Genomic DNA, 57,671 nt, shown 5'->3' on the forward strand with positions numbered 1-57,671 from the left:
ACATCGTCAAGCAGGTCTCTGCATAGCTCAAATGATAAATCACCGATACGTTTAACAGCTGCGCCATCGACGAATTTCTCAATTTGATCAAGGGTAACGACTTCACCTGCATCAAGCGATGCTCTTAGTGATTGCGCGCCTTCCGGCTCCACGCCAATTACCTTTGTTGTCGGTGAGACGATTTTTACATAAGATGAGACGCCGGCTGCAAGCCCGCCACCGCCGACGGTCACGAATACGAAGTCAGGTACGGTATCCGCGGCTTCCATTAATTCTTGTCCTACCGTTCCGTTTCCTGCGATGATTTTGGGATCGTCAAAGGGGTGTACGAAGGCCAGGCCATTGCGATTGCTCTCTGCGACTGCTTCGGCATAAGCATCGTCAAAGGTGTCTCCTGTAAGGATGACTTCTACTTGCGATCCGCCAAAAAAGTTAACCTGCGTCACCTTCTGGCGAGGAGTTGTGCTGGGCATGTATATTTTGCCGGGGATGCCAAGTGTTTGGCACGAGTAGGCTACGCCTTGCGCATGGTTGCCGGCGCTGGCGCAAACCACCCCTTTAGCGAGCGTTTCTGGTGACAGAGAACGCATCATATGGTACGCTCCGCGTATTTTGAAGGAACGAACGATTTGCATGTCCTCTCGTTTTAGAAGAACATGACATCCAAACCGCTCGGACAGCACACGGTTATGTTGAAGTGGTGTTCGTGTAATGATATCCTTTAAGTGCATTTGAGCTTGAACGATTTCTTCAAGCCCAATACGATGCAGCGGTATAGGATTTGTGTTCATAGGTGACCATCCTCTCGGCATTTTTTTGATCAACAGTAAAAATGATTGGATTCATTATAGCACTATCATTATGAGTTGGCGTAATAGAAATCGTTTATCTGTATAGCAAGGAGAGGATTCACATGGGAAAAACCTTAAAAAGACTTCTAATGAGCTTCATTGTTATTCTTTTGCTGCTTGGCGGCGCACTATGGTGGTTTCTGTCGTACATTGCACCGGATGAGCCGCTGGACATGAGCTATGCGCCGATTAATGTGAAAGAGAAGGCACTGGATATGGTCAAAAAGATGAAGCTGGAGCTCGTCCTCACGGAATCCGATATTAACCATTTGATCAAAATGAATATGAAAGACGAGCTTGCCATCAGCAGACCAGAATCCACTCATCAAGAAATTACGAAGGCTATTCATCTGGACGGGGCAAACTTTGACCTCGAAGAGAACAGGCTGATCGCACAAATGAATATTATCTATAAAAACAAAATCCCTGCAAGACTGGATGCGGTATATTCACTGGACTGGGAGTCTCCAAACATTATTCTTAAACCCCAATCGCTCTCTGTCAAAGCTATTCAGCTGCCGCTAAGTATGCTAGAAACGATCGTCATTCCGCTAGATTTGCCGGCGCAGGATGTTGTAACGGTGAGAGATGTACAGTTCGAGAATAATCAGATAAAAATTCGTTTCAAGCTCCAAATTCAATTAAAGCTGTAATGAACGATGAATCTTGGAAAAGAAAACGACAGATTAAGGACGAATCCTTAATCTGTCGTTTTTCATAATTTCGTTTTTTAAGAGATGCCTAATCCAGCGCTAGCATAGCCAGCTACAACATTGACAAGTGATACACCAGTAGCTGTAGCAGAGAAGACAAGAAGAAGGCGTGTTCCAGCAGTAACAGGAATAGATAAACCTGGAGTAATGCCGCTGCTAATAGTACCTAGAGCCAGAACACCGGTAAGTGGAGGAGCTAATGTTACAACAGCGCCTGGAACTGCAGTAAACGAATTGTTTGGTGTCGTTGACTGGTAAAGCTGGGCAGTAATAGTTACTGTAGAGTCGACAAGTGAAAGCGCTACTGTTGTACTGAAGTAAGCTGCAAGAGAAGTGATCGTACCATTGCGCGGCACAGGGAAAGCAAAGTTGAGAAGTGTTCCTGCAGCGCCTGTGAGGTCGATTATTCCACCAAGAATACTAACGCCTATAGCGGAGGAACCTGCAGGCCCTGTTGCACCTGTAGGACCAGCTATTCCTTGAGGTCTTGTGGACCTTGTGGACCTTGTGGACCTTGTGGTCCTCTTCTGCCTTTGTGGCCTTCTTCTCCTCGCTCAGCTACGACTTTAACTCTTTGAGATATAATTTTTTTCTTAACAACAATTATTTTGTCATCGTGTTTCTTCCTTCTTGGACTGCAGCCTGCAGTCGGTTTTCTGACACAACGCTTCTTGTAATAATAATGACTCAGCGAAAACACCTACTTGTTAGATGCCTTATTATACGGCTGTACTCTATCTATTGATTGGGTATCTATCTGCTATGGTCATAGTCCTTCAACTATATTTGCGGAAATGTGTGTTTGTATGGGATGGATGATCAACTACTAAATGATAGAGAAGTAGAAAAGAATGAATGAAGAATAAATGAAGAACAGGATTGACATTGTCACTGAGAATGGTTATCATGTATACGAAAGTGATAATCATTATCACTAGGTGGTGTTGTTCTTTTACTACTGCCATGAAAGAGTTTGGATAGACATCCCCAATAACACCTTATAAGAAACGAAACATATTGCATTATTAGTGAATGGATAACGATATAACGATTATTTTTTAGGAGTGAGAGACATGCAGACTGAAACGAGCAAGCCTTGGAATTGGCTGCTCTTTCCCTTCTCGTCCGTTAAAGCAGGAGCTGATAGCTTGTATGCCGCTTCAGTCGGTCACGGGATTTACCAAATCGATGCTGAAGGAGAATGGAAGAAGCTTGATCAAGGCATGAAAGACCAGACTAATGTAAATCGGCTGCAATTGCAGCATGATTTGCTGCATGCCTGCTCAAGCAGCGGCTTATATGAATGGAACGGAGAAGCATGGGTCAATGATGGCATATTGATTCCTAGTTATCAGTATCGCAAGATTGGTGGAAGCAGCTACGTTGCAACGGAATATGGGCTTTGGTCCAAAGCCAGCTCCAAATGGGAGCAAATAGCATGCCAAGATAAACGTGTATATGATTTTATGAATTTGCCTCAATATTTGATTATTTCACATGAGAGCGGCATCTCTTTATATGATCGTTTTATGGATGATTGGGCTCATTTTGAGCTGGGTGCAAGTGTAACAAGCTTAGCGGTATTCAGAGGCCACTTAATTGGAACGAGCGATCAAGGCGAGCTGTTTATTGGCGATAAAAAAGGAAGATTTGACCGGATAAGATTCGGCAAACGTTTTATTTTTTCTGTACAGGCGAAGGGCAATGAGGTTTATGTATGTACGGATCGCGGATTATTCCAGCTTACTTATTTGTGTAATCAAGTAACTCTACTATCCGTTAAACTTGGTTATCCTGTAACAGATATTGATATGCAAGATGGAAATCTGTATCTCGCTACGCTTTTCCAAGGCATTCAAACGATAAATGTCTAACGACAAAAAATAGAAAGCGGAGGAAAAAAAGATGCCCAAAATACTTGTGGTGTATGCTAGCATGACCGGAAATACAGAAGAAATGGCCGAGGCGATAGTAGAAGGAGCTAAGGAAGCGGGTGCCGAGGTTGTTTCTAAAGAGGCCTTCGATGCCACTGCGGATGAGCTGAATCATTATGACGCGATTATTATAGGCGCGTACACATGGGGAAACGGTGAGCTGCCGGATGAATTTCTCGATTTCTTCGAAGAAATGGATGGACTTGATCTTAGCGGCAAGAAAGCAGCCGTATTTGGCTCAGGTGATACTTCATACCCAATCTATTGCGGCGCTGTAGATACAATTGAAGCGAAGCTGAAGGAGCTCGGCGCAGAAATTGTGGGCGAGTGCATTAAATTTGAATATAACGCGTCAGAAGAAGAGAAAGAGCAAGGAAGAAGATTAGGACGCCAAATTGCGGGTCTTGTAGCGGTAGCCGGATAGTGGAACGAGAAAGGCGGACTTTGTAATGGAGCAGTTGCCAGCGATTTTGAGAGTTGAAGACTATAAGCTAGAAGAGCTGCTGCGTTGCCCCGAACGGTTCGCTCGAAGAAAGTCCGATCGCAAGCAGGAAAGTGATGTGAATTGGCGGCAGCTTGTTCAATATGCAGCCAGCCACACGGTAAACGACTTTTATCGTCAGTCCAAAGAGACACGCGGAGTAGAAACGATACATACTTCCGTTGAGACTTGGTGGACGAATCGCAATTATAAATTTCATTCCGACGAGCATTTCTTGCAAATGAAGCAAACGATTAAGGAGCATTTGGCAGCCTTCTTGCTTGGAGGTGGAGCACCGAGTATGCCGATTATATTTTATGAGCAAATGACGGCTTATGTAGAGGAGCTCGATTTGGAGATTTCACAAATCTTTCATTTGGTTTCTGCCGAGCAAGAGGCTTCGATTGATCATTATATTGTTCAAAAGCTAGCGGTAGACACAGATGAAGATGCTCTTAATCTATATTTTCATATGACATCGGTATTTTGTATGAGCGCATTCGCGAAGCTCCCTGACCGAATCGAAGTGTTCTCCCTTTTAAGCGGTAAGCAGGTCGTGTTCGTGCCTGACGAGCAATCGCTTGAGCTTTCTTATGATTATATGTTTTTGGTCAAAAGCTTGCTGCCGGAAGTAGATTTCTTTAAGGTTAATCCAGGCTCGGATGTGCAATTGGTTATGTGATATTACTGCTGAAAATAATACAAAATTTGCAAATCCCCCAAGTCATTTCCGGAAGCGGAATGGTGGGGGATTTCTTTTGTTGTAGACAAATGAAATGGTTTTCAAGTAACATGAGCAGTAGTCATTTTTTGCACATTTACACATGATTATTAATTGTGAAGTTTATTTTACTATGAAAAAGTAAGCGTATGCTTTTTGAGGCAAGTTTTGCTAGGTAAATTGAGCATAGGCGGATGGCAGGCTTTGCTATGCAAAACTGGATTAATGCTTATGAAGAGAGTTTTGCTGAGCAAAAACTGGATTAATGTTTATGAAGAGGGTTTTGCTGAGCAAAGCAAAGCTTATGAGTACGAAGAAAGTTTTGCTATGCAAAACAAAGCTCATGCTTACGAAGAAAGTTATGCTGCGCAAAACTAAGCTAGTGCTTACGAAGTAAGTTTTGCTATGCAAAACTTTAGAAGGAGAGAGATTAGGTTGTCAGAGGAGCTATTACTAACGTTTCGTTCACCACCATTGCCATTTTTCATAGAATCCAACCGTTTGGTTTATCGTGCGGGCGAGGAGCATCCGAATCGGACGAACCTCGGCGTATTTGATTTGTTGTATGTGAACAAGGGTGCACTGCATGTAGCAGAGGATAATCGCAGATGGACGCTCGGTCCTGGAGATGTGCTTATTTTAAGGCCGGACCGCTGGCATTATTCTACACGTCCATGCGAGGAAGAGACTGTGTTTGATTGGATTCATTTTCAAACAGTAGGCGCTTGGGAGGAGACGGTAGGCAATCAAAGTGGATCGCTTAGAGGGGATTACTACACTTATGCCATTCGTCTGCCTAAACAAATGAAGCTTACCTACACGGATGAAGCGAGTCTTATTTTCTCGCAATTGCATGAGGCTTCCAAAGGCTCGTCACATGGCGCGTTCTGGGATCGGCAGCAGCGGTTTCTGCATTTGCTTCAAATGCTGGACGAAGGCTGGCGCTCGGATGCAGCTAAAGCTGCCGTATCGGTAGCAGAGCGTGCGGCTGCGTACTTAAAGCTGAATTATCGTTCACCAATCAGCAACACGATGCTGAGTGATGTGCTTCAATTACATACGAATTATATTACTCGCTGCATGAGTGAGGTTTTTGATTGTACGCCGCAGCAATATTTGCTTTATTATAGACTCGATCAAGCAAAGCTGCTGCTTATTAAGACAGATTGGACGATTGCAAAAGTAGCAGAGGAAACGGGATTCCGGCAGACGCCGCATTTCTCAAGGCTGTTTGCATCCCATACGGGAATGCCCCCTCTTAAATTCCGAAAAAGATTTACGATGTAGACGGGCGGATTTTGAAGAGTAGAGGAACTATTTTCGGAAAGCTGTTGTTTAGGTCTTTCTAATTTTCTGACTATAAACGTTGCATAAATATCGCGACTTTAACAAAAACTGGATTCAACAACGTGTAAAGGGTGGTCGCGATGATTGAACGGTTTTCGTTAACAGCTGATATTGGCGATATAGTGGATATGTTTCAGGTAGGAAAAGTAATTCGGGGGCACACAAACCGATTTAATGCAGCTCCGACTCAGATGGTTTCGATTGTCATGAATGATCGATTTGATCAGCGGACGATGGAGGAATCGAGATGGGGGCTGTTTCCTTTTTGGGCAAAGGATGCGGTTAATGCAGATCATATGACGTTGTCCGAGAAGCCTTTCTTAGAAAGAATGCTTCGCAGACAAAGATGTGTGCTGCCATGCAGCGGCTTTTTTGGTCAGAAACAATTCGGCAAAGAGCGTGATCCGAGGGCGATGCACATCGTTGTTCCAAGCCAGCAGCTTTTTGGCATAGCGGGCATTTACGACTGCTGGAAAAACGTGAGCGGCAAAGAAGTGCGCGCCTTCACTATGATTACCGCAGCTTCGTCAGGAGCGATGTCGGTGTGGCAGCCTCGAGTTCCGGTTATTTTGGACGAAGAGGGCATGGAAGATTGGCTCAATCCGCGTATTACCGAATTCAGTGGATTGCGGAAACATTTAGAGGCTATGGACACTTATCTCATGCGCGCCTACCCGGTAACGAATGCGGTGCATGATGATCTGTACGAATCGCCGGATTGCATCCGTGAAATCCGTCCTGATTTTGCTTAGGTAAAATGAAGTGAGTTAACCAAAAAGGCGTCCTATCTCTGACTCGGCTCTGTATGTGGCCGAAACAGGGTAGACGCCTTTTTTGGTTTTTTAGTGGGCGGGGTTAGGTGTTTGAATCAGGTACATAATGATTTAGTTGGTTGTAGATGGAATCAACTTTGGTGAAAAAGCTCTAAGCACGATTCGGGTGAGAGGCAATTAGATGAAAACTAGGACATTTAAGCGCGATGCGGGTGAGAGGCAATTAGATGAACACTAGAACAATTAAGCACGAGCGCGTTGGAGCTCTGTTGTTAATAGCGGAACGACCTCGAATAAATCGCCTACGATGCCATAATCAGCAACGCTGAAAATAGGTGCATCGGGGTCTTTATTGATAGCGACAATGACGCGAGATTGGCTCATACCCGCCAGATGTTGAATAGCGCCGCTGATTCCGCAGGCAATATAGAGCTGAGGTGTAACAACTTTACCAGTTTGCCCGATTTGGAGGGCATAATCACAGTAGCCGGCATCGCATGCGCCGCGTGAGGCGCCGACTGCGCCGCCGAGCGCTGCTGCCATCGCTTGCAGCGGCTCAAAGCCTGCTGCGCTGCGAACGCCTCGGCCGCCGGATACGACGACGTCGGCTTCGGCAAGATCAAGCTGCCCGCCGGCGCGGCGCACAAGGCTGCGCACGGCGGTATAAAGCGGCGGCACCGTGAACGGCAGCTCCGCTGCGGTGCCCTTTATTTCAGCGGCGTCAAGGGGTTCTGCCGCCGGCAGGTTGTTCGGGCGCACTGTGATGACCCACGTCGCGCCCGAAACAAAGCTGCGCCGCTCGAACGCCTTGCCGGCGTAGAGCGGGCGGGTAAATAAGACGTCATTGCCATCGTCAGATATTTCGATGGCAATGACGTCAGCGATGTGGCCGGCGCCATGGGCAGCGGCCACTCGGGGCGCGCGCTCGCGCCCCAAAGCGGTGTGGCCGAGCAATAGCGCGTCCGGCCGCACCGCAGTTATGGCTGCGCCGAGGGCGGCGATGTACGCCTCGGGCGCAAAGGCGTGAAGGGCCGGATCGTCGGCGATATGCACGACGTCCGCGCCCCGCGCGATCAGTGCGGCGGCTTCATCCGCCGCACCGCCGAAGCAGGCAAGGACGGCGTGGACATGGCCGTCCTTGCCTGCGAGCCGCGCGCTGCGCCGAGTGCCTCGAGCGCCACTCGGCGCAGCGCGCCATTCCGGCTTTCTGCAAATACGAGAATGGTTTTGGACATAGGATACAGCTCCTCTTCCACAGCTTTTACGAATAAGCGTAGCTCTTTATGCGTTCAGCTCTATAATCAGTGCTTGATCTGTTTAGGCATCGTCTTAACGGACATTAGAGCCGCTATTTGTGAATTTAGTGGTTAATTACTCTCTAACGAACATGAAAGCCACTATTTCTGAATTTCGGGGGTTAACCCGAAAATACATTCTAACGGACATGAGAGCCGTTGTTTCTGCATTTAGGGGCATAAATTACTTTTAACGGATATGAAAGCCGCTACTTCTGTAATTAGGGGCAAAAATTACTTTTTAACGGACATGAGAGCCGTTGTTTCTGCATTTAGGGGCATAAATTACATTCTAACGGACATGAGATCCGTTATTTTTGTATTTAAGGGCTAAATTACAATTTAACGGACATGAGAGCCGTTATTTACCCTAAATGGCACCCAAACGCTCGATATTTTATGAAATAAGGGCACCTATGTCCGTTAGATCGAGAAATAGAAGGTTTTTCAGCAAATAAGGTATCTGATGTCCGTTAATTGTAAGGTTTGATTAATTACCAAAGTCCAATGTTAGTCAAGCACTGCTTTTGATTATGAGCCACTCTATCAACAAAAAAACTAACTATATTGTCTAGTAACCAGTAACTATTCAGTTCATGTTAAAGCCTCTGCATCATTTCTGCTCCACTATCTAGATTCCTCAGCACACGTCCACTAGCAGCTCCACTATCTACATCCCTCAGCGCAAATCCACTACCTGCCCAATACCAACATGCCTCAACACAAATTTACTACCTACTCCACTACCTAAATCCCCCAGCCCAACTCCACTCCCCCTGAACATTCCAACTACATTAAATAAGTCATGTTCCTATAGAAGCTGTCCTTGCTCCTGCAGGGGCGAGACAAGTGCTGCTGCTTGCTGGGCCGACTCGCCGGGAAGCCAATTTCCCCGCAGTGCACGGAGGTGGAGGGGGGAGCTGCGTGTACTCAGTGTGTGGCGAAACTCGCTTTCTAGTGAAAGCTCGCCACTGGCGCGCTCAGCTTTAGATCCAACATCCCCAACCCCACTACCCCTTACAGCTCCCAACTATAAAATAGTCACGAACTCAAAGAAGTTTCGCTTCCTCTCGCAGCAGAGACACAAGAGCTGCGGCTTGCTCGGCCGGGTCGCCGGGGAGCCGTTTGCCCGCTGCGCGCGGAGGCGGCGGGAGCAGCTGCGTACGTGCCGTGCGAGGCGATACGCTTTCAAGTGAAAGCTCGCCACTGGCGATCAGCTCAGCAGCCGTTATTGTGCGAAGCGGCTTGCGCTTCGCTTTCATAATGCCTGGCAGCGACGGATAACGCGGCTCGTTTAGTCCTTGCTGAGCGGTAATGAGCGCAGGGAGTGGAATCGATACCGTTTCGGTATCTCCTTCAACATCGCGCTCAACTAATGCGTAACGCTCAGCGCCCCCAGCAGTAGGTGAGCTGAGAAGACCATCGGCAGGCAGGGAGCCAAGCTCCCCAGCAGTTAAGATGGTGACCTTCACAGCTGAAGCTGCATGAGGCAGGTGAAGCAGCTCGGCAATTTGCAAAGCAACGCTGCCAGCGCCGCTGTCTACTGCAAACAAGCCGGCTAGCAGCAAATCAGGGGCGAGCGGCCTAATTACGGCAGCAAGAGCAGCAGCGACGGCTGAGCTGTCATCGGACAAATCTGCGCTATCAAGCCGAATAGCTTCATCTGCTCCGATAGCCAGAGCGGTTCGGAGCACCTCTTGCGAGCGCTCGGCACCGCAGGTGATCACGATGACCTCGCCGCCGAGCTGCTCACGCTGGCGAATGGCTTCCTCGAGTGCGTATTCATCGTAGGGATTGATTACAAATTTGGCGTCTCTTTCGTCAACGCCAGCGGGTGTTACAATGATTTTTTCCTCGGTATCGAACGTTTGCTTGAGAAGCACAACTATTTTCAGCATAGAAGCTCCCTCACTTGTACCGCTAATTTGTTGACACTGTCCATCAGTGCTAGGATATGCTGTCTTGGAATTGAATAGACCGCCCTGCAATTGCCCGCTGTGCGGCATGTTCAAGGCCGAAAGCTCATATACATGGAGCACCGCGGCTATTTTTGTAAGCGCTTCAATACTTGTCCGACTACTGCGCGCGTAGGTGCTCGGTTTTATAGCCGGCATATAAGGGAGGCGGGGCGTATGCCATCTTTTTTGGCACTTAGGAATGTAGATCAATGGTTGATAGGGGGAAGATGGGCATTATTCGCGGCGGTTGTGTTGTTTGCTATTACCATGTTCGCAATGGTTGTACAGCGGCGCATCTTGTATATGAGGCTTGGGGTGCCGGCGGTTTTTTCGCGGTATCGACGCAAGTCAGGCAGTAAATCCGGCTTTACCTCACAAGTGCTAGGCCATCGTAAGCTGCTGAACGATGTGAGAAGCGGCGTGATGCATTTGGTTTATTTTTATGGCTTTATTGTGCTTCAGTTTGGTGCGGCGGACTTGGTTTGGAAAGGGCTGAACCAAGGTGTACCGCTGCCGCTGCCCTATTATAATTGGTTCTCGCTGACGCAGGAGATGAGCGTTACACTCGTTTTTGCAGCTGTGCTGTACGGTGCTTTCCGGCGTTATGGGGAACGGCTCCCGCGGCTTAAGCGGGGGTGGAAACCTTCACTCGTTATGTGGTTTATTGGCTCGTTGATGCTGACTGTTTTATTCTCATTAGCATTCGAGCGATTGGCTGCGGAAGTGCGCATGGGCCAGAATGCTTTGGTGCATGGGTCCACTGCAGCCATCGTTGAGGCGAAGTTCGCACCAGTGAGCGCTCCATTGGCCACTATGCTTGAGAGTGCAGGTGTACAGCCGCAAAGCACAGCAGCCCATGCAGGGTTTGAATTGTTTTGGTGGCTGCATCTTCTGGTTCTGCTTAGCTTCCTTGTGTACGTGCCGCAATCAAAGCATTTTCATTTATTGACAGCGCCTGTGAATCTTTGGTTCAGACGCAGCACGCCTCCCGGCCGACTTGTGCCGCTTAACCTAGAGGATGAGGAAGCGGAGTCCTTTGGCGCAGGGAAGGTTGAGCATTTCTCGCAAAAACAGATGCTAGATTTGTATGCATGCGTGGAATGCGGCCGCTGTACGAATGTTTGTCCGGCATCGAGCACCGGCAAGCTGCTCTCGCCGATGCATCTTATTGTGAAGCTGAGGGATCATTTGACCGAAAAAGGCGCTGCCATAACGTCCAAGTCACCATGGCTTCCAGCCAGCCTGCTGCATTCGAAATCGCGTGAGCCTCATGCCCATGTGATGGGAGCGGTGCTTCCTGCTTGGGAAGCTGAATCCGAATGGGGCACAAACATAGCGCCAACCATGGCTGCGCAGGCTGGGGCATGGAATATAAAAGAGAGTGCTAAACCAGAGGAGGTCGAGCTGATCGGCGAGGTGTTGACCGAGGAGGAGCTTTGGGCATGTACGACCTGCCGGAATTGCGAGGAGCAATGCCCGGTTGGCAATGAGCATGTCGACAAAATTATCGATATGCGCCGTTACTTGGTGCTGATGGAAGGGAGGCTGCCGTCTGACGGGCAGCGCGCGCTGCAAAACATCGAGCGGCAAAGCAATCCTTGGGGCTTGCCGCGTGCCGAGCGGGCGGCTTGGATTAACGATTGCGAGAGCAGAACCGGCATTCAAGTGCCTACGATGCAGGAGCTGAAGAAGCAGGGCAAAAAAGCAGATGTGCTGCTCTGGGCGGGATCGATGGGTGCGTATGACATGCGAAGCCGCCGTGTTTTGTACGATGTGGTTAGGCTGCTGGATCATGCGGGAATCAACTTCGCTACGCTGGGATTGGAGGAAAAAAGCTCAGGCGATACAGCTAGACGAATCGGCAATGAACTGCTTTTCCAAGAGCTATGCCGCGAGAATATAGAAACGCTTAACAAATATGGCGTTACACAAATCGTGACCGCTTGCCCCCATACGTATAACACGTTCAAAAATGAATATCCTGACTTCGGTCTTAGTCCTAGCATCCTCGTGGAGCATCATACCGAAATGCTCTCTCGCCTGCTTGAGGAAGGTTTATTGAAGCCGGAGCATAAGATTGAGGAGCGAGTAACCGTACATGATTCTTGTTACCTCGGCCGTTACAACGATACGTATGAAGCGCCGCGCAGCCTGCTTCGCTCCATTCCAGGCGTATCGATTGAAGAGATGGAGCGCTCGGGCTCAAACGGCATGTGCTGCGGGGCGGGGGGCGGTCTCATGTGGATGGAGGAGCATTCTGGAACTCGCATCAACCATGCTCGAACCGCTCAGGCACTTGAAGTGAAACCATCGGTTATCAGCTCTGCTTGCCCCTACTGCCTAACGATGATGGAGGATGGTTTAAAGGCGCTGGGCGCGGATGAGAAGGTCATCGCACGTGATGTGGCTGAGCTGCTTGCCGAAAGTGTTTTTGGCGAATAAGCCGCTGTTTGTCAAAAAGGAGGAGGAGGCTATGACGACACAAGCATCGCAAAATAACTCAAGTACGATTCGCAGAGCCGCAGTGATCGGCTCCGGCGTAATGGGGGCCGGCATCGCTGCACATTTAGCCAATGCGGGGATGCGAGTGACGCTGCTGGACATTGTTCCGCATTCGCTGACGGCAGAGGAAGAACGACAGGGGCTTACGCTCTCTGATGCCAAGGTGCGCAATCGGCTCGCAAATGCGGCGATAGCAAAAATGGGCAAGTCACAACCCGCCCAGCTCTACGATCCAGCTTGGTCATCACGCATTACTCCGGGTAATTTGACCGATCATCTAGAGCTGCTGGGCGAGGCAGACTGGATTGTAGAAGCGGTTGTGGAGCGGCTCGACATTAAATGTGATGTGCTTGCAAAGGTTGAAGCCGCACGCCGCCTAGGCAGCATCGTTTCTACGAATACGTCGGGATTATCAGCGGCGTCCATGGCAGAGGGGAGGAGCAAGGAGTTTCGGCAGCATTTTGCGGTAACCCATTTTTTCAACCCGCCGCGGTATATGAAGCTTGTTGAGATCGTGCCTACCGAAGACACCACATCCGAGGTTATTCAGCTGTTGACGGAGGTTTGCGAGAAGCGGCTTGGCAAGGGAGTCGTACTGGCGAAGGATACGCCTAACTTCATTGCGAACCGAATTGGCACTTACGGCATGCTGGTTACGCTTGAGGATACGCTGGCATTTGGGCTGACGGTAGAGGAAACAGATGCCTTGACCGGTCCGGCGATGGGAAGGCCGAAGACGGCGACACTGCGCATGCTCGATTTGGTTGGGTTGGATACGCTGCTGCATGTCGTGGATAATGTGCGGGAGCGGAGCAGCGATCCAGCGGAGCAAAAGGTTTTTGCAAGGCCGCCCCTGCTTGAGAAGCTTGCAGCATCGGGACGGCTAGGTGAGAAAACGGGTGCGGGTTTTTACCGAAAGGTGAAGGGGAAAGGAGGCAGTGAGATTGAATCGCTTAAGCTGGATACGCTCGAGTATGGGCCTAAGCGGTCAGTCAACTCCCCTGTTATTGATGCGTCTAAGGCTGCGAAGGGTGCGGCGGCAAAAGTGAAGGCGCTGCTTCGCACAGACCCGCAGGACCGCTACGCTAAATTTGCATGGTCCACTATCAAAAAAACACTGCTGTATGCAGCGGCACAAGTCGGTGTCATTGCGGATTCGATCTCGGATATCGACCGCGCAATGCGCTGGGGCTTTAACTGGGAGCTTGGACCGTTCGAGCTGTGGGATGCGATAGGGCTTCGCAAATCGGTGCAGCAAATGCAGAAGGAGGGCGATGCGATCCCAGAGTGGGTGGCGGCTTGGCTAGCAGCCGGACATGAAAGCTTCTATAAGGTGGAGGGAACGGAGCGGGTTTATGCTGCAAGCGGAGCATACAAGAGGGAAGTGGAGGAAGCAGATTCGGTTTCCTTAACGGCATTAAAGGCTGCCGGAAAAACGGTATTGTCCACCTCAGGCGCTAGTCTAATCGATATTGGCGATGACGTTGTACTGCTGGAATTCCATTCGCCTAACAATGCCATCGGGGGTGATATTTTATCGGCGATTCGTCAAAGCACAGAGGAGGTGTCTCTAAATTGGCGGGGGCTTGTTATAGCGAATGAAGGGCGAAACTTCTGTGTAGGAGCAAACCTGATGCTGCTATTAATGGAGGCGCAAAGCGGCGAATGGGATGAAGTGGAGGATATTATTCGTTTCTTCCAGAGCAGTATGCTAGGGCTTAAGTGGCTTGACCGTCCTGTCGTAGCTGCTCCGCACCGAATGACGCTGGGCGGCGGAGTAGAAGCATGCTTGCCTGCTGATCGTATTATTTATTCGCCAGAGACATACTTTGGATTGGTGGAAACGGGAGTTGGCCTTATTCCTGCGGGCGGGGGCTGCAAGGAAGCGGCTGCGATGGCAGCTGAACGGGCCTTTATTGCGAATGGCGGCAAGCCAGGCGGAGACCTGCAGCCGCATTTGAATGCGCTGTTTGAGACGATTGCGCTGGCCAAATCATCAACCAGCGGCTACGAGGTGCGCCGTTTGGGACTGATGCGGCCGCAGGATAAGGTCATTATGCGGCAGGAGGCACGGATAGCCGAGGCGAAGCGGGCGGTGCTGGAGCTGGACCGGGCGGGCTACTCGCCGCCAGCGGAGGAACGTATTCGCGTTGCCGGACGAGAAGGCAGAGCGGTGCTTAAGGTAGCGGTGCAAGCGATGCAGCTTAGCGGCCATATTAGTGAGCATGACGCGCTTATCGCCGGCAAGCTTGGTTCTGTACTCGCGGGCGGGGACATTCAGCCGGGCGCTGAAGTGAGCGAGCAATATTTGCTCGATTTGGAATGCGAAGCATTCCTCAGCCTATGCGGCGAGCGCAAGACACAGGAGCGTATGAGCCATATGCTCGCGACAGGCAAGCCGCTGCGCAACTAGCCTAAAACGAAGGGGGAGAGTGAAATGTCAGCTTCATCACCGTTTGAAGATCACGCTCGTGATGCCGTTATCGTTGCTGCGGTGAGGACGGCGGTCGGCAAAGCATCAAAGGGGAGCCTTGCGGAGACGAGGGCAGAGGATCTTGGGCGAGCTGTGCTGCAAGGTGCGTTTGAGAGTCTGCCCGGCTTGTCGCCCGAGCTTATAGAGGATGTCATCATTGGCTGCGCAATGCCCGAAGGTGAACAAGGCTTGAATATGGCGCGCACGATCTCGCTTTATTCGGGATTGCCGGTGACGACGCCAGCAGTAACGATTAACCGCTTTTGCGCATCAGGCCTGCAAGCAATCGCCTATGCAGCGGAGCGAATTAGGCTTGGCGATGCGGACGTTATTGCTGCTGGCGGAGTGGAGAGCATGAGCCATGTGCCGATGACAGGCTTCAGGCTGTCGCCGCATCCTGCGATTGTCGATGCGATGCCAGAGGTTTATATGGGAATGGGACATACGGCAGAAGAGGTTGCCCGCCGTTATGGGGTGACGCGTGAAGAGCAGGATGCGTTTGCAGCATCCAGCCATCGCAAGGCGGCAGCAGCTATTGAAGCAGGACGCTTCCAAGCTGAGATCGTACCAATAACGACAAGCCGCTCCGGCGTGAACGATGCTGGCCGTCCATGGTCGAAAGTGATCACTTTCGATACAGATGAAGGCGTCCGGCCGGAGACGACGGTTCAGACGTTGGCGCCGCTCAAGCCCTCTTTTGCAAGAGAAGGTACGGTTACAGCGGGCAATACGTCCCAAATGAGCGATGGAGCAGCTGCGGTAATCGTGATGAGCAGGGCGCGTGCGGAGGAGCTTGGCTATCGTCCGCTCGCCGTATTCCGCGGTTTCAGTGTAGCTGGCGTCGCTCCTGAGGTTATGGGCATCGGTCCCATTGAAGCCGTGCCTAAAGCGCTTAAGAAAGCGGGAATTACGCTTGAGCAGGTCGATCTGTTTGAGCTTAATGAAGCATTTGCGGCGCAGTGCGTCCCTATCATTAAGGAGCTTGGCATTAATCCTGAAATCGTCAATGTGAACGGCGGGGCTATCGCACTCGGACATCCGCTTGGTTGTACAGGAACAAAGCTGTCGGTGTCACTTATTCATGAGCTTGGCCGCAGAGGCGGCGGTATTGGCGTTGTCACGATGTGTATAGGAGGAGGTATGGGAGCAGCAGGCGTAATTGAAGTGTATAACTCAGACCAATAAGGTCGGCAGGTGGATAAGGGAGTTTGGCAGCATCCTGAAATAAAATATTCGGTTGGCTGAAAGGAGAACTGCGCATGACGGAGACGATACGTTTTGGCGGTCGGTTTGTCGTGGAAGACAGTGTGCCGGAATCGGTCGTGACGCCCGAGGATTTTACGGAAGAGCAACGAATGATGGCGGATGCGGCGCAGCAGTTCATGGATGCGGAAATAACGCCGCGCGATGCGGAGCTGGAAGCTTTAAATTATGATCTGACCGTAGAGCTGATGCGCAAAGCAGGTGAGCTTGGCCTGCTGGGCGCAGATGTGCCGGAGGCTTACGGCGGGCTAGGGCTCGACAAGGTAAGCACGACGCTGCTCGCAGAAACGTTGGCAAGATCCTCCTCGTTTGCGCTTTCGGTAGGCGCTCATACGGGAATCGGCACGCTGCCGATCGTTTTTTTCGGAACACCAAAGCAAAAAGAAACGTATCTCCCGGCACTTGCAACGGGGGAGCGCATCGCTGCTTATTGCTTAACTGAACCAGCATCGGGATCGGATGCGCTAGGGGCGAAAACGACGGCAAGATTATCGCCAAATGGGAAGCACTACGTTCTTAATGGATCAAAGCTCTATATTACAAACGCAGGTTTTGCTGATTTATTTATCGTTTATGCGAAGGTAGACGGTGAGTATTTTACAGCATTTATTGTAGAGAAAGGCATGCCGGGGTTCAGTATTGGACCGGAGGAGCATAAGATGGGCATCAAGGGTTCTTCAACACGCCCTTTATTTTTTGAAGATGTGGCGGTACCGGTTGAAAACGTGCTTGGGGAGGTTGGAAAAGGGCATCAAATCGCATTTAACATTTTGAACATAGGACGCTTTAAGCTTGGAGCAGCTTGCCTCGGTTCGTCGAAGGAGACCATTGAGCTTGCATCGGCCTATGCCAATACGCGGAAGCAATTTGGGAAGGCGATTTCCTCCTATCCGTTAATAGGCGCCAAGCTGGCTGATATGAACATTCGTACTTATGTGCTTGAGAGCATGGTTTATCGAACTGCGGGCTGGATCGATTCGATGCTGCGGACGACGGAAGAAGGCGGGGCGGCAGTTGAAGGCATGACAGTCGCTAAGGCAATCGGAGAGTATGCCATTGAATGCTCGATTATAAAGGTTTTTGCATCTGAGGCGCTTGATTTTGTAGCGGATGAAGGGGTGCAGATTCATGGCGGCTACGGTTATATTCGCGAGTATAAGGTAGAAAGAATTTATCGGGATTCGCGAATTAATCGGATTTTTGAAGGCACGAATGAAATTAATCGGATGCTCATTCCTGGCACGCTGATGAAAAAAGCGTTAAAGGGCGAGCTCCCGCTGCTGCGCAAAGCTCGTTCATTGCAAGCAGAGCTGCTGCAGCCGATGCCGATTCCGCCTCTTGAAAAGCCGCTTAGCAAAGAAGCGTTCCGCGTAGGTCAAGCGAAAAAAATCTTCCTCGCCATCGGCGGGCTTGCTGTTCAGAAGCTGGGACTGCGGCTGGAGCAGGAACAAGAGGTGCTGTGTTCTCTTGCAGATCTTATGATCAACATCTTCGCCATGGAAAGCGCACTGCTGCGCTCACAAAAAATATGGAAGGCTAGCCGCGGAGTCGCTTCGGAAAAGACGGAAAATGTTTTAGCGATGACGACAGTTTTTGTGCAGGAGGCCATGGAGCGGGTTGAGTCACTAGCTAAGCTGGCACTTGCTGCGCTAGAGACGGGAGACGGGCTGCAGATGCAGCTGTCCGTCCTCAAAAAGCTGATGCGCGCGCCTATCTCAGATACGGTTGCTTTGAAGCGAACAATTGCCGCTCGTGTCATTAACAGTGAGCATTATGTCGTGTGAAGGGGGAGAGCATGAATGGATTCGCTCAGACCGGAAGATCCGTCTTTGCCCGAGCAACCGTCCACTCAATCTGAAGAGCAAGCGCGCCCATGGCTTCAACATTACCCGAAAGAGGTATCACCTTCACTGCACTATCCCGATCAGAGTATCGTTCAGTTTTTAATAAATGCGGCTAATCATCATCCAAATCATCCTGCCGTTCATTTCCTTGGCAAAATATTAACATACCGCGAGCTTCACGAAAATGCAGTTAATCTCGCTCATGGTCTCCTTTCCCTTGGCATAGCCAAAGGAGACCGGGTGGCAATCATGCTGCCGAATTGCCCACAAGCAGTGGCTGCTTTTTATGGGGTGCTGCTTGCAGGTGGTGTCGTTGTTCAGACAAATCCGCTTTATGTGGAGCGGGAGCTTGAGCATCAGCTTGCAGATAGCGGAGCTGTTGCTGTCATTACGGTTGATCTGCTTTATGCACGCTTGTCTCGGGTTCGAGGCAAGCAGCCGGAGTCGGGTCCGCTGCCGCAGCTGAAGCATGCGATCATCACATCGATTAAGGATGGGCTGCCGTTTCCGAAAAACTTGCTTTATCCTCTTAAACAGCGAAAAGAGGGCTTTCGCGCAGATATTCCATATGGCAGCTTTGGCGTCGTTTCTTATAAGAAGCTGCTTGCAGCAAAGCATACGGATATGAGACTGCCTGATTCGGCAAAAGGGTCTGATCTCGCGGCACTGCAATATACAGGCGGCACAACAGGAACGCCAAAAGGAGTGATGCTGACTCATCGCAATCTCGTTGCCAATACGATACAAATATCTACTTGGTGCTATAAAGCGGAGGATGCTAAAGAGAGATTTTTAGCGGCGCTGCCACTGTTTCATGTGTTTGGATTAACGGTATTAATGAATATGTCGGTACTTCGTGCGGGAACGCTTATATTACTTCCGCGCTTCGAAGTAGAGACGGTACTGCAAACGATTAATCAGCAGAAACCTACCATTTTTCCAGGCGCGCCAACAATGTATGTCGCACTCATCCATCATAAGTCCGCGGCAAAAATCGATTTTTCTTCTATTAATGTGTGTGTAAGCGGATCAGCGGCTTTGCCGCTAGAGGTGCAGGAGAAGTTCGAAGCTTTAACTGGCGGAAGGCTTGTTGAAGGTTATGGCTTGTCGGAATCTTCTCCCGTCACCCATGCCAACCCGGTATGGGAGAAACGCAAAATCGGCACGATCGGCATTCCTTTTCCGGATACGGATGCGGCAGTGATTGATCCTGAGAGCGGTGAGAGATTGCCTATCGGTGAGCTTGGGGAGTTAATTGTTCGCGGTCCGCAGGTCATGCGAGGATATTGGAATAAGCCTGCTGAAACGGATCAGGTATTGCGGGATGGTTGGCTCCATACTGGCGACCTTGCTACGATGGATGAAGATGGTTATTTTACGATTATGGATCGAATTAAGGATGTTATTATCGCTGGCGGCTTTAATATTTATCCTCGTGAAGTGGAGGAGGTACTGTTCGAGCATCCGGCCGTAAGGGAAGCGGCAGTGATTGGTGTGAAGGATGAGTACAGAGGCGAAACGGTAAAAGCTTTTATTGTGTTTAAGGAGGGCTGGCAAGTATCAAGCAGTCAGCTTGACCGTTGGTGCAGAGAGCGGCTCGCTTCCTATAAGGTGCCACACCACTATTCCTTTAGGGAAACGCTTCCAAAAACGATGGTCGGAAAAGTGCTTCGTCGAAAACTGCAGGAGGAGGAGGCGGAGGCTGAAAAGGCGAGAAAGGCGGAGAAGAAGGGAGAGTGAGCGGTATGGATGAGGATTGGTTTGTTCAACAGGCAGATCAAGCTGGTCATCTGACAAGGCTCGCAGAACGTGCGCAAGCTACCTTTTGGGGATTGCTTGGCTGTGAAATCGTGCAGGCAAACGCAAGCAAAGCGGCCATATGCCTGGATGCAACTGAGCGGCATCTTAATCTGCTAAACATCGTTCACGGCGGAGTGCTGATGTCTTTGATGGATAATGCGATGGGGCTTGTGGTTATGCTAGCAGCACCTGAGAAAAGCGCGGTAACGGCAAATTTGAACACACAATTTCTCGCCAGCGCCAAAGGCGGCGTGCTGCTTTGCGAAGCAGAGCTGGTTCACCGAACGGAACGTACACTGACGCTGCAAGCACAGGTCAAGGATGACGCAGGCAAGCTGCTCGTTTGCGGAATTGGTGCGTATCGGATCATTTAGTTCACATTTTCGTAAGTTGATTGCTTGCTTCTGGTACGATATAATAATACCTAATTATGGAAAAATATCTCGAGTGGAACAGAACTAATAATTAAGCGTAATATACCGATAAAAGTAATATGGGAAGGAGGCGAGGACATGGTTCAGGGCTGGGTAACGACATTGGTTTTAGCATTCGGAATTTTGGTCGCCATTATTGGCGTGATCGCATATTTAAGAATGTTTCGTAAAGATCGGCTTTCATCTACGTCTCACCAGTCAGCTGATGTCTCGCCTCCAAACGTAATTAGCATAACAACCGCAAGGGATTCTGAGCATAAGAAGCCGCCCAAATCCAAAAAAGCCGCGCCAAGAGATTAATAATTGTTAACTTTCATATTCTGAACCTAAATGTTATAATAGTAAGAAAAATGCGAACATTGTGACTCATTGGCCATGGAGTTGCCTGCACCGAGTGGGGGTTCTTGCGGTGTAACCGCCGCATGCGGTCTCGTATAATGCTGTTTAGGACGACCATCCAACGTAAAGGGGAGGAGATTTCATGGCGAAGCATAGCCAGAATGAAGTCAAGGAAAGCCTGAAAGAACTCACGAGAATTTTTCAACCCAAGGACCCGCGTAAATTTGTTAAAGAGTATATTCGAAAGTACCGGATTACCGGGGGCTACGAAGATGAATTAACGACATTGGTGGAAAATGAATTGTGCAGAATCAACTCCTCGGTCAGCTAGACTCATCATGAAGGATACGGCTTTGTAAACTGTCTATAGGCAGGATGCAAAGTCTTTTTGTTTTTTACAGGACGTGCAAACTTAGGATGCTAGGTTTTTCTAAAAGCGGATTAAGCACCATTCCTGCTAACCCCAGATTTTTTTGGTCACTCGCGAGTGCAACGAATATTTACCCCTTCAAATCATAATTTCGCCATATCTGATGGGCATGTGTCTCCCTTTTCTCGAATAAGTTATACATAGACAAATCTACTCGTTGTCATAGGCGGGATATGTTTGCGAGGTGGATTTTACTATCGTAAAACCTGGGCTTATGCTTTCGAAGTGGATTTTACTATCGTAAAACCTAGGCTTATGCTTTCGAAGTGGATTTTACTATCGTAAAACCTAGGCTTATGCTTTCGAAGTGGATTTTACTACGTAAAACCTTAAGGAGGTACGTACACACATGGCAGTGGATTTGAAGACAAAGGAACATATTCGGGGCATTCGTAAAGCTGGCCGTATTGTCGCTGCCTGTCACAAAGCGCTCTCGAAACGGATAGCGCCGGGTGTCACCACGCAGGAGATTGACCGGTTTGTTGAACGGTTCATGCTGGATCGAGGGGCAACTCCGGCGCAGAAAGGCTACAAAGGATATCCATTTGCTACGTGTGCCTCCGTTAACGAGGTTGTTTGCCATGGCTTTCCAGATTCTGAGCCGCTGGAAGCCGGTGATATTGTTACGATTGATATGGTGGCTGAATTGGACGGATGGAAGGCTGATTCAGCATGGACCTATGCGATTGGCAAGACGAATATAGCCACAGAAAAGCTGCTCCTTGCAGCAGAGCAATCGTTAAAAGATGGAATAAAGCAAGCTGTGCTAGGCAATCGACTGGGAGACATCGGATACGCGATTCAAAGAAGAGCGGAAAGAGCTGGTTTTGAGGTAGTAACAGCTTTTGTTGGTCATGGCATCGGCAGAAGTATGCATGAATTTCCTCAGGTGATGCATCATGGCTTGCCTGGTCAGGGGATTTTGCTTGAAGAAGGCATGGTGATAACGATAGAGCCGATTCTTACAGCAGGAAGAGCCGACGTATATATAGCACAGGATGGGTGGACGGCTCGGACTAGAGATGGGGCATGGGCGGCGCAATTTGAGCATACCGTGGCGATTACGAAGGAAGGTCCAATCGTGTTGACCCGCTGGGAATAATGATATTAATTTTAACTAAACATAACCAAAAGTCGAGCCTGTGCAGGATCTAACTGCTGCTCGGCTTTTTTAGTTTGCCTATTTTCGTGCGTTGGCTGAATGTTTGCCACTTAAATTCAATGATAATGCCAAAGCAGTCATGAATAAAGAGTTCTTTTCTGTGGAACGCGAGCGGAAAGAAGAGTGGGGATAGAAATCATGTCCATCTCCACAATCAACGCACATATTGAACATGTTAATGCTGCTAATTATTTTGAAGTGATCATCTGATTTTTTTTGGATGATCACTTTTTTTGTTTACATTTTATAAAAATGGTCAGTTTAAGTTAGGTTTTCTAACATGAATGACTTTGTGATCACCATGAATATAACGCATTTAAGTTAGTTTTATTTGGATTGCACAATAATGTGCGCCCAATTTTAGCTAACTTAGCTATTGTTCCTAGGTATTTCGAATGATAATATGTCATATAACTTAACATAAAAACCAATATCATCTGACGATTGTTAAGCGGAAAAGGGGGAGACGATGTGAATGATGCGGCAGGGAAAGAAATCGTAGCCTTTAACCATGTAAGTAAAATATATAATACTGGAACCATCGCGTTAAGTGATGTTCATTTCTCCATAAAAGAGGGAGAGTTTATCAGCTTTCTAGGGCCGTCTGGTTGTGGAAAGTCTACTGCGCTTCGAATGGTAGCGGGGCTGGAGGAGGCTACCTCTGGTGGTGTGCTGGTAAATGGCAAGGAGCCGAAGCAGCTGATCCGTGAGTCGAACGATATTGCCTATGTATTCCAAGAAGCTAATTTATTGCCGTGGCGCACTGTGCTGGACAATGTCATTTTACCTCTGGAGCTCAGAGGTGGAAATATGAAAGAAAATAAAGAAGCGGCCAAACAAGTGCTGGAGATGGTTGGTTTAAAGGACCATTTTAAAGCATATCCAAGGCAGCTTTCTGGGGGCATGAGAATGCGAGTTTCCATTGCCCGCGCTTTAGCAGCGAAGCCAAAACTCCTGCTCATGGATGAGCCCTTTGCAGCGCTAGATGAAATTACAAGGCAAACCCTCCAAATGGAGCTGTTTGATATATGGGAACGTGAGAAAATGACTGTTTTGTTCGTGACGCACAATGTGTTTGAAGCGGTTCTGCTATCCTCCAAGATTGCCGTCATGTCGGCACGTCCTGGAAAATTATCTGCTTTAATTAATGTGCGGCTGCCTTATCCAAGAACGCTTGGCATGCGAACCGAGCGGGATTTCGGTAAATATGTTGAGCTTGCCTCAACTTATTTGGAGCATGGCACTCTTCGGAAGGAGCTGGGTTAATGTCGATCTCATCATTCGAAACCTTGCAGCCTAAGCTTGAGACGCCCGTTGTTGTGAAGAAAACAAGCCGAAATTTCGGATATACATTCAAACATTATTATCTAGGACCGATTGTGGCCTTTGTTCTTGTCATGGCGCTCTGGCAGCTCATACCTGCTTGGCTTGGCATGAAACCTTTTATTTTCCCTAAACCGACAGATGTGTTTAAAGCAGCAATCGAGGACTGGTCTATTTTGTGGGAAGCCGTGCGCATTACTGTTTTGGAGTCGGTAGTAGGCTTTTTGCTTAGCGCGGTGATCGGTATCTTCATCTCCATATTGCTGGCCAGCTCTCTCATTATGGAGCGAAGCATTTATCCATACGCCATTATTCTTCAGACCATTCCCGTTGTTGCTGTAGCGCCGCTTGTCGTAATCTGGTTTGGCGCCGGCTACAATTCTATCGTTGTTATCTCCTTTTTAATCGGATTTTTCCCTGTTGTCTCCAATACATTAATGGGATTAAATTCAGTGGATTCCAATATGGATGAGTTGTTCACGCTATACAATTCGTCAAAGTGGCAAAAAATGTGGAAGCTTCGCTTACCTGCTGCAATGCCTTACATCATGGCTGGTTTGAAAATATCGTGTACCCTATCGATTGTCGGAGTCATTGTAGGGGAGTATGTGGCGGGAATCGGGGGCGGCAAAGGCGGGCTCGGTTACGCCATAACGATAGCTGCTGTACAGATGAAAACACCTTTTTTATTTGCTTGCGGTATTGCTTCAGCTATTTTAGGCATCAGCTTCTATCTCATCGTCAGCATGATCGCTAAGCGAGTACTGGGCTCATGGCATGAGTCCGCGATGAAGACAAGAAAATAAATAGAAAAAGTGGAGGAGAGACAAAATGAAGAAATGGATGAAATTCGGGGGAGTTGCTTTATCGCTAACGATAATGATGGTCTTGTTCGCAGCATGTGGAGGGAAGTCTGGAAATAACACACCGGCAAGTACAACAGAGAATTCACAAACTGCAGAAACGGCTGCTACAGAAGCGCCCAAAGCTCCTGTAGAAACGAAGAAAGCAAAGCTTGTTCTGAACTGGTTCCCGAAGGCACAGCATGGCGGTGTATATGCGGCCAAGGAGCAGGGGATTTTTGAAAAGCATGGTTTTGATGTTACGCTTGAGCCGGGAGGCCCGCAGGTTTCGGCTGTGCAAATCGTCGCTTCTGGAAAAGCGGAATTCGGTCTTGCTCATGCGGACCAAATCGTTATCGCCAAAAATCAGGGGATTGATTTGGTTGTCGTAGCAGCGGCGCTTCAAGGCAGTCCGCAAGCGTTCATGTTTCAAGAAAGTGCGGAGGTAAATAGCTTCGAGGACCTCAATGGCAGAACCGTATTTATTCAGCCGGGCATTACGTATTGGGACTTTTTGAAGAGCAAATATGATTTGAGCGGAGCAAAAGAAATGACCTACACCGGCCAACATGTCAATTTTCTTGCTGATCCAGAATCGGTCACTCAAGCATTCCTAACTTCAGAGCCGTTCTTCATGGAGAAGGAAGGCGTAAAAACAAAAACATTGCTTATTTCCGAATCTGGTTATAATCCATACAATGTAGTCTTGTTCGTCACAAAAGAGTATTTGGAGAAAAATAAAGAGACTGTTGGAAATTTTGTCGCTGCCTTCTCCGAGGGCTGGATGTCCTATAAGGATACTTCTAAGGAAGTGAATGCTGCTATTCATGCAGCTAACCCAAATATCGATCTTGATGCGATCGATTTTGAGGATCAAGCTCAGAAGGAATTTGTTTATGGCGGGGATGCTGCTGAGCATGGATTTGGCTATATGACAGAGGAGCGTTGGTCGACGCTGATCAATCAGCTTGCTGATCTAGGGCTGCTCAAAAATAAGTTCGACGCCAAGGAGATATTCACGACGGAATTTTTGACTGGTAAATGATAAGTGGATAGAATTATAAAAAGGGATGCAGACACGTTGCCGTGATCTGTATCCTTTTTTCATGTGAGAATATAGCTTTTCGATACGAAACTTCTGATATTCTGGTAAAGTTTAGTTTAAATAATTTTTTCCGTGCACATGTGGCGCTGTCGGTATTGACTGAAGGATTTTACAGTAATAGGATATAAGAACTGGAATAAATGCAATCTGATTATATAGAAAAGTGTTCAATTAACTGCACCAAGTCTTGGTTAGGAGGTCTTGCTTTGTCTGTGATACATGAATTTTCACAACACATTCCTGAATGGAATAGAGGCAGTCTGCACGCTGACTGTGAGAATTGTTTTGGTTTATGCTGTGTTTCATTGCCGTTCATAGCTTCTATAGACTTTGCAGTCGATAAAGATGCGGGTCAGCCCTGCAGCAATTTGCAATCGAACTTTCGCTGTGGCATTCATCAAAGTCTTAGGGAGCGGGGATTTAAAGGTTGTACAGTTTACGATTGTTTTGGAGCTGGACAACAGGTTTCTCAGGTGACCTATGGCGGACAAGATTGGCGGCAGGTACCAGATACCGCGGAGCAAATGTACGAGGTATTCCGGGTCATGCGGCAACTCTATGAGCTGCTTTGGTATTTAAACGAGGCACTTGCACTGGAAACGACACAATCGATTCACGATGAACTTAGATTTATGCTCGAAGAGACAGAACGGTTCACTCGCCTGAACCCAAATTCACTGGTGGAATTGAATGTGACAGCACATCGTTTGGAAATCAACAAGCTGCTTCTTAAAGCAAGTGAGCTTGTACGCGAGGAAGCCCTTCGCACGAATAAGCAGAGTAACACTCGAGGCCGTAAGAAGAACTACGAAAGAGGCGCCGATCTCATTGGAGCTAAGCTTAGAGGTGCTGATCTTATCGGAGCAAATTTAAGGGGATCTTATCTGATTGCTGCGGACCTCAGAGATGCTGATCTTAGAGCGGCTGACCTTATCGGAGCTGATTTTCGAGACGCTGACCTCAGTGGTGCAAACCTCTCAAAAAGTCTCTTTCTCACGCAGTTTCAGCTTAACGCAGCCAAAGGGAATGCAGATACAAAAATTCCGCCGACGCTTACTCGTCCAGCACACTGGTTAGCATAGAAAATGAACGAATAATGTCCAAGTGTGCTATTGCACATTATATTAAAAAGGCCAACCAGAAGATTCTGGTTGACCTGATTATACGAATGGCTGCCGTTAGGCAGCCATTTTACTTTTAATTGGTTTGTTGCCGATGGAACAATTGCCTCCGCAAACCACAAACCACAAACCACAAACCACAAACCACAAACCACAAACCACAAACCACAAACCGCAAACCACAAACCGCAAACCGCAAACCGCAAACCACACGACACAATCTGCAAAATGAATGCCACAGAACCAGCCATCATCATTCAAAGATGAACTCTGAATGCTACAAGCGTAACGAACACCAGACACCTTATTGGCGATAAATCTGACTGTTTTTCAATCTAACGAACTCAGCACCGCTTATTTTGCGATTTTCCACATGTTCGAACGCTATTCTGTGTAAATAACGTGGTTTAAGTTCGTTAGAAAACAAATTGGTCTCAAAAGTGGAAAATAACGTGGTCTGAGTTCGTTAGCAACGCCGTGCCGCTTGTTTCGCGATTTCCCACATGTTTGAATGTTAGGACACAATCTGCAAAACGAATGCTTCAGAGTCAACCCTCATCATTCAAAGATGAATTCTAAATTCTACAATCGCGTAACGAACACCAGACACCTTATTTGCGATAAATTTGCCTGTTTTTCAATCTAACGAACTCAGCGCCGCTTATTTTGCAATTTTCCACATGTTTGAACGCTATTCTGTGTGAATAACGTGACTTGAGTTCGTTAGAAAAGAAGTGGGTCTTAAAAGTGGCATATAACACCATCTGAGTTCGTTAGCAACGACATGCCGCTTATTTCGCGACTTCCCACATGTTTGGAAGCATTTTTGTGTAAATAACGTGACTTGAGTTCGTTAGAAAACAAATTGGTCTTAAAAGCCACAAATAACGCCGTCTGAGTTCGTTAGCCACGACGTGCCGCTTGTTTCGCGACTTCCCACACGTTTGAACGCTATTTTGTGTAAATAACGTGGTCTGAGTTCGTTAGCAAAAATTTGCCGCTTATACCGCGGTGATTTTCCACACGTTTGAAGGTAATATTGTGTAAATAACACCATCTGAACTCGATAGGGTGAAGCCAACGCGATCCAAGCGCCGATTACACCGAAGAATTGAAACAATCGGTGATTAAGTCGCATTATAGTTGCAATGTTTCTATGTTAGTTGGAAGCTTTTTGCGCTGAGATAATCAGGAACATTGGTCTGCGATTCTCATCAAACATCAGCGGGTTATTCATCATTTCCTCCGAAGGCATTGGTTCCTTAATAGCTTTTAACTCAAAGCCGGCGCTAATAACGTCATTCATATATGTTGAAACGGTGCGATGATATTTAATCACATTATCGGTTAGGAAGGAGGTTTTGCGTAAGCCTTCTGACTGATATTGATCAACTGGCCAGTGCAGACGGTTTCCATGGTCATCATAATGCCAATCTTGTTCATCACGGGAAGTGAATATAGGGTGCTCCACTGAAAAAATGAAGGAGCCTCCCGGCTTTAGACAAGCATGTATCTTTTTGCACAGGGCCTCAAAGGATTCGATATAGTGAAAAGCTAATGAGCTGATAACGATATCAAATTGAGAATCTGAGAATGCGATATCTTCAATTGGCATTTGTATGTAAGTAATGGCGGCGTCATTCGTTTGTTCCCGAGCTTTTTGCAGCATGTTCTCAGAAATATCAACACCTACGACTGAGCTTGCTTGCTGTTCACGAGCATAGAGGCAATGCCAGCCGAAGCCGCAGCCTAAATCAAGCACGCTTTTACCACTTAAGTCTGGCAGTAAGGATTTGAATACATGCCACTCTCCCGCAGCTTCAAGTCCATGGGTGGAACGAGCCATTTCCTTATATTGTGAGAAGAAAGTTGAATCATCATATTTATTTTGTTTCATTCCATTGTACCCCCATATACTAAAATAGCCTTCACCAACATGCTAACTGAACTTTACTCATTTATCAATAAACCTGGCTTTACACTAATGCTCTATGTTAAACACGCATTACTTACCTAATATAATAAAATACCCCTTTCTGCTCTACATAAAGCAAATGAAAGGGGTATATTATAAAGAATCGAACTGCGTTGCGATTATTTGCAGAGAGAAGATAGTGTTAGCCCAGCTTCGTTTTACGATAATCGGATGGTGTAACGCCAAAGCTCTTCTTAAACATTCGGTGGAAGTAGGAGCTGCTCGTATAGCCGCTCTTTACTGCGATATCTACGATCGACAAATCCGTATTCTCCAAATGCTCCTTCGCACGTTCCATACGCACATTATTAATGACATCAACAATAGTAGCCAGCGTCTGCTGTTTATATACCCGGCTCAAGTAGATGGAGGACATGTCTAATTCATCGGCAATCCAGTTCAGGCTCAAATTCGGGTTCGCGTATTCCGTTTGGATCAGATCATTAATCTTGCGAATTAAATCACCTTGTTTGGTGGAGCGCTTCATGGAAAGCTTCATTTGAATGTCATCGAACAATGAGAAGAAAACTTCATTAAGTTCATTAATCGTTTCAAAATGATCCGGCGTTGGTATATGGATGCTCAAGCTCGCCTCTACGTCCAGACTGTTGTTTTTCTGAATCGTGAACAAAATATTGTTGACGGTCATCGTTAGATGCGAGATGGCGAGCTGAACGACATGGATCGGATATTGCGCCGTCTCCTGTACGATTTCTGCAAACAGTTTTTTGGCTTCCTCGGTCTTTGAGGTCATTAAGGCATCGGTTAATTTCCGCTCTTTGTCAGCGGGGAAGATATATTCCTTCGATTTCAGAGCTATGATATCCTGTCCGTTAATTAAAGAGCCAAGACCATAAAACAAGCGATGCTGCGATGCCTCCTTCACCAGCTTGTAATGGGTAGAGAGCTGCTGTGCCTGATAGGCCTCAGGGCTATACGTAATTGAGAGACCAATTTTCAAAAAGTCCAACGAGGAACGCTGAATTTTGGCAAGCATGTTTCGAAGCATCTCGTCATCAAGCTCATCGGATTCGTCGGGCCGGCCTAGAAGCATAATGACATAATCGGCATCCATATCGACGGTTTCTACACGATAATCGTTATGAGCAATCTCGGAAGCGATATTCATAATGGCAAACTTATAGACATGCAGATCGTCGCCGCGATTTTGCTTCAGAGCTGCGAGCTCGTCAATTTTTAAGAGGACGACGCGGTAACGCGCATGAAAGTCGAAAGTGATTCCGCTGACCATCAGCTTCTGCAGCTGTGCGTTTGTTTGCAGTGATTGCGAGCCTTGGATAAGGCTGCGCAGCATATTTTGCCTAATGGTATAGGAACTGTTGCGTTTTTCTGTTTCGAGAATATTCATCTTATTCATAATTTGATGAATAGGACGATACAGCATTAGAGAGAGCAGCCACGAGATAAGCAAGCCGATGACCAAAATGATGACAGCAATCATGATCGTTGTATTTCGGATGGAATAAATAGCTTTAGTTACATGCTTGTATGGTGTCACACGTACGTATTGCCAGTCCAAGGAATCGGGAGAAGTATACGAGATGAGAGACTTCTTTCCGTCAAAGTCGGCAACAACGTAACCAGATTCTTTGTTTTTAATCTTTTCATTAATGATGCGGTTATCCTCGTTGCTTAGTTTTTTAGGTAAAAGGGTATCACCGGATAACAGAAGGTTCTGATTGTCGAGAATATAGGATTTACCCTCGCTGTCGCTCTTATTGACGCCAATGTCTTTGTTGATCCAAGCGGAAGAAATATTAATAATAACAGCAGAATTAATCGTCTGCGTACGACCGATAGCATCATAACCTAAATAGGTATAAGCCTTCGTTAACTGCTCACCGGTGAGATTAACCGTTTTATACGTTCTCGGAATAGGCGTGAACGGACGATACTCCTGGTAGTTATCGAGAATATCAAGTATCCCTTTATCCGCAAGCTCCTCTTTATTGAACGTGCCCCCTTCGGCTTGACGGCTGGCAGTGTAGAACAAGCCATTGGCCGAATTGTACACATAAATGGATTCAATGAACGGCATAGAGTTCAAATAGTTGTTCAATTCGTTCATCGCTGCCGTAACATCATAGATGTTAGGGTCATTGTAGAACATTAGCTTAGAGACACTGAAGGTTCGATAGATTTGGAAGGAGAGGGACTGTGCGCTCTCGGTCATACTGATAACTTCTTTACTCGTTTGGGTTAGATTGCTGACGTCTGACTGGTAGGCTTTCTTCAAATCAATCTGCATGTAAGTGAAGAAATTAAACAAGGAGGATACCATTAGAGTAAGCACGATGCACAAAGTGATCGTGAACAGCAGCTTACTGTATAGTTTTCCGTTGTTTTTCAATTGAACAGCTGGCATGTTGGCTCCCCCTTTATATATGTAGAACATTTTGGAATTAACATGGTTAACTGTATTAGCGTAAGCGCTTCCCTATATAGCCAAACGTTGATCGTGTGCCTTTTAGGAATTAGTTTAAATATTTCACTAGTCAGCTCGCTGATACAAGGAACATTATAATCTTCACTTGCAGCTTGGTGCAATGAACCAAATAAATGAAGGTGAATGAACTTGATTTTATGGAGTGAACAATATAAACCATAGTGAACTTATCGGCGAAACGCTGGAAGTTGGATGACAACGGGGTGCTTTATCCGTTAGAATGTCACGGAATATGGCGCTGATGGCAGAAGGGACCGTGAAGATATGATTAATACGAAGCTGAAGCAGATTTGGTATGGAGGAGATTATAATCCGGATCAGTGGCCGGAGGAGATATGGCATGAGGATATGCGTCTGTTTAAAGAAGCGGGAATTAATGTAGTAACGCTTCCTGTATTCAGCTGGGCGAAGCTGCAGCCATCGGAGGATACGTATGATTTTGGATGGCTGGACAAGCTGCTGAACCTCATCGCGGAAAATGGGATTTATGCTTGTCTCGCCACATCAACCGCTGCACAGCCGGCATGGATGTCGCGCAAATATGAGGATGTGCTGCCTGTTGATGTGGACGGAAGGAAGCGCACGCATGGTGCACGTACGAACTTTTGTCCAAACAGCAAGACCTACCGCAGATTATCGGGTCAGCTGGCACGTAAATTAGCCGAGCGATACAAAGATCATCCGGCACTACTCATTTGGCATATTAACAACGAATACGGCACGCATTGTTATTGCAGCAGCTGCGCGGCAGAATTCCGTGAATGGTTGAAGGTGAAATACGAGACGATTGAGCGGCTGAACGCGGAGTGGAATATGAGCTTTTGGGGACACACCGTCTACGAATGGGAGGAAATCGTACCGCCATCCAATTTAAACGGAGATAACCGTAATTTCCAGCCCATGGCGATTGATTACAAGCGATTTATGTCCGATTCTATTCTCGGCTGCTACCAAATTGAATATGCGGAGCTGAAGGCGGTTACGCCGGATATTCCGATTACGACGAATATTTGGGGCTTATTTAACGGTCTTGATCTGAAAAAATGGGGCGAAGCGATGGATGTTGTCTCTTGGGACAGCTATCCGCAAATGAATGAGCCTATGGGCAATGTGGCAATGCGCCATGACTATATGCGCGGCTTAAAGGACGGCAAGCCCTTTATGCTGATGGAGCAAACACCGAGCCAGCAAAACTGGCAGCCTTATAATAGCTTGAAGCGTCCCGGCGTGATGCGGCTTTGGAGCTATCAAGCCGTTGCGCATGGCGCTGACACGGTTATGTTCTTCCAGCTTCGACGCTCATTCGGGGCATGCGAGAAATATCATGGTGCAGTTATCGAGCATGTCGGTCACGAGGATACGCGAGTATTTCGTGAATGTGCTGCGCTCGGGCGTGAGCTTGATGAGCTTGGCGATCGTTTGCTTGATTCGGAGGTTCATGCCGAGGTCGCGTTATTGTTCGATATTGATACGTGGAACGCAGTAGAAATTACGAGCGGGCCCAGTGTTGATCTGAATTATTTGGATCAAGCGCAAAAGTATTACAAAGCATTTTACGATCAGAATGTGGCGATCGATGTCCTCAGTCCGCTGAGCGATTTCTCCAAATACAAAATTGTGGTAGCTCCCGTGCTATATATGTTAAAGCCAGGTGTTGCTGAGCGAATTGAAGCGTTTGTACAAAATGGAGGCACCTTCATCACTACCTTCTTCAGCGGCATCGTCAACGAGAACGACTTGGTTACGCTTGGCGGATACCCGGGCAAGCTCCGCAATTTGCTGGGACTATGGGTGGAGGAGATTGACAGCCTACTGCCTGATATGCGCAATAGTGTTGAAATTGGCGAGGCATTCGGCCATGTAGCAGGAACGTATGAGTGTGGTTTGCTATGTGATCTTCTTCATCTTGAGGGAGCGAGAGCGATCGGGACGTATGGCAAAGATTTTTACGCGGGCATGCCAGCGCTGACGGTAAACGCATTTGGTTCAGGTGAAGCCTATTACGTAGCTACAGCGCCGGAACAAAAGCTGTTAGCGGATCTGATCCAAACGTTGTGTGCAAAACATCAAATTGTTGCTCCGTTCACAGCGGCAGCAGGTGTAGAACTCGCGCAGAGAGTCAAAGGGGATCAGGTATATACATTTGTTTTGAACCATAACAGTCATCAATCGACGATTTCTCTCGAAAATGTGAGCTATTTCGACCTATTAACTAATCGTCAGGTGAGTGGAACGGTAGAAATAGAGCCGCATGGCGTTATGATTTTGCAAAAAGCATAAGCAATGATTCTAAAAACCACGATTTCGTTCGTCTCGAATGACACTTCGAGCAGACGATCTAGTGGTTTTTTTGACGCCTATTCCGTGTGAAATGGCTTGTTAATACATAAAAGTTTAAATCGTTCACTGTTCATTTCGCTAATTCGTTCACTGACTTTGCAATCTTACTCTTTCTCCCAAAACAGGGGCGGCGTACAGTGAGAACAGCAGACAACACGAAATAGAAAAGAACGCTTTGAGAGGAGACATCATCTGCATGTTGAAAAAAAATGGAGTGCTTAGGGAGCTTGTAACGAATCGTATACTCTTCCTTATGTTATTGCCAGCGCTTATCTTCTTCCTAATTAACTCGTATGTTCCAATGGTGGGTATCTACTACGCTTTCACAAGGTTCGACTTCAACACAAGCTTGTTCAATAGCCAATTCGTTGGACTCGACAACTTCAAGTTTTTATGGAAATCGGGGGTTCTCGCAAGACTAACCTTAAATACGGTCGGCTATAACATCGTATTTATTCTACTCGGAAACGTGCTCGCCATCGCGCTTGCCATTCTATTAAGCGAGCTGCGCTTGCAATGGTTTAAGAAGCTGACGCAATCGATCATGTTTCTACCGTATTTCGTGTCCTTCGTTATTCTTAGTGTCATCGTTTACAACGTGTTCAACTATGAGAGCGGATTTCTGAATTCGACGCTGAAGTCATTCGGATACGAATCATTGGACGTATACAATACGCCATGGGTGTGGGTGTTCCTTATTATCATCTTCTACCTGTGGAAAAATATAGGGTACAGCATGGTTATCTACCTGGCATCGATTACTGGAATTAGCGAAGAGTATTATGAGGCTGCCAAAATCGACGGCGCGAACATTTTCCAGCGTATCTGGTACATTACCGTTCCGATGCTGAAGACAACATTCGTTATGCTCCTGCTGTTCGCACTCGGAAGTATCATGAAAGGCCAGTTCGACTTGTTCTACCAGCTGATCGGCAACAACGGCGTGCTTTACAATACGACAGATATTCTCGATACGTATGTGTACCGTTCACTGAAAGTGACGTTCGATATCGGCATGTCGACAGCCGCTGGTCTATACCAATCGCTATTCGGCTTCGTTCTTATCATGACCGTCAACTATATCATCAAGAAAATCAACGACGAGTACGCATTGTTCTAAACGATCTGAAGCAATCGCTATCAGCTAACTGTAGGAGGTACCCATGAAAATCAAAGACGACAATTATATGAAATGGTTTAGACTCATCGCTTTTATAGTCATCCTCATTTCAACTGTAGCCTGCTTGTTTCCGTTCCTGCTCATTATATCTGCTTCTTTTACGCAAAATGAAGCCATTATAAGAGATGGCTACCATCTCATTCCAACCGTGTTTTCATTTGAGGGTTATGCGACGGTGTTCCGTTTTCCGAAGCAGGTATTGCAAGCCTATGGCGTCACCACGCTAACCACGGTTATCGGGACGACGCTTGGATTGTTCCTGATGACGATGGCTGGATACGTCCTGCAGCGCAAGGATTTCAAATATCGAAATTTCTTTGCTTTTATGATTTATTTCACAACGCTGTTTGGCGGCGGACTGGTGCCTTGGTACATCCTAATGACCAAGTATTTGAAGCTGACTGACAAGCTTGAAGTGTTGATATTGCCGGGTCTTATGACGCCTTTCCTTATTATTCTGATGAAAAACTTTATCCGCTCCGCAGTACCGGATGAGGTTATTGAATCGGCAAAAATTGACGGCGCAAACGACTTCACCATATATAGCCGGATTGTGCTTCAGCTGTCGATGCCCGGCATCGCAACCGTAGGTTTGTTCCTGGCGCTTCATTATTGGAATGACTGGTTCACTTCCTCGTTGTTTATTAACGACACGACGAAGTACCAGCTGCAATATTACTTGTACAACGTTATTAATGCGATGAGCTTCGTTGCGCAAATGGGCTCGGGAACTGGCGTCTCGCTAGGCTCCGACATGCCGACAGAATCAACGAAGATGGCGATGTCCATTATCGTTACAGGACCAATCCTGTTCCTGTATCCGTTCGTGCAGCGTTATTTTGTAAAAGGATTGACGATTGGTGCGGTTAAAGGTTAGAACTAGACAAGGGATCAATCATTCCACGTTTAGCTAACATAGATAAGAACTTATTAAAGGGAGGATTCACATGACTAAGAAAGCAGCAAAAGCGGTCTCCATGTTTCTATCCATCATCGTGCTTATTACAGTACTAGCAGCTTGCGGATCGAATAACAATGGAAACAGCGGCAGTAGCGCCACCGATGCTCCAAAAGACACAGAGGGTACAACTAACGAAGGCGCAACGAATGAGGGCGGCGAAAAATCAGGTATCGATACGTCGAAAAAAGTGGAATTGCAATTTTATATGTTAGGCGATGCTCCTAAAGATATCGCTTCTATTCAAGAGCAAGTCAACAAAATGGCATTGGAAGATTTGAATGCTACCGTTAAATTCAACTATACGTCTTGGACAGATTGGGATCAAAAGTACAAGCTATTGCTTGGATCTGGCCAACAGGTTGACTTGATCTTCACAGCGGATTGGACGCAATACCAATCGTACGCGAAGAAAGGCGCTTTCCAAGCGCTCGACAAGATTCTTCCCGTGGCAGCGCCTACGCTTAACTCATACGTGCCAGCAGATATGTGGGAAGCTGTAAAAATCGACGGTCAAATCTACACGGTTCCAGCTACGTACAAGGAGTATGTAACGGATGGTTTTGTATGGCGTGAAGATCTTCGCGAGAAATACAATCTGCCTACTCCTGTAGATATTGCAACGTTTGAGCAATACCTAGATGGAATCAAGAAAAATGAACCGACGGTTACACCGCTTTCGATGAACTCGGATGTGAAAACAAACCTAATGGATCGTTTCATTGGTATTTCTCACTCTCCAGTTGGTGCGCTGCCATACGGTATCGGCATCGACTATGCAACACCTAATGAAGTACATTCCTACTGGGGTTCAGATGAGCAAGTTCAAGATTTGACGGTAATGAAGCGTTGGCAGGATAACGGCTACATGGTGAAAAACGTGCTGGCTGTTAAAGATACGCTGCAGGATCAAATCACAAGCGGCAAAGCTGCAGCAATTATTGGGGACAACCCGACTCGCTATAATGATATGGTTATCAAAATTCAAGCAACTCACCCGGATTGGAAGCTGGGCTACCACCCATTCCCAAAAACAAATGGAATTGCAACGCCAGTTCACCCGATCCACAACGGATTCGCTATTCCAGCTAGCAGCAAAAACGCTGAGCGCGCGCTTGCGTTCTACGAGAAGCTGGTTACGGACAAACGCTACAACATGCTTACGCAATACGGTGTAGAAGGCAAAAACTATGAAGTAAAAGACGGTTATTACTCGATGATCGGCGATTCGAACTCGAACGGCTTTCCTCGTGAGGGAATGAACGGTTGGGCTTGGAGAAACCCTGAGTACATGCTGTTCGACAAAAACTATGATGGCGTAAAAGCGATCTTCGACGAGCTTGATAAAATTCAAGTACCTGATAAATTCACAGGTTTCGCAGAAGATTACACACCATACCAAGCAGAGAGAGCAGCACTTGAGCAAGTCGAGAAACAATACTTGTTCCCGCTGAATGCAGGTCTCGTGAAAAACGTAGAAGATGGCGTGAAAACGTTCATGGAAAAAGCAAAACAAGCAGGCCTTGAGAAAATTCAAGCGGAATACACGAAACAATGGCAAGCGTATGTTACGGAGCAAGGCATTGAATAAGACCGTTTAAGAAAACAGATCATTCCTCTTAGGAGGATGATCTGTTTTTTTGTTATAGCTAATCTATTCTAATGTTTCAGCATGACCCGCCAATTGAAGCAGTTCATCAACAACAATGCTTGGCTGATAGCTATGAAGGGAATGGGAGCTGCCTTTCACGATGGTTTGCTTGCCGGAAACAGACCATGAAGGAAGCGCTGCTTCACTGTCTGCCCATGACTGATCGTCGTCCAGCTTGCCAAAATAGTCCGCAGTCAATACAGTAATGGGAATTTTCAGCGGTTTTCCTCCCTCAAGCACCATTTTGGCATTCTCTCGGCTTTGGCTCATTTCATCCGTCATATTTCGGTTTCCAGTCCTTAGCAGCAAGGCTTTGCGGTTTAATTCCTTCAGCTCCTCCGGCAATAGCTTCTCCCCGTTGCTTTCATCGGATAGCCATTTTACGAAGCCATCCACATGATACAAAGCCCGCAGTATGCCAAATGTCCGGAGTCCTTTTTGCATCCAAGGAATAAGAGTAAGCTCCGGGCTGGAATTGTAATATTCAGGGCTTCCGCCCTCAATTAGTAGAATACCTTTCACTTCTTCTGGAAAACGTTGTGCATACCGGATGGTTTCCAGAGAGCCCATTGAATGGGCGGCAAAAATATAAGGTGGCTTCTGCCCAGAGACCTGAAGCAGCTCATGAATCTCGTCGGTAATCATGTTGATGTCCCGCTTTTTGTCTGTCGTATCACTGTATCCGTAACCGAAACGGTCATAGACCGCAATCTTTACATGCTGCTTCAGTCCGTCATATAAAGGATAAAAATCAGCGTAGGGATTCGGCGTTCCCCACCCTGAAGCAAAGACGATTGTTGTATCACCTATACCTTCCGAATAGAGATGCATTTTGCTGCCTGCTACATTATACAGTTTCCCGGTAGGTCTATATGTTTTTCGGTCCTGCTTGGAACCGTACCATTGATAAGCGGCTCCGAGACCTGCCAGCACCACAAGAATGACGAGCAGGGAAAACATAATTTTGCGAACAAACCTCCACATGTTTAGCTTCTCCTTCTATATAAAAATTACCATATTTATCTAATATATAGAGATCTAAAACAATTTAAAACGGACTTTAGTAAAGGAGATGCCCCGTCTTTGGTCTGGTCAGCTGACTGTAAGAGCTAAGTGACGTAATGTAGTATGGAAGAATTGAATTCATCGCCATGTAGGCTTTATGCAGAGAAAGAGCTCGATTCCGAAGTGGAATCGAGCTCGTTTTTTTTAATCCAATGTATAGATTGATGAGCTGTGACAGGTTTCTGATTGTTAGTAAAAGATCTATTTAGCTACGGTTTCTAGTGCGACTTCAATCATATCGTTGAAGGTCGTTTGTCTCTCTTGTGCAGTCGTTTGTTCTCCAGTGAGAATATGATCACTTACCGTTAGGAGGCTGAGACCTTTTACGCCGAATTTAACTGTTAAATAATAAAGTGCGGCTGTTTCCATTTCTACTGCCAATACGCCATGGCGGCCTAGCTTGGTCACGGCATCTTTGTCTTCTGTGTAGAAAACATCAGAAGATAGCACGTTACCTACGCGAAGGTTAAGGCCTTTGGCCTCTCCAATTTCATAAGCGGTCTTAATTAGATCAAAGTTTCCAATCTGAGGGAAGTCAAACCCAGGGAATTGGTTGCGAATGATAGCCGAATCGGTAGCCGCTGCTTGCGCAATAAGAACATCGCGGAGATTCACATCATTTTGAATAGCGCCGCATGTTCCGATACGAACGAGATTTTTGGCACCATAATCGTTGATCAATTCTTGAATATATATGGACGCAGAAGGCATACCCATTCCTGTACCTTGAATCGATACTCGGTTGCCCTTATATGTGCCTGTAAAGCCTAACATGCCACGTACATTGTTGTAACAGACGACATTTTCGAGGAAGGTCTCCGCAATATACTTTGCACGCAGCGGATCTCCAGGTAATAAGACGGATTCTGCAATTTCGCCAATCTTTGCTTCAATATGAAAACTCATGTGAATTCCCTCCAATGTTTCTTATCGTGCATCACAAAAAAGAATGCACGAGAATCATAGCATGATTCGATATCCACATTATGTTAAAGGGATTACTATACTTTTGTGAACTGGTTCACAAAATAACTGTTAGCGCAGTAACGGAAATAAAGCGCTGTCATTTGTATTATTAGGTGCACGGCATCGTTAAATGTTATTCCACTTACGCATTGCAGGAAGCTCTTCTGTTTCATTACAGATCGATTCTATCATTTCCTTATCAAGGAGGTATAAGTACTTATCACGAATGTCGATCAGTCCTTCGGCTTGAAACTCACCCAGCGTTTTGGAGATGGATTCTCGCGTCACTCCGAGCATGTTGGCGAATAAGGATTGATTAATTTTTAAATCGATTTTGTATGCGTTATCACTGGCGACTCCATAGTTGTAATAGAGATCCATAATGAGATTAACTACTTTTCCACGTACGTCATGGAAGGTCAAATAACGAATCATGCGATTGAGCATCCGAGTTCGCTCTACAAGAATTTTGTAAGCGTTTCGCAGGATGGAAGGATATTGATCCACGAGCTGCAGGAAATCCCGTTTTGACAGCAGCCAAACGTTGACGTCTTCTAAGGCTTCTATGGATGAGATCCGATGATTGTCGCTGGAGAGGGCTTCTACTTCTCCAATGATATCACCGGCACTAGTAATACTCAGAACGACTTCTTTTCCTTCGTACATGCGATAAATCTTGATCATACCTGAGCGAATAAGATAAACCTCGTCACTTTGGTCATTTTCAAACATTAGAACATGATTCTTCTTGAACCGTCGTTCTTTGAGCAATGGGGTTATTTTTTGCAATTCATCCTTAGGAATGTCCGAGAAAATCGAGATGTCTGAGATGTTGTCGATCATAAGAATTTTCCTTTCGCATTTCAATATTTAAGCAACTCTTAGGTAAGAGATTGCGAAACGGCTAGAAACGTATTGTAGCATGGATTGAGTGGAAAATAGCAATGCATGGCCTTAGCTTTTTTTTGAGAAATGAGGTGTATTTATGAAATTCGAGCGGATAAGCGTGATTGTGCTGGATAGTGTTGGTATCGGTGAATTACCGGACGCTGCAGCTTTCGGAGACGAAGGCAGCCACACCTTAGGACATATTTGCGAGCAAGTACCGGACATGAAGTTACCAAATCTTACAGCTATGGGTCTAGGTAATATTGCACCACTGGCTACCATCTTGAAAGCGGATAAACCTCAAGCATGTTATGGCAAGATGGCGGAGGTATCGGTAGGCAAAGATACGATGACGGGTCATTGGGAACTCATGGGACTCGAAGTAAAGGTGCCCTTTCAAGTTTATTCCGATGGATTTCCAGCGGAGTTGATTGAGAAGTTCGAAGCCTTGACCGGTCGCAAGGTGATTGGAAACAAGCCGGCTTCTGGAACTGAAATTTTGGACGAGTATGGAGAAGAGCAGCTCCGAACGGGCGCATGGATTGTTTATACTTCCGGAGACAGCGTATTCCAAATCGCAGCTCATGAGGATGTTATTCCATTAAATGAGCTATATCATGCATGTGAAATTGCGCGTGAGCTAACTTTGAATGATCCTTATGTAGTTGGCCGAGTCATAGCAAGGCCTTACATCGGTGAGCCGGGAGCTTATAAACGTACACCTAATCGGCATGATTATGCACTCAAGCCTTTTGGAGAAACCGTGCTTGATCATCTGAAAAATGAAGGCCTCGATGTTATTTCGGTGGGGAAGATCAACGATATTTTCACAGGGCAAGGAATCAATGAATCCTATCCAACAAAGAGCAATTTGGATGGCATCAAGGCAACGATCAAGCTGCTTAATCGGCCTTTCCACGGATTGTTATTCACAAACTTAGTTGATTTTGATTCTTTATATGGCCATCGTCGCGATCCTAAAGGATACGCTGCCTGCCTTGAAGAGTTCGATCAGTATGTACCAGAGCTTATGCAGCAAATGGGGGGCAACGATTTACTTATCATTACGGCTGATCACGGCAACGACCCAACTGCGCCAGGAACGGATCATACCCGTGAATACGTACCTATCTTGATCTACAGCCCATCGTTAGCAAAGGATAGCATTTCTATAGGCATAAGAAACACATTTGCTGATTTAGCTGCAACGATTGCAGAAAATTTCATGGTCACTAAACCAGCTATCGGGGAAAGCTTCTTGGAATTGTTAGTAAATCAAACCAATAACGAGGAATAAAACATTAGGGGGAATTTACAATGAAAAAAACAATGAAAGCATTATTGCCTTTAATACTGATTTTTACGTTAGTGATAACAGCATGCGGTCAAAAAAGCGATACGGGTAACGCAGGGGCTGCAGGTACAGATAATAAACAAGAGCTTAAAAAGCTGAAAGTCGGAATGGTTACTGACCTTGGCAGTGTAAATGACAAATCCTTTAACCAAAGTGCTTGGGAAGCGTTGCAGAAATTAAAGAAGGACTTTGGTTTTGAAGTGAAGTACCTGGAACCAAAAACAGATGGCGATGTTGTTCCTAACTTAAATCAATTTGTTAAAGCAAACTATGATTTAACATGGGCAACAGCCTTTACTTTAGCTGATGCAGTAACACAGCTATCCAAAGAAAATCCAGATAAGATGTTTGGAATTGTCGATTCTGACCTTGTGCTGCCGAATGTAGCAGCTATCTCTTTTAAAGAGCAAGAAGGCTCATTCCTTGTTGGTGTTATCGCTGGTTTAACGACAAAAACAAATAAAATCGGCTTTATCGGCGGCATGGATATTCCCGTTATTAAACGATTTGAAGCGGGCTTCCGCGAAGGAATAAAAGCTGTAAATCCAGATGCAAAATTAATCGTTAACTATACAGGGCTATTCAACCGGGTAGATATGGGGAAATCTGCAGCTTCTACCATCTATAACGATGGTGCAGATATCATATTCCATGCAGCAGGACTAACAGGCAATGGTGTATTTAATGAAGCGAAGGAACGGAACAGCAAGGGCGGAAAGGTATGGGTCATTGGCGTGGATAAAGATCAATCTTTAACTTTCGGAGATGATGTTACATTAACTTCGATGATCAAAAAAGTAGATGAGGCTGTTTACCAAGCTTCAAAAAAATTAGCTGAAGGTGATTTCCCGGCGGGTAAAGTGACATTAATGGGCCTCAAAGAAAATGGAGTCGATATTGCTCCAAATTCGAAAACTAATGTAGCGCCGGAAGTTCTTGCTAAGGTCGAGGAATATCGCACGAAAATCATCAATGGTGAGATCGTCGTACCGGAAAAATAATGCGATTTCGTCCCCTCTTCTATCATTGTCCTTGATAGAGTGAGGGGACGAATATTTTGGGGAGGGTCTTATATGACTAAGACAGATGTCGTGTTAGAGCTGAAAGGGATAACCAAAAGATTCCCCGGCGTAGTCGCTAATGATTCGATTAGCTTGCAGCTAAAGCGTGGAGAAATTCATGCTTTGCTCGGGGAAAATGGATCAGGGAAATCCACCCTAATGAGTATCGTATTCGGATTATATCAGCCAGACGAAGGCGAGATTCATGTAAATGGGAAGCATGAGCTGATGGATAGTCCAAACAAGGCGATCGAGCTCGGGATTGGGATGGTACATCAGCATTTTAAATTGGTAGAGCCGTTTACGGTAACGGAAAATATCATTCTCGGGATGGAACCCAAAAAGGGTATGAAGATTGATATTAAAGGGGCAAGTAAAAAGGTTAAAGAACTATCTGAACGTTATAAGCTTGATGTTGATCCAATGGCAACCATCGAATCGATCAGTGTAGGGATGCAGCAGCGCGTAGAAATTTTAAAAACACTATACCGCGGAGCAGATATTCTAATCTTTGATGAGCCTACTGCTGTGTTAACGCCACAAGAGATCACAGAATTACTGGCTATTATGAAGCGTCTTGTCGCTGAGGGCAAATCTATTATCCTCATTACTCATAAGCTTAAGGAAATTATGGAAATAGCAGATACTTGCACCATTATTCGGCGCGGTAAGCGGATTGAAAGTGTGGAAGTCGCATCGAGCGATGCGCAGCAATTAGCGGAAAAAATGGTCGGCAAAGAAGTTAATTTTAAAACTGCAAAAAGAGCAGCTAACCCGAAAAAAGCGTTATTAGAAGTGAAAAATTTGGTGGTTACAGGCAGTAACGGCAAGGCCGCTGTTAATAATCTCAGCTTCTCCGTACGGGCGGGCGAGATTGTCGGTATTGCTGGTGTAGACGGCAATGGCCAGTCTGAGTTAATTGAAGCTTTAACGGGTATGCAAAGCATACGTTCAGGTGAAATTTGGCTGCAAGGCAAAAGCATCGCCAATCTTGCTCCGCGTACGATTTCTGAAGCGGGAATGTCACATATTCCGCAGGATCGGCATAAACATGGACTCGTTCTGGACTTTTCTGTCAGTGAAAATACAATTTTGCAAACGTATTATCAACCAGAAATAAGCAAGCATGGTTTTATTAATAAGAAAACGATGGATGACATGGCAACGCGGTTAGTGAACGAGTTCGATATACGCACACCGGGCATTGATACATTCGTTCGTTCAATGTCAGGAGGAAACCAACAAAAAATCATTATCGCACGCGAAATCGATAAAAATCCGCAGGTCTTGATTGCGGCTCAGCCTACGAGAGGGCTGGACGTAGGGGCGATTGAATTTGTGCATCAGCAGTTAATCGCAGAACGTGATCAAGGCAAGGCTGTTTTGCTGATTTCGTTTGAGCTGGATGAAATACTCAATGTAGCAGACCGTATTCTGGTCCTATTCGGTGGACAAATTGTTGGAGAAACCACGCCAGAAACAACAAATGATCAGCAATTAGGAATGATGATGGCAGGCAAGCATGAAGGAGAAGGCATCCATGAATAAAATAATGAGTATTTTCAAACGGGAATCTGCACTTATCCCTCTTGTTGCCATTGTTATGGGTTTGCTATTAGGCGCCATTATTATGTGGATTGGCGGGTACGATCCCGTGCTGGCCTATAAATCGCTAATCGAAAAAATATTTGGCAGCCGTTACGATTTTGGAGAAGCTATGCGTACGATTGTACCGCTTATGATGAGCGGCTTGGCCGTAGCGATCGCTTTTCGTTCTGGCATGTTTAATATTGGCGTAGACGGTCAGATTATTATGGGATCGCTCGGCGCCTTAATTGTAGGCACACAGTTTAGTCTGCCACCTGTGCTGCATGCGCTGCTGGCTGTTCTAGTTGGCGCCTTGCTTGGCGGAATGTGGGGAGCGCTAGTGGGTTATATTAAGGCAAAACGTGGTATTAATGAAGTGATTACCAGCATCATGCTTAATTTTATTGCGCTTTATTTGGCGAATTATATTATTCGGACGTTCATCCCGCAAGCAGGTACACAACGATCTGCCTTGATTCATGAATCCGCGAGTATTCAGATTAGCTGGCTCTCAGAGCTGATGGATGGCGCACGTATCCACTGGGGATTTGTGATTGCGATTGTTGCGGTTATTTTTTACCACATCTATTTAACCAAGACCACATGGGGTTATGAGCTGCGGGCAGTTGGGCTTAATTCTGATGCTGCAAAATATGCAGGAATGAAGGTTTCGAATGTTATGGTTCGTACCATGTTTATTTCAGGCGTATTTGGCGGTTTGATTGGTACCTTTGAAGTGTTAGGCGTGTTCAACTATGTGGCTATCAACTCGGTTTCATCTGGTCTAGGTTTTGATGGTATAGCTGTAGCTTTGCTTGGCGGCAATAGCGCACTTGGCGTATTCCTCTCCGCGTCTCTCATTGGGAGCCTTACCTATGGTTCACAAGGCATGAGCTTTGGTGCAGAGGTGCCAGGCGAAATTATTCGGATGATTATTGCATTTATTATCTTTTTTGTTGCTGCACCAGGCATCGTTAAGTTGCTTTTCCGGACGATTAAACTAAAATCAAAGAAGAAGGTGTGACAGATGGAGGTAATTGGCAATTTACTAAATGGGACGCTCGTATTCTCAACTGCCCTTATCTTTGCTGCACTCGGTGGACTCATTTCCGAACGCTCAGGAGTCATTAATATTGGACTGGAAGGGTTTATGGTATCGGGAGCCTTCTTCTCTGCAATAACGACTCATTATGCGGAGATAGCGGGCTTTGGCGGTTTCTCCCCTTGGTTAGGCTTGCTTGGAGCCTTCCTATTTACCATTATTTTTTCTAGCATTCATGCGGTCGCCTCGATTACATTTAAGGCGAATCAGGTTGTAAGCGGGGTTGTTATCAATATTCTCGCAGCAAGCTCAACGTTCTTTTTCGTAAAATTACTTTTTGACGGCTCAGCAGAAACACCGCTTCTAACGACTGTATTTCATAAGGTGACGATTCCTTATTTAAGCGACATTCCGTTCATTGGCAATGTGTTCTTCAATGCCTATCCGACTACGTATATTGCCATTGCATTAGTCATCGCCCTATTTTCTTATTTGTTTAAGACCTCAGGTGGACTAAGGCTTCGTTCTGTTGGTGAACATCCAAGCGCAGCAGACACGGTTGGAATAAAAGTAAATCGCACACGCTATATCGCTGTTATTTTAAGCGGATCACTTGCAGCTCTTGGCGGAGCAACGATTGTACTTACCTCAAATGGTAACTTTGCTTTTAATACCATTTCAGGACAAGGCTATATTGCGCTTGCGGCTGTTATTTTTGGAAAATGGAATCCGATTGGCGTGATGCTTGCTTCACTATTTTTTGGCTTAGCCCAAGCAGCAAAGGACCAATTGCAAATCTTTGATTTTGCTGCTAGCATTCCAAATGAGTTCTTCTATATGTTTCCATACGTCTTAACATTACTCGTATTAATTGGAGCAGTAGGGAAAGCTCGTTCACCCAAAGCATTAGGGGAACCCTATGATGTTGGGAAACGATAAAAGGTGGTTATACACTTGGGAAGTCGATTGCAGAAAATGTTCCATATTGAAAAAGAAAACACGACGGTACGTACGGAGTTAGTTGCAGGAACAACTTCATTTATGACGGTTGCCTATATCATTGCGGTCAATGGAGCCATCTTGCAGCTAGCCGGCATGCCTTATGAAGCAGCTACGATTGTTACAGTAATCTGCTCTTTTATCGGTTGTATGCTGATGGCGCTTTGGGCGAAGTCACCGTTAATTCTCGTGCCTGGGATGGGAGACAATGCATTTTTTGTTTTCACATTGGTATTCTCGTTAGGACTTACGTGGCAGCAAGCACTTGCAGCAGTATTTTTGGCGGGTATTGTATTTATGTTAACTGCGGTAACGAAAGGGGCCGACTATTTATCGCGCTCGATCCCGACGTCGATGATTAACGCCATGACCGCCGGTATTGGTCTTTTTATTGCTTTTCTAGGCTTGAAAAATGGGGGGATCATCGTTGCGAGCGAAGGAACTTTCGTTACTTTGGCTAAGCTGAGTGATCCTTATGCCCTAACGACGATATTGACTTTATTGATTGCGATTCCGCTTTTCATGCGAAATGTAAAAGGCAGCTTTTTAATTGCTATTATCGCAGGTACAGGCATTGGTGCGCTGCTTGGTATCGTCGATTTTTCAACATTACGTGATTTTAGTATTTCCTTTAATGGGTACGGAGAGTTGTTTTTTGCCTTGGACTTTAGCGGGATCGGCACGCTTAATTTTTGGACAGCCGTTTTTTCGCTATCGATGGTCATTATTTTTCAAAATATGGGCGCCCAGCTTGGGATGCTTCCAGACAAGGCGAAGTTCCGCAGGTCTTTTCAGGCTAACTCTGTATCGGTTATAAGTGCAGGTCTTCTGGGTTGTAGTCCGATGACGACAGCAGCTGAGTCTGCAACAGGCATTGCATCAGGCGGGAGAACGGGGCTAACCTCATTTACAACGGGAATTTTGTTTATTCCTGCTTTGTTTATGATTCCGCTTTTCAAAATAATCCCAAACAGTGCAATTGCGCCTGTACTCATCATTGTTGGCTGTCTTATGTTCCAGAGCATTAAGGAGATTCCGTTCAACGATTTTACAGAAGCTTTTCCTGCTTATCTGATGATGGCAATTATGCCGCTATCCTTTAGTATCGCGAACGGGATTGCGTTTGGTTTCATTGCCTACCCAATTCTGAAGCTGGTCACAGGCCGAAGAAAAGAAGTATCGATAACGATGTACGTCATCGCATTTTTCTTCTTGCTTTATTTTATTTTGGGATCGATTTAAGATGGAATTGTGGAAAAAGTGGAGATACGATATGTAGGATTTAAATACATCGCTAAGTAGGCAATAGGCCTTGAGCGGTGTATTTTTTTATGTTCTGAATCAACAGGGAGCTATTGCTTAAGCTAGAGTCGTATCGGCGTCTCAACAGCGCTATAATATGGATATAAGATGTAATACGAAAAACGTTACGAGGAGGCTTAGCCGATGAGTGGACTGTTGGAGCGTCTTCGCAAGGGTTATGGTAAAAAGCTCGTTTCGCTGCATGCTTGGAACGGCTGGATTGTCGTTATTTTGGCACTAACAGGGCTTATACTGGTGGGCGGCTTCTGGCGCGGCGTTCTTGGGGAGGTTCGCGTTTGGATAAAGTGGGCACATGTCGTTGTCGGTATAGCATCCATCCTGCCTGTTGTCTATTATCTGGCGCTGGCGGGCAAGCATTGGAAGCAGCTGAAGCAAAAACCATGGCAAAGATTTAATGTACTTGTCGTGTTAGGCTTATTGCTGGGCTGGTTCGGATCGGGCGTGCTGCTATGGCAGTTTAGAGCCGTCGGGCCAAGCGTGTCTAATGTGGCATTAGTCATTCATGATCTCCTTACATGGGTTGGTCTTCCTTATATCATTTATCATTCCATCACGCGGGTCAAATGGCTGAAAGAGCCGAATCGCCGTACCGTCAAAAACGAGCAGAAGGAAGAGGGCGTCATCCATCCAGCGGGAGCGCCTCAGCCGGTGTATACGCGCAAAGCGTTCATTCGCGGTGCAATTGGCATAGGTTTGGCTGTTACGATCGGGCCTTCTTTTCTGAAATGGCTCGGGAACTCGCTTGGAAGTGTAGGGGGAAGCCAGAGCATCGATAAGCTGATCGAAAATGATGCAAATATGCTTCTGCCAGCCCCGCAGCCGCTGCCTGCTTCAGCCCCGCCAACGGGTGGAGGAGCTGTTGGACAGTTCCGTGTATACACGGTAACGCCGATTCCCTCTTATACAAATGCGGATTGGAACTTTACGATAGACGGGTTAGTCGATAAGACATTTAAGTGGGATTGGAAACAGTTTGTGGCGCTGAAGCGAACGGTGCAGGTCAGTGATTTTCACTGTGTGACCGGTTGGTCCGTTTACAAAAACACGTGGGAGGGTATTCCACTTAAAGAATTGCTGAAAATGGCGGGTGTGCAGTCCGGTGCGGAGACGGTGAAGCTTTACTCGGGTGATGGCGTATATACAGATACCCTTACACTTGAGCAGGCCGACATGGATGATGTAATGGTGGCGGTCATGCATGATGGGAAGCCGATCCCGAGTGATCTCGGCGGACCGGTTCGTCTCATTGTGCCGAAAATGTATGCCTATAAGTCCGTAAAATGGTTAAACCGAATTGAGCTGATTAAAGGCGAGCATGTGGGGTACTGGGAAGCTCGTGGATATGCGAACGATGCGTGGGTGTAGTTTTTTTGTACTATTTTACAGGTAATCCAACCTCTATAATGCACGTTGGTGATATGATCAGGGTAGATAGATATGGTATAAACGGAGTGAATAGCTGCTATAGAATGAAATATGGTGACGGGGAAGGTGCTGTTATTGAGTAATGGGAGTATTTTGCATCAGACATTTACGTTGGAGCTGGACCCGGGAGTGTATGTAAGAGGCGATATAAGAGTGAAGGAAGATGGGGGACGCAAACCGGTCCTCCTCTTTGTGCATGGTTTTAAAGGGTTCAAGGATTGGGCGTTCTTCCCTTATGCAGCCGAGCAATTCGCGGGTCAGGACTTTGCGGTAATTACGTTCAACTTTTCGTTTAACGGCGTTAATGAACATGATTTTGACGAGCTGGATAAGTTCGGGATGAACACCTACACGCAGGAGCAAAAGGATTTGTCAGCTGTGCTTGCAGCATTGCTCGAGGGCAAACTTCCGCTTGATGAACAGATGGATAAGCAGCAAATTTTCATAGTAGGGCATAGCCGCGGCGGAGGGAATAGCGTAATATTCGCAGCCGAGCATCCTGAAATTCGCGGCGTAGTAACATGGAACGGAATAGCGAAGGCAAATCTGTTTGGAGAAGATTTCCGCGAGCAGGTATTGCGGGATGGGGTAGGCTATGTGACGAATGCAAGGACAAAGCAGGAAATGCCGATTAACGCTGCGTTTTTTGAGGATTTGGATCGGAATCGAATGCGCTTCGCTATCACAGCTAAAGCGGCGTCACTTCGAACGCCTGTGTTATTCATTCAAGGAACGGGGGATGCTGGGCGATTGCTTACAGGATACTATCTGCTCCAAGCTGCTGCTCCGCAGCATCGTTTTTCACCGCTGGAAGGAGCGAACCATACTTTTGGAGCGGTGCATCCTTTTGCAGGGACGACGGATGATTTGGAGAAGGCGATTGAAATAACGGGAGCGTTTTTTGCTTTGTTGCTGCAGCGACCGTCGGAGTGATAGTGCGGAGTGTCTTGATGAAGAGAGCGATAGATGATCATCAAGAAATGATTGATATGCGAGCGGCAGCACTATTTTAGAAATAGTAGAGGAGATGGATGAGATGACCTATTTTAAAAAAGCGGATTGGGTGCTGGAGCAGCTTGGTGTGAATGGTACGGTAATTGTGGATGCGCGCTACGCGCTTAACGATTCCGAGGCGGGTAAGCGAGCGTATACAGAAGCTCATATTCCCGGTGCTTATTACTTGAATCTAAGCGAGGATCTCTCCAGTCCAAAGCGTCCGAATGGAGAAGGCGGTCGTCATCCATTGCCGGAGCCGCGGGTGCTAGCAGATATTCTTGAACGGATTGGCATTGGCAATCATATGACAGTTATCGCATATGACGATCAAGGCGGCGCGATGGCATCCCGTCTGCGCTGGCTGCTGCAATGGCTTGGGCATGATGGACAAGTCTATTTAATAGAGGGCGGATTCGCAGGCTGGCAAGCGGCGGGATATCCGGTTAGCAAGGATGTCCCTTCTTTAATAGAAGGAATTAAATTTAATGTAAACGTTCGTGATGAGATGCTTGTTAGCCAAGCTGATGTAAAGGCTCGAGTTGGCAAAGTGGGAACGGTGGTCATCGATTCCCGTGAAGCCCCTCGCTATCGCGGCGAAGTAGAACCGCTTGATCCTAAGGCTGGGCATATTCCAGGCGCGATCAATCGATTCTGGAACGAAGGCAAACGCGCCGACGGCAGCTGGAAATCACCAGAGGAGCAGAAGCTTCGCTTCAACGGATTATCGCAGGACGATGAGATTATCGTGTACTGCGGCTCAGGCGTGACGGCTACGCCGAACGTATTCGCATTGCAAGACGCAGGCTTCCGCAATGTGAAGCTGTATGCGGGGAGTTGGAGTGATTGGAGTTCCAGTAAGGAGAATCCGGTTGCGGTAGGGGAAGAGTAAGAGCTGAGAGGTGTATAGTAGTATGGATGATTTGAATACATCGCTATGTAGGGCATCTGCCTTCGGCGATGTATTTTTTATGATCAGAGTCAACACGGAATCAACATTCGCTCTCCGAAAATACTTTCATGAAGCTCCGGGACAAACGTACGTTTGCATGCTCTCAGATACATTGTACAGCACTCGCGCATGCACATCCTCGCTGATACATGTACACAAAGAAGGTCGGCAGTCCTCCTCTTTAGAGAGGTTCTGACCCCTCTTTATGTAAAATAAGAAATTGCTACATTGCGTTTCACTTCGGTCATACAGACATAGAGTCAACAAATTTCACAGCGTTACAAACCAATCAACAGAAAATCAACGAATGTATTAATCAGGACGTAGTTATTATATTTGGTTTATATCACAATTCTTCTTTAATGGAGATGTTGCAGAGAGTGACTTGCGAGTAAAGCTATTTTTTAGTACACACTGAGACTGACTAAAATTTTCACTCAGGCGTAAGGAGTTATTTCTTCAATACATAGTTCAAATATCATGCTACATTCAATTTCAAATAGTTGTAAAATATCCAGTATTATTTGTTGGATTCGCGATTTATATGTGATTTTATAAAAGGATGGAAGAGGTAATTTGGACTGGTTAACTTTTGTTTCAGAGATACTAAAAACATTGGCTTGGCCTATATCTGTTTAGGTAATTAATGACTTCTGGCTACTTGCTGAAGAAGCATTGCGAAACTTAGCTGAGAAGAACCAGCTTAGGAGTATGAATAGGCCACCAGTTCAAATACTAAGAGATTTATATGATAAGGAACGAAGCAGTACATAACAATGCATTTAGTGTTAGTCCGAGTAAATCTAATGAGTAAATAAATTTGTCCTTCCGTGTTCTAGTTGGTTTTAATAATTTACTTGATGAAAGAAAACTAGGATAGTTTATTGGAAGAAAGTGAATAAATTACAGGCAAGGGAAATACCGCCTAGCAAAGATTCAATTAATAAAGATTCATCTTTATGTGTGAGTTTATTTTCTCTTAGCTGTCGTACTTTATTCTACAATCCGTAGGGTGAAAATGCAATTAAAGAAGACCACTCCCTGAAGAAGTGGCCATTTGTCTATATGCTGAAGTGTAATCCTTGATACGTCAATCTTTTAAAAATATGTAGAATTTAATTCATATTTTTTGCTTCTCTATCATAACAAATTGATTTAATAGGTTTACTTGTGGGGAAGATATTACTTTTTCTTACCAACAAATATATAATGAAAATTACTGTACAAGTCGAACATCTTTTGGTCAAAATAACCTACTGTCACCGGTTCAAAAGTATCAAAAAGCTGACATAAATCCTCTTCATCCTTAACGGTGTAAATTAATTCTTTTACTCCATTTAGTCTATGAGCTTTGTCATCTATAGAAATTTCGTAAATTCTTTCATGATGTATCTTTTTTAGATGGTGAGTAATGTAATAGTTTTGTGGTCCCATCATCGTAAAGAAAACATACCCTCCGGGCTTAAGGATTCGATTTAATTCCGAACATACAGATTTGAGATGTTGTTCTGTAGGCAAGTAGTATAGAACTTGGTTAGATAAGATGAAATCAAAGTGATTATCAGGGAAATCTAAAGTGGTTGTATCAGGTTTAATCAAAGAAAAATTATTAATAAGTGACTCGTCAATGTTATTCATTTGAAGATTTCTTGCAACTAAATTTTTAAATGATGGGGCTACGTCGACACCATTAACAGAATATCCTTTCTGCATGAAGAAAGCTGCATTATTCCCTGAGCCGCACCCATAATCCAGCACTTTCCCACCCGAAGGAATGTTGTTCTTTAAGAACATATTATGGAATCTAATAACCCAATCTGCAGGATATCGTAAAAAAGCTTCCTCTTTCTCATATAAATTTTCATAATTATTGCTATTTACTTCAAAAACTTCATTTAGTTTCATTGATACACTTCCTTAAACATAATATTATGGTTATAACAGTATACTATAATAAGTAAAAAAATTAAACAACATAGATTAATCTGTCTATTCAAATGCAGCCTGTTGCAATGTGTTTGTGTCTTAAAACGGCAATTCGGAACAGGACTTTATATAGAAAGTACATTATAAGATATAGGCCGAATAGCATTACGTTCGAATAGCCTCAAAACCTGTTCAGCTATAATTTGCGGCTTATGAGGCAGGAGGAGGGATGGCCGCTGGCGGTCGAAGTAACAGGGAGAGTGTGTCCCTGTATTATGTCAGGGAGAGAGAATACATGCTCTTGGAGCCGTCCAGCTCAGAGGCTACAAGATGGTAAAGTGAGTTCGGGAACAAAGTACAGAGGTTCGTTATCCACGGCGGGTTAGGCGACCAACAAAAGTTTGCATAATCGACCTCGGGTCGTTCAGGGATGAGCTGGGGCAGCATTTCTGGCGTGGTTGAGACGTAAAAGCGTAAGTATGGCGTGCGGCGTAAGCCCGAAGTCTTTACGGTAAGGCACGGTGTGAGAAGCGTAAAAAGCGTAAACTCTGAGTACATGCCTTTTTGAAGCTATGTATGCTTTGATGCATTTATTTTTAGATATACATATTTATATTTACTCTTTTTACTCCTTTTACGCTATCCTTTCTGGTGCGGTCTCTAGGATATCTGTATGTTTTACTCTCGTTTACGCCAAAATCTGTATTTGGTGGGGGAGCTTCTTTCCTGCCATCTGCCGAGCAACTTGGGCTGTACATGCATTCGCAAGCCGTGTTCCTTTGTCTCCGAACCAATGGCGCTGGCGTGCCGAGTGCTGAGCTTTTGGACTTCGCGGCGGAAGCAACGCCCCAAGATCGCTGTCATCAACGGCACAATGAGACCAGAAAATCTTGTTGCTCTGTACATGCTCAGAGTTCCTTCCATGAAACCATTTTCATATGACACATGACAGCTGGAGTGATTGGAGCTCCAGTCCTGAAAATCCTATTGCCACTGGCGACGAGTAGAACGCTTAATCAGCATAGTAGTATGCAACTTAGAGTACATCGCCTATGTGGCGATGTACTTCTTTGCGTTGTGATTTGGGGCTTCGAAGTCAACACGGAGTCAACAATTAATTGCTGAAAGTACTTTGCAAAGTTTTTATTGTACATCTCGAATCAAGTATGCAAAAATCGCCGATGATATGATCAAAAGGAAAGGAGGGAGGCTTTTCAGCTCACCCCTACTGCCTACCAAAAAGCTCCCCGGCCTATTCCGTTGGCTATTAGTCAGGAGGTATTCTCGCCTTATCATTATTTGATCAAGGAGTGAGATATGATGAATAAGGTACATTTACAACGGCAGAGACCAAAGTCGAGTTCATTCCAGCGCTTTTATGAGGGCAGTTGAGGAGGTAGCATGGAACTTTGCCCCCCGCCCAGGGATGGGAATACAAATCAATTGTAGTTGATTGTAAACAGTGTTACTCTAACAAAGGTAAACTCAAAACCTATGCTCTTCAATACATCCAATAATAGTCACCATTTCAGTTATAAGAAAGGTAATACTATGATAAAAGTTGATAACTTATCCTTCTCATTTCCGCAAAAAGAACTATATAAAAACATTTCGTTTACGTTAGAAGAGGCACAACACTGTGCTTTTATAGGAACAAGTGGCAGTGGGAAAAGTACATTGATAGATATACTGATGGATCCAGAAAGATATTTGTTCGAGGGCAAATTAGAAATAGATCCGACTTGCAAAATAGGGTATGTAAGTCAATTTTCACAACTAGACAAAACGAAAGAAACAACAGTTTTTGAATATATAGGGGAAAAATTTATTAAGATACAAAATGAAATAACATCTATTTGTACTGAAATGGAAACATCATCGGATATTGATTCGTTATTAGAACAGTATCAATTAGCTTTAGACGCATTTGATGCAATCGGTGGGGATGATTTTGAAAGCAACATTAATAAGAAACTAAATCAAGCAAACCTCATGAAGCTAAAAGATGTTAGGGTATCTGACCTGAGTGGCGGAGAATTCAAACTTATTCAAGTGATGAAGGAAATGCTTAATAGTCCAGACTTAATGATTATGGACGAACCAGATGTGTTTTTAGATTTTGATAACCTAAATGCGCTTAAAAATCTTATTAATTCTCACAAAGGAATACTGCTAGTTGTTACGCACAACCGATATCTATTGAATCATTGTTTCAACAAAATTATACACCTTGAAAACACGGAGATCCAAGAGTTTGATGGGCGATATATTGATTATAACTTCTCATTACTTCAGACTAAAGTTGAGTTGCAAGAACTCGCAATCGCTGATGATGAAGAAATTAAGAGAAACGATAAAACAATCGTTAATCTTAGAGTTATCGCAACTTATAATTCACATGCATCTAGAGGGAAAGCGTTAAAAGCTAGAGTTAGGTTTCAAGAAAGATTGGAAGCGCGTAGAATTAAAATGCCATTTGTCGCTATTAAGCAACCGAATATTAGTTTTGGTATTGATAATGAAATTGAAGACACCATTGTTGTAAATGTTAATAATTATAGTGTTGCCTTTGATGAGTTGCTTTTAGACAATGTTAACTTTGAGATAAAATCGACAGATAAAGTAGCCATTATTGGTGCGAACGGTACCGGGAAAACGACTTTACTCCGAGATATCTTTAAAAATAATCATGAATCAATTGAAATAAATGCTGATGTTAAAGTGGCTTATTTAAGTCAGATTCAAGGCGAAATGCTAAAGGATTCTAATACCATACTAGAAGAATTCATCGATGCTGGGTTTAAAACTTATGATGAGGTTAGATCGTATCTTTCAAACTATGGTTTTGAAGGAGAAATCGTTAATCAAAAGATAGAAGCTTTATCTGGTGGAGAAAAAAACTTGCTTCAATTAGCTAAAGTTTCAGCCAGTAAAGCAAACGTATTGCTTCTTGATGAACCGACAAGCCATTTAGACACCTATACACAAATCGCACTGGAGAAAGCCATTGAAGACTATAAAGGCGCGATTCTCATGATTTCTCACGATTTCTATACTGTTGTAAATGGTATGGATTATGTTTTAATCATTGACGATAAGTCGATTAGAAAAATGAGTATGCCAGAATTTAGACAGATGATTTATGCTAGTCATTTTGATAAAGGCTATCTTGAAGCTGAACAAAATAAAAAATCAGTTGAAATGAAAATAGAATTGGCTTTAAAAGATACTAATTTTGAACTTGCAAAAGTATTGGTTGATGAACTTGAAGAGCTGATTAAGTTGCTTTAAATGAAAACCCTTTGTTTGAAATGATTACAAGAATCAATTTGTTGTACTGGGAATTATCGCTACTCTGGAACCACCCAACTAGAAAGTGAAGTCAGTAACAGCGAATATTGCTAAAGTGAATTAGTCCGAGTTCAACGATGAAACATGATGTTGGTGGAAATGCATTAATAAAAAGACACTGATGGATAGAATCTCAGTGTCTTTTTACTGGATTGGTTTCTTGATAGCTCTTGCCGTGGTCAGTGGTTCACTTACAGTAACTTAACGACAAATAAGCCGCCATGCAGCCCGAGGGTCATGGCGGCTTATTGTTTTTATTCGAATTCAACCTCATGTCAACAACGCCGTTCTGACATTTGCCTTGAAAGTACTTACGTAATTATAGAAAATTAACCTTGACTATATCCCTGCCGATGAGAGTTCCCCAACGGTCATAAACCGATGCATCGATATTGTAAGTTCCGCCTGCCAGCACGAGCTTTGTACTATTTGTTAACGTATGATGAATGTCGTATCCGCTGGTCGGCACGTTGAGCAAACCCGAATAGTAGGTCCTTGATCCGTTGTTTATCTCCTGTATGCGGAACTCGTACTGGTAACCTCCGGTCGGCTTTGTAATACCGATATAATCCGGAACCGCGCCGAAGCTATTCGGATACGGGTTAAACACAAAGACCCCATTGGCCGCGCTCGCTTGGGAAGCGATCCCGAGCAGCAAACCGATGACCATGACAAGCGAAAATATCTTCTTCATTATTCATTCCTCCTAGTAAGGTTCGTCTTACCCGTTCCGGCCGAAATGGGTATGTACCTTTGCAGAGAGCTCTCGCAATGAATATATCATCAATTAACAGAAGTAACTATATTTAGAATCTTGAATTGTATGTCTATTTCTATCGGATTTTTTTCTATTAAAAGAAGGTTGCCCATCCCGAGACTTAATGCAGCAAACGCGGTAAACAGATGTACTCTCATAAAGTTAGCCAGATTGAAGCGGCTTTCTGGAGAACGAACGAACAGCGGACGACCTTTTGCAAGCCCGGTAATGTTCTCGCCTGAATAGTAGCCGTAGCTCAGCAAGCCGCCGCCATCAGCGTCTGCTTCCAGCGCTTTGTTGAACAGGATGCTGAATAACTGGTTCATATCGGCTTTTAACCCCATTGCTTCATAAAATTCACGGAACAAGCCGAGCCATGCATTTATATCGTTGGAGCAGTTGTTAGTAAGAATCATGCCGACAGGGCTGCCATCAGGTGTAGTCACGATGTCAATCTCAGGGTAAACCGTGGACAAATCTTTCTCCAGTACAATCATGGCAAAAATCGACGTACCTACCGAAATGTTGCCATTACGCTTTTTTACACTATTCGTAGCGACCATGCCTGTTCCGGCATCGCCTTCTTGAGGACATAGCGGAATACCTGCTTGCAGGCTGCCTGATGGATCTAATAGTCGGGCACCAGCTTCATTGAGATAACCAGCATGTTCACCAGCAGTATAAACTTTAGGTAAAATAT

44 protein-coding genes and 2 pseudogenes (2 of these 46 cut by a window edge) are annotated in these 57,671 nt (G+C 45.7%); 34 read left to right on the forward strand and 12 right to left on the reverse strand.

Annotated features, from left to right (window positions below; all coding sequences use genetic code 11):
• On the reverse strand, positions 1-791 hold the 5' portion of the coding sequence (ilvA, locus tag MHH56_RS02960; RefSeq protein ID WP_339206519.1) for a threonine ammonia-lyase IlvA. 478 nt of this gene lie to the left of the window's left edge; the window shows 791 of its 1,269 coding nt (coding positions 1-791); the start codon lies at positions 789-791; its stop codon lies off the left edge, out of view.
• 122 nt (positions 792-913) lie between these two features.
• Between ilvA and MHH56_RS02965 the strand changes: the two genes are divergently transcribed.
• On the forward strand, positions 914-1,504 hold the full coding sequence (locus MHH56_RS02965) for a hypothetical protein (protein ID WP_339206520.1): 591 nt from the start codon (positions 914-916) through the stop codon (positions 1,502-1,504).
• Between the two features lie 77 nt (positions 1,505-1,581).
• Here the strand turns inward: MHH56_RS02965 and MHH56_RS02970 are convergent, their stop codons facing one another.
• The gene (locus tag MHH56_RS02970) at positions 1,582-2,040 is read right to left on the reverse strand and encodes an exosporium glycoprotein BclB-related protein (protein WP_339209478.1); all 459 of its coding nucleotides are present in this window, start codon (positions 2,038-2,040) and stop codon (positions 1,582-1,584) included.
• Positions 2,041-2,637: 597 nt separating this feature from the next.
• Between MHH56_RS02970 and MHH56_RS02975 the strand changes: the two genes are divergently transcribed.
• The 6 genes from MHH56_RS02975 to MHH56_RS03000 all read left to right on the forward strand — a co-directional run bounded on the left by MHH56_RS02975 (position 2,638) and on the right by MHH56_RS03000 (position 6,799).
• Positions 2,638-3,438, forward strand: coding sequence for a hypothetical protein (locus MHH56_RS02975; protein ID WP_339206521.1), 801 nt, complete (start codon positions 2,638-2,640; stop codon positions 3,436-3,438).
• A gap of 31 nt (positions 3,439-3,469) precedes the next feature.
• Positions 3,470-3,922, forward strand: a complete 453-nt coding sequence (locus MHH56_RS02980; protein ID WP_339206522.1) for a flavodoxin — start codon at positions 3,470-3,472, stop codon at positions 3,920-3,922.
• Positions 3,923-3,947: 25 nt separating this feature from the next.
• Positions 3,948-4,661, forward strand: coding sequence for a hypothetical protein (locus MHH56_RS02985; protein WP_339206523.1), 714 nt, complete (start codon positions 3,948-3,950; stop codon positions 4,659-4,661).
• A 207-nt stretch (positions 4,662-4,868) separates the two neighbouring features.
• Positions 4,869-5,078, forward strand: a complete 210-nt coding sequence (locus tag MHH56_RS02990; protein WP_339206524.1) for a hypothetical protein — start codon at positions 4,869-4,871, stop codon at positions 5,076-5,078.
• 57 nt (positions 5,079-5,135) lie between these two features.
• Positions 5,136-5,987 (forward strand): AraC family transcriptional regulator, encoded by an 852-nt coding sequence (locus MHH56_RS02995; protein ID WP_076268619.1) that lies wholly within the window; start codon positions 5,136-5,138, stop codon positions 5,985-5,987.
• Positions 5,988-6,127: 140 nt separating this feature from the next.
• The gene (locus tag MHH56_RS03000) at positions 6,128-6,799 is read left to right on the forward strand and encodes an SOS response-associated peptidase (protein WP_339206525.1); all 672 of its coding nucleotides are present in this window, start codon (positions 6,128-6,130) and stop codon (positions 6,797-6,799) included.
• A 264-nt stretch (positions 6,800-7,063) separates the two neighbouring features.
• Here the strand turns inward: MHH56_RS03000 and MHH56_RS03005 are convergent.
• Positions 7,064-8,055 (reverse strand): annotated as a pseudogene (locus tag MHH56_RS03005) (electron transfer flavoprotein subunit alpha/FixB family protein).
• Positions 8,056-9,164: 1,109 nt separating this feature from the next.
• Positions 9,165-10,229 carry an electron transfer flavoprotein subunit beta/FixA family protein gene (locus MHH56_RS03010; protein WP_339206526.1) on the reverse strand — a complete coding sequence of 355 codons (1,065 nt, stop codon included), beginning with the start codon at positions 10,227-10,229 and terminating at the stop codon, positions 9,165-9,167.
• A gap of 111 nt (positions 10,230-10,340) precedes the next feature.
• On the opposite strand from MHH56_RS03010, the gene MHH56_RS03015 reads away from it, so the two are divergent.
• The 13 genes from MHH56_RS03015 (at position 10,341) to MHH56_RS03075 (ending at position 26,672) form a co-directional block, all read left to right on the forward strand.
• The gene (locus MHH56_RS03015) at positions 10,341-12,515 is read left to right on the forward strand and encodes a (Fe-S)-binding protein (RefSeq protein WP_339209479.1); all 2,175 of its coding nucleotides are present in this window, start codon (positions 10,341-10,343) and stop codon (positions 12,513-12,515) included.
• Between the two features lie 31 nt (positions 12,516-12,546).
• A complete protein-coding gene (locus MHH56_RS03020) occupies positions 12,547-14,988 on the forward strand; it encodes a 3-hydroxyacyl-CoA dehydrogenase NAD-binding domain-containing protein (protein WP_339206527.1) in 2,442 nt (813 codons plus the stop codon).
• 24 nt (positions 14,989-15,012) lie between these two features.
• Positions 15,013-16,233 (forward strand): acetyl-CoA C-acyltransferase, encoded by a 1,221-nt coding sequence (locus MHH56_RS03025; protein ID WP_339206528.1) that lies wholly within the window; start codon positions 15,013-15,015, stop codon positions 16,231-16,233.
• A 74-nt stretch (positions 16,234-16,307) separates the two neighbouring features.
• Entirely contained in the window at positions 16,308-18,095 is a 1,788-nt protein-coding gene (locus tag MHH56_RS03030; RefSeq protein ID WP_339206530.1) for an acyl-CoA dehydrogenase family protein, read from the forward strand.
• Positions 18,096-18,110: 15 nt separating this feature from the next.
• The gene (locus tag MHH56_RS03035; RefSeq protein ID WP_339206531.1) at positions 18,111-19,895 is read left to right on the forward strand and encodes a long-chain fatty acid--CoA ligase; all 1,785 of its coding nucleotides are present in this window, start codon (positions 18,111-18,113) and stop codon (positions 19,893-19,895) included.
• Positions 19,896-19,900: 5 nt separating this feature from the next.
• A complete protein-coding gene (locus MHH56_RS03040) occupies positions 19,901-20,329 on the forward strand; it encodes a PaaI family thioesterase (RefSeq protein WP_076268382.1) in 429 nt (142 codons plus the stop codon).
• A 138-nt stretch (positions 20,330-20,467) separates the two neighbouring features.
• Positions 20,468-20,689, forward strand: a complete 222-nt coding sequence (locus tag MHH56_RS03045) for a hypothetical protein (protein WP_076268381.1) — start codon at positions 20,468-20,470, stop codon at positions 20,687-20,689.
• 181 nt (positions 20,690-20,870) lie between these two features.
• Positions 20,871-21,059 (forward strand): hypothetical protein, encoded by a 189-nt coding sequence (locus MHH56_RS03050; protein ID WP_076268380.1) that lies wholly within the window; start codon positions 20,871-20,873, stop codon positions 21,057-21,059.
• Positions 21,060-21,507: 448 nt separating this feature from the next.
• Positions 21,508-22,260 carry a type I methionyl aminopeptidase gene (gene map / locus MHH56_RS03055; protein WP_339206532.1) on the forward strand — a complete coding sequence of 251 codons (753 nt, stop codon included), beginning with the start codon at positions 21,508-21,510 and terminating at the stop codon, positions 22,258-22,260.
• Between the two features lie 531 nt (positions 22,261-22,791).
• Positions 22,792-23,586, forward strand: coding sequence for an ABC transporter ATP-binding protein (locus tag MHH56_RS03060; protein WP_339206534.1), 795 nt, complete (start codon positions 22,792-22,794; stop codon positions 23,584-23,586).
• A complete protein-coding gene (locus MHH56_RS03065; protein WP_339206535.1) occupies positions 23,586-24,449 on the forward strand; it encodes an ABC transporter permease in 864 nt (287 codons plus the stop codon). Before MHH56_RS03060 ends, MHH56_RS03065 begins: the two co-directional genes overlap by 1 nt.
• A gap of 25 nt (positions 24,450-24,474) precedes the next feature.
• Entirely contained in the window at positions 24,475-25,530 is a 1,056-nt protein-coding gene (locus tag MHH56_RS03070) for an ABC transporter substrate-binding protein (RefSeq protein ID WP_339206537.1), read from the forward strand.
• 272 nt (positions 25,531-25,802) lie between these two features.
• Entirely contained in the window at positions 25,803-26,672 is an 870-nt protein-coding gene (locus tag MHH56_RS03075; RefSeq protein ID WP_339209481.1) for a pentapeptide repeat-containing protein, read from the forward strand.
• Positions 26,673-27,870: 1,198 nt separating this feature from the next.
• Here MHH56_RS03075 and MHH56_RS03080 read toward each other — a convergent pair.
• Positions 27,871-28,608 (reverse strand): methyltransferase domain-containing protein, encoded by a 738-nt coding sequence (locus MHH56_RS03080; RefSeq protein WP_339206539.1) that lies wholly within the window; start codon positions 28,606-28,608, stop codon positions 27,871-27,873.
• A gap of 220 nt (positions 28,609-28,828) precedes the next feature.
• A complete protein-coding gene (locus tag MHH56_RS03085; RefSeq protein ID WP_339206540.1) occupies positions 28,829-31,072 on the reverse strand; it encodes a helix-turn-helix domain-containing protein in 2,244 nt (747 codons plus the stop codon).
• A gap of 345 nt (positions 31,073-31,417) precedes the next feature.
• Here MHH56_RS03085 and MHH56_RS03090 point away from each other — a divergent pair, with 345 nt between their 5' ends.
• The 4 genes from MHH56_RS03090 (at position 31,418) to MHH56_RS03105 (ending at position 37,222) form a co-directional block, all read left to right on the forward strand.
• On the forward strand, positions 31,418-33,433 hold the full coding sequence (locus MHH56_RS03090) for a beta-galactosidase (RefSeq protein ID WP_339206541.1): 2,016 nt from the start codon (positions 31,418-31,420) through the stop codon (positions 33,431-33,433).
• A gap of 256 nt (positions 33,434-33,689) precedes the next feature.
• Positions 33,690-34,613: an ABC transporter permease subunit gene (locus MHH56_RS03095; RefSeq protein ID WP_083682713.1), complete on the forward strand. Its 924-nt coding sequence runs from the start codon at positions 33,690-33,692 to the stop codon at positions 34,611-34,613.
• 43 nt (positions 34,614-34,656) lie between these two features.
• Positions 34,657-35,550 (forward strand): carbohydrate ABC transporter permease, encoded by an 894-nt coding sequence (locus MHH56_RS03100; protein WP_339206543.1) that lies wholly within the window; start codon positions 34,657-34,659, stop codon positions 35,548-35,550.
• Positions 35,551-35,614: 64 nt separating this feature from the next.
• Positions 35,615-37,222 carry an extracellular solute-binding protein gene (locus MHH56_RS03105; protein ID WP_339209483.1) on the forward strand — a complete coding sequence of 536 codons (1,608 nt, stop codon included), beginning with the start codon at positions 35,615-35,617 and terminating at the stop codon, positions 37,220-37,222.
• Between the two features lie 63 nt (positions 37,223-37,285).
• Here MHH56_RS03105 and MHH56_RS03110 read toward each other — a convergent pair whose 3' ends face one another.
• From MHH56_RS03110 to MHH56_RS03120, 3 genes are all read right to left on the reverse strand, one after another.
• Positions 37,286-38,266 (reverse strand): alpha/beta hydrolase, encoded by a 981-nt coding sequence (locus tag MHH56_RS03110; RefSeq protein WP_339206545.1) that lies wholly within the window; start codon positions 38,264-38,266, stop codon positions 37,286-37,288.
• A 282-nt stretch (positions 38,267-38,548) separates the two neighbouring features.
• Positions 38,549-39,253 (reverse strand): purine-nucleoside phosphorylase, encoded by a 705-nt coding sequence (deoD, locus tag MHH56_RS03115; protein WP_076271628.1) that lies wholly within the window; start codon positions 39,251-39,253, stop codon positions 38,549-38,551.
• Between the two features lie 186 nt (positions 39,254-39,439).
• The gene (locus MHH56_RS03120) at positions 39,440-40,156 is read right to left on the reverse strand and encodes a Crp/Fnr family transcriptional regulator (RefSeq protein WP_339206546.1); all 717 of its coding nucleotides are present in this window, start codon (positions 40,154-40,156) and stop codon (positions 39,440-39,442) included.
• Positions 40,157-40,298: 142 nt separating this feature from the next.
• Here MHH56_RS03120 and deoB point away from each other — a divergent pair, with 142 nt between their 5' ends.
• The 9 genes from deoB (at position 40,299) to MHH56_RS03165 (ending at position 50,877) form a co-directional block, all read left to right on the forward strand.
• A complete protein-coding gene (gene deoB / locus MHH56_RS03125; RefSeq protein WP_339206547.1) occupies positions 40,299-41,498 on the forward strand; it encodes a phosphopentomutase in 1,200 nt (399 codons plus the stop codon).
• A gap of 20 nt (positions 41,499-41,518) precedes the next feature.
• Complete coding sequence (locus MHH56_RS03130; protein WP_339206548.1) at positions 41,519-42,556, forward strand: BMP family ABC transporter substrate-binding protein; 1,038 nt, start codon at positions 41,519-41,521, stop codon at positions 42,554-42,556.
• A gap of 72 nt (positions 42,557-42,628) precedes the next feature.
• The gene (locus tag MHH56_RS03135; protein WP_339206550.1) at positions 42,629-44,164 is read left to right on the forward strand and encodes an ABC transporter ATP-binding protein; all 1,536 of its coding nucleotides are present in this window, start codon (positions 42,629-42,631) and stop codon (positions 44,162-44,164) included.
• Positions 44,157-45,227 (forward strand): ABC transporter permease, encoded by a 1,071-nt coding sequence (locus MHH56_RS03140; RefSeq protein WP_339206551.1) that lies wholly within the window; start codon positions 44,157-44,159, stop codon positions 45,225-45,227. Before MHH56_RS03135 ends, MHH56_RS03140 begins: the two co-directional genes overlap by 8 nt.
• Positions 45,228-45,230: 3 nt before the next feature.
• Positions 45,231-46,184, forward strand: a complete 954-nt coding sequence (locus MHH56_RS03145; protein WP_339206552.1) for an ABC transporter permease — start codon at positions 45,231-45,233, stop codon at positions 46,182-46,184.
• A 15-nt stretch (positions 46,185-46,199) separates the two neighbouring features.
• Complete coding sequence (locus MHH56_RS03150) at positions 46,200-47,486, forward strand: NCS2 family permease (protein ID WP_339206554.1); 1,287 nt, start codon at positions 46,200-46,202, stop codon at positions 47,484-47,486.
• A 204-nt stretch (positions 47,487-47,690) separates the two neighbouring features.
• Positions 47,691-48,932: a molybdopterin-dependent oxidoreductase gene (locus tag MHH56_RS03155; protein WP_339206555.1), complete on the forward strand. Its 1,242-nt coding sequence runs from the start codon at positions 47,691-47,693 to the stop codon at positions 48,930-48,932.
• A gap of 111 nt (positions 48,933-49,043) precedes the next feature.
• Positions 49,044-49,925 (forward strand): alpha/beta fold hydrolase, encoded by an 882-nt coding sequence (locus tag MHH56_RS03160; protein WP_339206557.1) that lies wholly within the window; start codon positions 49,044-49,046, stop codon positions 49,923-49,925.
• 103 nt (positions 49,926-50,028) lie between these two features.
• Positions 50,029-50,877: a sulfurtransferase gene (locus MHH56_RS03165; RefSeq protein ID WP_339206559.1), complete on the forward strand. Its 849-nt coding sequence runs from the start codon at positions 50,029-50,031 to the stop codon at positions 50,875-50,877.
• Between the two features lie 1,242 nt (positions 50,878-52,119).
• On the opposite strand, the gene MHH56_RS03170 is transcribed toward MHH56_RS03165, so the two are convergent.
• Entirely contained in the window at positions 52,120-52,842 is a 723-nt protein-coding gene (locus MHH56_RS03170) for a class I SAM-dependent methyltransferase (RefSeq protein WP_339206560.1), read from the reverse strand.
• 1,572 nt (positions 52,843-54,414) lie between these two features.
• Between MHH56_RS03170 and MHH56_RS03175 the strand changes: the two genes are divergently transcribed.
• Complete coding sequence (locus MHH56_RS03175; protein WP_339206562.1) at positions 54,415-56,154, forward strand: ABC-F family ATP-binding cassette domain-containing protein; 1,740 nt, start codon at positions 54,415-54,417, stop codon at positions 56,152-56,154.
• Positions 56,155-56,533: 379 nt separating this feature from the next.
• Here the strand turns inward: MHH56_RS03175 and MHH56_RS03180 are convergent, their stop codons facing one another.
• Both MHH56_RS03180 and MHH56_RS03185 read right to left on the reverse strand, forming a co-directional pair.
• The gene (locus MHH56_RS03180) at positions 56,534-56,908 is read right to left on the reverse strand and encodes a hypothetical protein (protein ID WP_339206564.1); all 375 of its coding nucleotides are present in this window, start codon (positions 56,906-56,908) and stop codon (positions 56,534-56,536) included.
• A 173-nt stretch (positions 56,909-57,081) separates the two neighbouring features.
• Positions 57,082-57,671, reverse strand: a pseudogene (locus MHH56_RS03185) (FGGY-family carbohydrate kinase) (its annotated part continues 40 nt past the right edge of the window); the annotation flags it as partial.

It is taken from the genome of Paenibacillus sp. FSL K6-3182 (genome assembly GCF_037976325.1).
In the GTDB taxonomy this organism is placed as follows: Bacteria; Bacillota; Bacilli; order Paenibacillales; family Paenibacillaceae; genus Pristimantibacillus.

What these genes read in the sequence shown, in the direction of transcription:
- MHH56_RS03110 (WP_339206545.1), bottom strand. Translation starts at nt 38,266, where the DNA reads ATGTGGAGGTTTGTTCGCAAAATTATGTTTTCCCTGCTCGTCATTCTT.
- MHH56_RS02975 (WP_339206521.1), top strand. Translation starts at nt 2,638, where the DNA reads ATGCAGACTGAAACGAGCAAGCCTTGGAATTGGCTGCTCTTTCCCTTC.
- MHH56_RS03130 (WP_339206548.1), top strand. Translation starts at nt 41,519, where the DNA reads ATGAAAAAAACAATGAAAGCATTATTGCCTTTAATACTGATTTTTACG.
- deoD (WP_076271628.1), bottom strand. Translation starts at nt 39,253, where the DNA reads ATGAGTTTTCATATTGAAGCAAAGATTGGCGAAATTGCAGAATCCGTC.
- MHH56_RS03040 (WP_076268382.1), top strand. Translation starts at nt 19,901, where the DNA reads ATGGATGAGGATTGGTTTGTTCAACAGGCAGATCAAGCTGGTCATCTG.
- MHH56_RS03010 (WP_339206526.1), bottom strand. Translation starts at nt 10,229, where the DNA reads ATGCCGGCTATAAAACCGAGCACCTACGCGCGCAGTAGTCGGACAAGT.
- MHH56_RS02965 (WP_339206520.1), top strand. Translation starts at nt 914, where the DNA reads ATGGGAAAAACCTTAAAAAGACTTCTAATGAGCTTCATTGTTATTCTT.
- MHH56_RS03170 (WP_339206560.1), bottom strand. Translation starts at nt 52,842, where the DNA reads ATGAAACTAAATGAAGTTTTTGAAGTAAATAGCAATAATTATGAAAAT.
- MHH56_RS03160 (WP_339206557.1), top strand. Translation starts at nt 49,044, where the DNA reads ATGGTGACGGGGAAGGTGCTGTTATTGAGTAATGGGAGTATTTTGCAT.
- MHH56_RS02985 (WP_339206523.1), top strand. Translation starts at nt 3,948, where the DNA reads ATGGAGCAGTTGCCAGCGATTTTGAGAGTTGAAGACTATAAGCTAGAA.
- MHH56_RS03020 (WP_339206527.1), top strand. Translation starts at nt 12,547, where the DNA reads ATGACGACACAAGCATCGCAAAATAACTCAAGTACGATTCGCAGAGCC.
- MHH56_RS03095 (WP_083682713.1), top strand. Translation starts at nt 33,690, where the DNA reads ATGTTGAAAAAAAATGGAGTGCTTAGGGAGCTTGTAACGAATCGTATA.
- MHH56_RS03015 (WP_339209479.1), top strand. Translation starts at nt 10,341, where the DNA reads ATGTTCGCAATGGTTGTACAGCGGCGCATCTTGTATATGAGGCTTGGG.
- MHH56_RS02980 (WP_339206522.1), top strand. Translation starts at nt 3,470, where the DNA reads ATGCCCAAAATACTTGTGGTGTATGCTAGCATGACCGGAAATACAGAA.
- MHH56_RS03180 (WP_339206564.1), bottom strand. Translation starts at nt 56,908, where the DNA reads ATGAAGAAGATATTTTCGCTTGTCATGGTCATCGGTTTGCTGCTCGGG.
- MHH56_RS03135 (WP_339206550.1), top strand. Translation starts at nt 42,629, where the DNA reads ATGACTAAGACAGATGTCGTGTTAGAGCTGAAAGGGATAACCAAAAGA.
- MHH56_RS03000 (WP_339206525.1), top strand. Translation starts at nt 6,128, where the DNA reads ATGATTGAACGGTTTTCGTTAACAGCTGATATTGGCGATATAGTGGAT.
- MHH56_RS03120 (WP_339206546.1), bottom strand. Translation starts at nt 40,156, where the DNA reads ATGATCGACAACATCTCAGACATCTCGATTTTCTCGGACATTCCTAAG.
- MHH56_RS03100 (WP_339206543.1), top strand. Translation starts at nt 34,657, where the DNA reads ATGAAAATCAAAGACGACAATTATATGAAATGGTTTAGACTCATCGCT.
- deoB (WP_339206547.1), top strand. Translation starts at nt 40,299, where the DNA reads ATGAAATTCGAGCGGATAAGCGTGATTGTGCTGGATAGTGTTGGTATC.
- MHH56_RS03090 (WP_339206541.1), top strand. Translation starts at nt 31,418, where the DNA reads ATGATTAATACGAAGCTGAAGCAGATTTGGTATGGAGGAGATTATAAT.
- MHH56_RS03165 (WP_339206559.1), top strand. Translation starts at nt 50,029, where the DNA reads ATGACCTATTTTAAAAAAGCGGATTGGGTGCTGGAGCAGCTTGGTGTG.
- MHH56_RS03035 (WP_339206531.1), top strand. Translation starts at nt 18,111, where the DNA reads ATGGATTCGCTCAGACCGGAAGATCCGTCTTTGCCCGAGCAACCGTCC.
- MHH56_RS03025 (WP_339206528.1), top strand. Translation starts at nt 15,013, where the DNA reads ATGTCAGCTTCATCACCGTTTGAAGATCACGCTCGTGATGCCGTTATC.
- MHH56_RS03050 (WP_076268380.1), top strand. Translation starts at nt 20,871, where the DNA reads ATGGCGAAGCATAGCCAGAATGAAGTCAAGGAAAGCCTGAAAGAACTC.
- MHH56_RS03145 (WP_339206552.1), top strand. Translation starts at nt 45,231, where the DNA reads ATGGAGGTAATTGGCAATTTACTAAATGGGACGCTCGTATTCTCAACT.
- MHH56_RS03065 (WP_339206535.1), top strand. Translation starts at nt 23,586, where the DNA reads ATGTCGATCTCATCATTCGAAACCTTGCAGCCTAAGCTTGAGACGCCC.
- MHH56_RS03070 (WP_339206537.1), top strand. Translation starts at nt 24,475, where the DNA reads ATGAAGAAATGGATGAAATTCGGGGGAGTTGCTTTATCGCTAACGATA.
- MHH56_RS03175 (WP_339206562.1), top strand. Translation starts at nt 54,415, where the DNA reads ATGATAAAAGTTGATAACTTATCCTTCTCATTTCCGCAAAAAGAACTA.
- map (WP_339206532.1), top strand. Translation starts at nt 21,508, where the DNA reads ATGGCAGTGGATTTGAAGACAAAGGAACATATTCGGGGCATTCGTAAA.
- MHH56_RS03030 (WP_339206530.1), top strand. Translation starts at nt 16,308, where the DNA reads ATGACGGAGACGATACGTTTTGGCGGTCGGTTTGTCGTGGAAGACAGT.
- MHH56_RS03140 (WP_339206551.1), top strand. Translation starts at nt 44,157, where the DNA reads ATGAATAAAATAATGAGTATTTTCAAACGGGAATCTGCACTTATCCCT.
- MHH56_RS03155 (WP_339206555.1), top strand. Translation starts at nt 47,691, where the DNA reads ATGAGTGGACTGTTGGAGCGTCTTCGCAAGGGTTATGGTAAAAAGCTC.
- MHH56_RS03085 (WP_339206540.1), bottom strand. Translation starts at nt 31,072, where the DNA reads ATGCCAGCTGTTCAATTGAAAAACAACGGAAAACTATACAGTAAGCTG.
- MHH56_RS03080 (WP_339206539.1), bottom strand. Translation starts at nt 28,608, where the DNA reads ATGAAACAAAATAAATATGATGATTCAACTTTCTTCTCACAATATAAG.
- MHH56_RS03045 (WP_076268381.1), top strand. Translation starts at nt 20,468, where the DNA reads ATGGTTCAGGGCTGGGTAACGACATTGGTTTTAGCATTCGGAATTTTG.